The 57413-nt window shown below is 59.7% G+C and carries 53 protein-coding genes and 1 pseudogene (2 of these 54 only partly in view); 28 read left to right on the top strand and 26 right to left on the bottom strand.

Annotation, left to right across the window (positions count from 1 at the left end):
- Nucleotides 1-24: the beginning of a methyl-accepting chemotaxis protein gene (locus tag ACOYW1_RS21940; protein WP_482419738.1), read on the bottom strand. The gene continues 1428 nt to the left of window position 1, outside the view; 24 of the gene's 1452 nt are visible here — the first part of the coding sequence; its start codon is at nt 22-24; the stop codon falls past the left edge of the window.
- A protein-coding gene (locus ACOYW1_RS21935) for a cache domain-containing protein (RefSeq protein ID WP_482419737.1) crosses the window boundary here: on the bottom strand, nt 1-514 show its 5' portion. It extends 44 nt beyond the left edge of the window; the window shows 514 of its 558 coding nt (coding positions 1-514); the start codon lies at nt 512-514; the stop codon falls past the left edge of the window. The genes ACOYW1_RS21940 and ACOYW1_RS21935 overlap by 68 nt, the downstream gene beginning before the upstream one ends.
- A 666-nt stretch (nt 515-1180) precedes the next feature.
- On the bottom strand, nt 1181-2899 hold the full coding sequence (locus tag ACOYW1_RS21930; protein WP_482419736.1) for an amidohydrolase: 1719 nt from the start codon (nt 2897-2899) through the stop codon (nt 1181-1183).
- A gap of 238 nt (nt 2900-3137) precedes the next feature.
- Between ACOYW1_RS21930 and ACOYW1_RS21925 the strand changes: the two genes are divergently transcribed.
- Nucleotides 3138-4007, top strand: coding sequence for a LuxR C-terminal-related transcriptional regulator (locus tag ACOYW1_RS21925; RefSeq protein WP_482419735.1), 870 nt, complete (start codon nt 3138-3140; stop codon nt 4005-4007).
- Between the two features lie 64 nt (nt 4008-4071).
- Here ACOYW1_RS21925 and ACOYW1_RS21920 read toward each other — a convergent pair whose 3' ends face one another.
- The 3 genes from ACOYW1_RS21920 to ACOYW1_RS21910 form a co-directional block, all read right to left on the bottom strand.
- Nucleotides 4072-4335: a hypothetical protein gene (locus ACOYW1_RS21920; protein ID WP_482419734.1), complete on the bottom strand. Its 264-nt coding sequence runs from the start codon at nt 4333-4335 to the stop codon at nt 4072-4074.
- Nucleotides 4336-4351: 16 nt separating this feature from the next.
- Complete coding sequence (locus ACOYW1_RS21915; protein ID WP_482419733.1) at nt 4352-5665, bottom strand: OprD family outer membrane porin; 1314 nt, start codon at nt 5663-5665, stop codon at nt 4352-4354.
- A 571-nt stretch (nt 5666-6236) separates the two neighbouring features.
- Complete coding sequence (locus ACOYW1_RS21910) at nt 6237-7559, bottom strand: DEAD/DEAH box helicase (protein WP_482419732.1); 1323 nt, start codon at nt 7557-7559, stop codon at nt 6237-6239.
- Between the two features lie 518 nt (nt 7560-8077).
- Here ACOYW1_RS21910 and ACOYW1_RS21905 point away from each other — a divergent pair.
- Nucleotides 8078-8983: a hypothetical protein gene (locus tag ACOYW1_RS21905; RefSeq protein ID WP_482419731.1), complete on the top strand. Its 906-nt coding sequence runs from the start codon at nt 8078-8080 to the stop codon at nt 8981-8983.
- Between the two features lie 80 nt (nt 8984-9063).
- Here ACOYW1_RS21905 and rbr read toward each other — a convergent pair whose 3' ends face one another.
- The 7 genes and pseudogenes from rbr to ACOYW1_RS21870 all read right to left on the bottom strand — a co-directional run.
- Nucleotides 9064-9639 carry a rubrerythrin gene (gene rbr / locus ACOYW1_RS21900; protein ID WP_482419730.1) on the bottom strand — a complete coding sequence of 192 codons (576 nt, stop codon included), beginning with the start codon at nt 9637-9639 and terminating at the stop codon, nt 9064-9066.
- Nucleotides 9640-9999: 360 nt separating this feature from the next.
- Nucleotides 10000-10920 (bottom strand): alpha/beta fold hydrolase, encoded by a 921-nt coding sequence (locus tag ACOYW1_RS21895; RefSeq protein WP_482419729.1) that lies wholly within the window; start codon nt 10918-10920, stop codon nt 10000-10002.
- A 321-nt stretch (nt 10921-11241) separates the two neighbouring features.
- Complete coding sequence (locus ACOYW1_RS21890; RefSeq protein ID WP_482419728.1) at nt 11242-11700, bottom strand: NUDIX domain-containing protein; 459 nt, start codon at nt 11698-11700, stop codon at nt 11242-11244.
- Between the two features lie 84 nt (nt 11701-11784).
- On the bottom strand, nt 11785-13743 hold the full coding sequence (locus ACOYW1_RS21885; RefSeq protein ID WP_482419727.1) for an ABC transporter ATP-binding protein: 1959 nt from the start codon (nt 13741-13743) through the stop codon (nt 11785-11787).
- Nucleotides 13736-15484 carry an ABC transporter ATP-binding protein gene (locus ACOYW1_RS21880; RefSeq protein WP_482419726.1) on the bottom strand — a complete coding sequence of 583 codons (1749 nt, stop codon included), beginning with the start codon at nt 15482-15484 and terminating at the stop codon, nt 13736-13738. The genes ACOYW1_RS21885 and ACOYW1_RS21880 overlap by 8 nt, the downstream gene beginning before the upstream one ends.
- A 455-nt stretch (nt 15485-15939) precedes the next feature.
- Entirely contained in the window at nt 15940-16386 is a 447-nt protein-coding gene (locus ACOYW1_RS21875) for a glycine radical domain-containing protein (protein ID WP_482423794.1), read from the bottom strand.
- 36 nt (nt 16387-16422) lie between these two features.
- Nucleotides 16423-16836 (bottom strand): annotated as a pseudogene (locus tag ACOYW1_RS21870) (pyruvate formate lyase family protein); the annotation flags it as partial.
- Here ACOYW1_RS21870 and ACOYW1_RS21865 point away from each other — a divergent pair.
- The 4 genes from ACOYW1_RS21865 to ACOYW1_RS21850 all read left to right on the top strand — a co-directional run bounded on the left by ACOYW1_RS21865 (nt 16810) and on the right by ACOYW1_RS21850 (nt 19638).
- On the top strand, nt 16810-16953 hold the full coding sequence (locus ACOYW1_RS21865; RefSeq protein WP_482419725.1) for a hypothetical protein: 144 nt from the start codon (nt 16810-16812) through the stop codon (nt 16951-16953). The pseudogene ACOYW1_RS21870 and the gene ACOYW1_RS21865 overlap by 27 nt on opposite strands.
- A gap of 284 nt (nt 16954-17237) precedes the next feature.
- Complete coding sequence (locus ACOYW1_RS21860; RefSeq protein WP_092208575.1) at nt 17238-17615, top strand: RidA family protein; 378 nt, start codon at nt 17238-17240, stop codon at nt 17613-17615.
- A 106-nt stretch (nt 17616-17721) separates the two neighbouring features.
- Entirely contained in the window at nt 17722-18720 is a 999-nt protein-coding gene (gene cuyA / locus ACOYW1_RS21855) for a D-cysteate sulfo-lyase (protein WP_180139461.1), read from the top strand.
- Nucleotides 18721-18957: 237 nt separating this feature from the next.
- Entirely contained in the window at nt 18958-19638 is a 681-nt protein-coding gene (locus tag ACOYW1_RS21850; protein WP_482419724.1) for a GntR family transcriptional regulator, read from the top strand.
- Between the two features lie 518 nt (nt 19639-20156).
- Here ACOYW1_RS21850 and ACOYW1_RS21845 read toward each other — a convergent pair.
- The 7 genes from ACOYW1_RS21845 to ACOYW1_RS21815 all read right to left on the bottom strand — a co-directional run bounded on the left by ACOYW1_RS21845 (nt 20157) and on the right by ACOYW1_RS21815 (nt 29557).
- Nucleotides 20157-21518 carry a penicillin-binding transpeptidase domain-containing protein gene (locus ACOYW1_RS21845; protein WP_482423793.1) on the bottom strand — a complete coding sequence of 454 codons (1362 nt, stop codon included), beginning with the start codon at nt 21516-21518 and terminating at the stop codon, nt 20157-20159.
- Nucleotides 21455-22096, bottom strand: a complete 642-nt coding sequence (locus ACOYW1_RS21840) for a transglycosylase domain-containing protein (RefSeq protein ID WP_482419723.1) — start codon at nt 22094-22096, stop codon at nt 21455-21457. The genes ACOYW1_RS21845 and ACOYW1_RS21840 overlap by 64 nt, the downstream gene beginning before the upstream one ends.
- A 24-nt stretch (nt 22097-22120) precedes the next feature.
- Nucleotides 22121-23650 (bottom strand): response regulator, encoded by a 1530-nt coding sequence (locus ACOYW1_RS21835; protein ID WP_482419722.1) that lies wholly within the window; start codon nt 23648-23650, stop codon nt 22121-22123.
- Nucleotides 23651-23774: 124 nt separating this feature from the next.
- A complete protein-coding gene (locus ACOYW1_RS21830; protein ID WP_482419721.1) occupies nt 23775-24533 on the bottom strand; it encodes a CheR family methyltransferase in 759 nt (252 codons plus the stop codon).
- Nucleotides 24534-24657: 124 nt separating this feature from the next.
- On the bottom strand, nt 24658-25776 hold the full coding sequence (locus tag ACOYW1_RS21825) for a protein-glutamate methylesterase/protein-glutamine glutaminase (protein WP_482419720.1): 1119 nt from the start codon (nt 25774-25776) through the stop codon (nt 24658-24660).
- Between the two features lie 266 nt (nt 25777-26042).
- Nucleotides 26043-26366 carry a chemotaxis protein CheW gene (locus ACOYW1_RS21820; RefSeq protein WP_482419719.1) on the bottom strand — a complete coding sequence of 108 codons (324 nt, stop codon included), beginning with the start codon at nt 26364-26366 and terminating at the stop codon, nt 26043-26045.
- 164 nt (nt 26367-26530) lie between these two features.
- Nucleotides 26531-29557: a hybrid sensor histidine kinase/response regulator gene (locus ACOYW1_RS21815; RefSeq protein ID WP_482419718.1), complete on the bottom strand. Its 3027-nt coding sequence runs from the start codon at nt 29555-29557 to the stop codon at nt 26531-26533.
- Nucleotides 29558-30037: 480 nt separating this feature from the next.
- Between ACOYW1_RS21815 and ACOYW1_RS21810 the strand changes: the two genes are divergently transcribed.
- The 4 genes from ACOYW1_RS21810 to ACOYW1_RS21795 all read left to right on the top strand — a co-directional run bounded on the left by ACOYW1_RS21810 (nt 30038) and on the right by ACOYW1_RS21795 (nt 31881).
- A complete protein-coding gene (locus ACOYW1_RS21810; protein ID WP_482419717.1) occupies nt 30038-30739 on the top strand; it encodes a cytochrome c biogenesis CcdA family protein in 702 nt (233 codons plus the stop codon).
- 129 nt (nt 30740-30868) lie between these two features.
- A complete protein-coding gene (locus ACOYW1_RS21805; RefSeq protein WP_482419716.1) occupies nt 30869-30991 on the top strand; it encodes a hypothetical protein in 123 nt (40 codons plus the stop codon).
- Nucleotides 30967-31305 carry a thioredoxin family protein gene (locus ACOYW1_RS21800; protein ID WP_482419715.1) on the top strand — a complete coding sequence of 113 codons (339 nt, stop codon included), beginning with the start codon at nt 30967-30969 and terminating at the stop codon, nt 31303-31305. Before ACOYW1_RS21805 ends, ACOYW1_RS21800 begins: the two co-directional genes overlap by 25 nt.
- Nucleotides 31306-31881, top strand: a complete 576-nt coding sequence (locus ACOYW1_RS21795; RefSeq protein WP_482417769.1) for an NUDIX hydrolase — start codon at nt 31306-31308, stop codon at nt 31879-31881.
- 124 nt (nt 31882-32005) lie between these two features.
- Here the strand turns inward: ACOYW1_RS21795 and ACOYW1_RS21790 are convergent, their stop codons facing one another.
- Nucleotides 32006-32287: a hypothetical protein gene (locus ACOYW1_RS21790; RefSeq protein ID WP_180139492.1), complete on the bottom strand. Its 282-nt coding sequence runs from the start codon at nt 32285-32287 to the stop codon at nt 32006-32008.
- A 1004-nt stretch (nt 32288-33291) separates the two neighbouring features.
- On the opposite strand from ACOYW1_RS21790, the gene ACOYW1_RS21785 reads away from it, so the two are divergent.
- The 8 genes from ACOYW1_RS21785 to ACOYW1_RS21750 all read left to right on the top strand — a co-directional run bounded on the left by ACOYW1_RS21785 (nt 33292) and on the right by ACOYW1_RS21750 (nt 40528).
- The gene (locus tag ACOYW1_RS21785; RefSeq protein WP_482419714.1) at nt 33292-35373 is read left to right on the top strand and encodes a ribonucleoside triphosphate reductase; all 2082 of its coding nucleotides are present in this window, start codon (nt 33292-33294) and stop codon (nt 35371-35373) included.
- Between the two features lie 242 nt (nt 35374-35615).
- Nucleotides 35616-36317 carry an anaerobic ribonucleoside-triphosphate reductase activating protein gene (locus tag ACOYW1_RS21780; protein ID WP_482419713.1) on the top strand — a complete coding sequence of 234 codons (702 nt, stop codon included), beginning with the start codon at nt 35616-35618 and terminating at the stop codon, nt 36315-36317.
- A 65-nt stretch (nt 36318-36382) separates the two neighbouring features.
- Nucleotides 36383-37543 carry an alanine racemase gene (alr, locus tag ACOYW1_RS21775; RefSeq protein WP_482419712.1) on the top strand — a complete coding sequence of 387 codons (1161 nt, stop codon included), beginning with the start codon at nt 36383-36385 and terminating at the stop codon, nt 37541-37543.
- A gap of 347 nt (nt 37544-37890) precedes the next feature.
- On the top strand, nt 37891-38568 hold the full coding sequence (locus ACOYW1_RS21770; protein ID WP_482419711.1) for a septum site-determining protein MinC: 678 nt from the start codon (nt 37891-37893) through the stop codon (nt 38566-38568).
- A 108-nt stretch (nt 38569-38676) separates the two neighbouring features.
- Nucleotides 38677-39066 (top strand): nucleotide-binding protein, encoded by a 390-nt coding sequence (locus tag ACOYW1_RS21765; protein ID WP_482419710.1) that lies wholly within the window; start codon nt 38677-38679, stop codon nt 39064-39066.
- A 7-nt stretch (nt 39067-39073) separates the two neighbouring features.
- Entirely contained in the window at nt 39074-39478 is a 405-nt protein-coding gene (locus ACOYW1_RS21760) for a hypothetical protein (RefSeq protein WP_482419709.1), read from the top strand.
- Between the two features lie 7 nt (nt 39479-39485).
- Entirely contained in the window at nt 39486-39758 is a 273-nt protein-coding gene (gene minE / locus ACOYW1_RS21755) for a cell division topological specificity factor MinE (protein ID WP_482419708.1), read from the top strand.
- Between the two features lie 74 nt (nt 39759-39832).
- Nucleotides 39833-40528, top strand: coding sequence for a Crp/Fnr family transcriptional regulator (locus ACOYW1_RS21750; protein WP_180139509.1), 696 nt, complete (start codon nt 39833-39835; stop codon nt 40526-40528).
- A gap of 198 nt (nt 40529-40726) precedes the next feature.
- Here ACOYW1_RS21750 and ACOYW1_RS21745 read toward each other — a convergent pair whose 3' ends face one another.
- Nucleotides 40727-42019, bottom strand: a complete 1293-nt coding sequence (locus ACOYW1_RS21745) for a transposase (RefSeq protein ID WP_482419707.1) — start codon at nt 42017-42019, stop codon at nt 40727-40729.
- 219 nt (nt 42020-42238) lie between these two features.
- Between ACOYW1_RS21745 and ACOYW1_RS21740 the strand changes: the two genes are divergently transcribed.
- Nucleotides 42239-44464 (top strand): NADP-dependent isocitrate dehydrogenase, encoded by a 2226-nt coding sequence (locus tag ACOYW1_RS21740; RefSeq protein WP_482419706.1) that lies wholly within the window; start codon nt 42239-42241, stop codon nt 44462-44464.
- A 417-nt stretch (nt 44465-44881) separates the two neighbouring features.
- On the opposite strand, the gene ACOYW1_RS21735 is transcribed toward ACOYW1_RS21740, so the two are convergent.
- A complete protein-coding gene (locus tag ACOYW1_RS21735; protein WP_482419705.1) occupies nt 44882-45691 on the bottom strand; it encodes an HD domain-containing protein in 810 nt (269 codons plus the stop codon).
- 251 nt (nt 45692-45942) lie between these two features.
- Here ACOYW1_RS21735 and ACOYW1_RS21730 point away from each other — a divergent pair, with 251 nt between their 5' ends.
- The 5 genes from ACOYW1_RS21730 (at nt 45943) to ACOYW1_RS21710 (ending at nt 49056) form a co-directional block, all read left to right on the top strand.
- Nucleotides 45943-46320 (top strand): DUF134 domain-containing protein, encoded by a 378-nt coding sequence (locus ACOYW1_RS21730; protein ID WP_482419704.1) that lies wholly within the window; start codon nt 45943-45945, stop codon nt 46318-46320.
- A 297-nt stretch (nt 46321-46617) separates the two neighbouring features.
- Nucleotides 46618-47361: a 4Fe-4S binding protein gene (locus ACOYW1_RS21725; protein ID WP_482419703.1), complete on the top strand. Its 744-nt coding sequence runs from the start codon at nt 46618-46620 to the stop codon at nt 47359-47361.
- Nucleotides 47358-48248 carry an ATP-binding protein gene (locus ACOYW1_RS21720; protein WP_482419702.1) on the top strand — a complete coding sequence of 297 codons (891 nt, stop codon included), beginning with the start codon at nt 47358-47360 and terminating at the stop codon, nt 48246-48248. The genes ACOYW1_RS21725 and ACOYW1_RS21720 overlap by 4 nt, the downstream gene beginning before the upstream one ends.
- A 16-nt stretch (nt 48249-48264) precedes the next feature.
- Nucleotides 48265-48627, top strand: coding sequence for a NifB/NifX family molybdenum-iron cluster-binding protein (locus tag ACOYW1_RS21715; protein WP_180139531.1), 363 nt, complete (start codon nt 48265-48267; stop codon nt 48625-48627).
- A 72-nt stretch (nt 48628-48699) separates the two neighbouring features.
- Nucleotides 48700-49056: a NifB/NifX family molybdenum-iron cluster-binding protein gene (locus ACOYW1_RS21710; protein WP_482417758.1), complete on the top strand. Its 357-nt coding sequence runs from the start codon at nt 48700-48702 to the stop codon at nt 49054-49056.
- 198 nt (nt 49057-49254) lie between these two features.
- On the opposite strand, the gene ACOYW1_RS21705 is transcribed toward ACOYW1_RS21710, so the two are convergent.
- Nucleotides 49255-49839, bottom strand: a complete 585-nt coding sequence (locus tag ACOYW1_RS21705; protein WP_482423792.1) for a 5' nucleotidase, NT5C type — start codon at nt 49837-49839, stop codon at nt 49255-49257.
- Nucleotides 49791-50681: a dihydrodipicolinate reductase C-terminal domain-containing protein gene (locus ACOYW1_RS21700; RefSeq protein ID WP_482419701.1), complete on the bottom strand. Its 891-nt coding sequence runs from the start codon at nt 50679-50681 to the stop codon at nt 49791-49793. Before ACOYW1_RS21700 ends, ACOYW1_RS21705 begins: the two co-directional genes overlap by 49 nt.
- A 330-nt stretch (nt 50682-51011) precedes the next feature.
- Between ACOYW1_RS21700 and ACOYW1_RS21695 the strand changes: the two genes are divergently transcribed.
- Complete coding sequence (locus ACOYW1_RS21695) at nt 51012-52811, top strand: GspE/PulE family protein (protein WP_482419700.1); 1800 nt, start codon at nt 51012-51014, stop codon at nt 52809-52811.
- A gap of 181 nt (nt 52812-52992) precedes the next feature.
- Here ACOYW1_RS21695 and ACOYW1_RS21690 read toward each other — a convergent pair whose 3' ends face one another.
- The gene (locus tag ACOYW1_RS21690) at nt 52993-54075 is read right to left on the bottom strand and encodes a LysM peptidoglycan-binding domain-containing protein (protein WP_482419699.1); all 1083 of its coding nucleotides are present in this window, start codon (nt 54073-54075) and stop codon (nt 52993-52995) included.
- A gap of 416 nt (nt 54076-54491) precedes the next feature.
- Here ACOYW1_RS21690 and ACOYW1_RS21685 point away from each other — a divergent pair, with 416 nt between their 5' ends.
- From ACOYW1_RS21685 to ACOYW1_RS21675, 3 genes are all read left to right on the top strand, one after another.
- Nucleotides 54492-55043 carry an HD domain-containing protein gene (locus tag ACOYW1_RS21685; protein ID WP_482419698.1) on the top strand — a complete coding sequence of 184 codons (552 nt, stop codon included), beginning with the start codon at nt 54492-54494 and terminating at the stop codon, nt 55041-55043.
- A gap of 244 nt (nt 55044-55287) precedes the next feature.
- Nucleotides 55288-56631 carry an HD domain-containing phosphohydrolase gene (locus tag ACOYW1_RS21680; protein WP_482419697.1) on the top strand — a complete coding sequence of 448 codons (1344 nt, stop codon included), beginning with the start codon at nt 55288-55290 and terminating at the stop codon, nt 56629-56631.
- A gap of 11 nt (nt 56632-56642) precedes the next feature.
- On the top strand, nt 56643-57410 hold the full coding sequence (locus ACOYW1_RS21675) for a motility protein A (protein ID WP_482417751.1): 768 nt from the start codon (nt 56643-56645) through the stop codon (nt 57408-57410).
- Nucleotides 57411-57413: the final 3 nt, after the last annotated feature.

The following is a 57413-nucleotide window of genomic DNA, read 5'->3' as shown; positions in this document are numbered from 1 at the left end:
GGCCATGCTGACGCCCGTAACCACGGGCCCCTCCCCGGAAGCGGATGGGCACGGCCAGGGTGGTCATAAGGGTCTCCCGGTTGTTGACGCTTCCCATGAAAGGCTCGATGAGGGTCTCGGTGCCCTGGGTCTTGGGAAGGCGATAGTAAGCCTTGGTCTCATACCCCTTGAGGGCCGCCAGGGAAACCTCTCCGCCTTTTCGGCTGGCAAAGCGGGCATAGCGCCCCGTGGCGTCGTAACCCGGTGTGGCGGCGAATTCGTTGTCGCGACCGTCCAGGGCGTCGGGTTCCCAAACCATCCAGGTGCTGAGAAAAGAGGGGTTGTCGGCAACGAGGCTCGCCAGGATGGTGTCCACGGCCTCTCGTCCGGGGGTATCCCCGGAGAGTTTCAGGCCCTCAAAGGTCTGTGCCAGGGTTCGGGCAGCGGTCATGGCCGTCTCCAGCTCCGCTTTGACGACGCCGCCGTATCGGTAGGATGTTTCCATGGCGTTCTCTTTGGCGCTTTCTTCTGTCACGTTCCGCCTTTACAGCGACCACACCGATGGTCACGGCAAAGGAGAGAAAAGCGACCGTGCCGATGTAGAGAAGCATCTTGGTCTTGACCTTGAGGTGTTTCAGCATTGCACATTCCTTTCATCATCGGGACGGAGGTTCGACCGGGGGCGTTGCGTCGGGCTGTGGCATGAGCAGGACCGGAACGGGTACACTGCAGATGTCAGTTATTCTATTTTATTTTGATTAATGTAAGTTTGGGTAACAATATGGGGAGGCGTGAGGAAAAAGTCAATGGGATAATGGGAATTCAATGCTTACGAATGGTAGTCATAAGATGTACTGTCTTGTTATAGCGATTGATCCTTTTTGCCCCTGGCTGCTTTGCCTGGAGGGCATTATGCGGACGCTATGACTGGAATTGCTCCAGCCGTTTTGCATGCACAATGAAGTTGATAATACATAGAAAAAAAGATAGCATCGGTGTCGGGTCCCGGTGGGGTCGCCAAGGGGCGGCGGGGGTATTATTTACCTCCATATTTCATGTTGAACACCATGCCTGGGTACAATCTGAAATATACCCATGCCCCTGCCAGTGCGCCGAGGCGCCTCACCGGGCCCCTCCAGTCCGGGCGGCAACCCGAAGGCCGTGTGACGGGCCTTCGGATTCACCGCAGGTTCCCGGCTCTTTACTCGCCGAACAACCCCTTGCTCTCGTCAAAGACGATCTCCCCGTTGAATACCGTTGCCAGCACCGGGATCTCCCCGATGCGGCGGGCGTCCACGGTGAGGATGTCCTCCCCCAGGATGCAGAAATCAGCCACTTTTCCTACCTCGATGGATCCTTTTTCTTTTTCCATGTTGTCCTGCCAGGCGCCGTTCAGGGTGTAGGCACGGATCGCCTCTTCCCGCGTGATGCGTTCTTCCGGTCCGTTGACCCTTCCGGATACCGCGTTTTCTCGCAGTATCGCAGCCTGAACACCCTGGCGCCAGTTGGGCAGGGTGACCGGTGCATCGCAGCTGAAGGTGAGGACCAGGCCGCTCTCCTGGACCATGCGCGCGGGAAACTCCTTTGCTGCCCTTTTGGCGCCCACCACGGCAACCTCGAAGTCGGAGATCATGGCGCCGATGGTGGGCTGCATGGAGACCCCGCAGGGGTAATTGCCTAAAGCCCGGGTGGTCTCAGGGGCCATGAAGTCCCCGTGGATGAGCTGGTGCCTTACGGCCACATCGGGGTTGTTGTCACAGGCGTACATAAAGGCCTCGGCAGCGGCGTCTACGGCCCGGTCGCCCGTGGCGTGGATGCCTGCCATAAAGCCTTTGGAGTGGACGTAGTTCACCATCTCCTTGAGGTTGTCCCGTTTCTCCTCTTCGGTGTCTCCCGGGACCACGGAGGCTCCGTATCCTCCGGCCTCGTAAGGCTCCTTCATCCAGCTGGTGCCGGTGAGGGGGACCCCGTCTGCAAACATCTTGACCCCGGAGAATTGAAGCCTGTGCGGGTCGGTGTCCCCGGGGATGGGGAAGCCGGCCATGTTTTTTTGGATGTCTTCAAGGGTCAGGGCCCCGTAGTCTCCCAGGAGAAGGAGCACGTTGGTGCGGACGGTGAGTTTTCCTTCACTAAGAAGCTCCCGGTAGATCTCCACGAACTCGCCGCTCATGACCCCGAAGAGCATGGTCTCGCCCCCCGGGCCGATGGCCGCGTCCGTAAAGCTGGTGATGCCGTTTTTGTTGAGTTCGTAAATGCCGGTGAGCACGGCCTGGCGCTTTTCCTCCCGGGTCAAAAGGGGAATGTGGGTGGAGACCATGGCGATGGCCGCCGGTTCCTTGAAGAGACCGGTTGGCTCTCCGGTGGCAAGGTCTCGCTCCATCTCCCCCGAAGGTGGGGCCGGGGTCCGGGCGGTGATGCCCGCTATCTCAAGGGCCTTGCTGTTCACCAGCAGGGTGTGGCCGGAAAAGTCGTTGAACACCACGGGGTTGTCCGGTGAGACCGCGTCGATGTCCGATCTCCGAGGCATGCGGGACGGGTCGTTTTTGCACTCCTTCAGGGTCCCCACATCCCAGCCGAACCCGCGGATCCATTCTCCGGCAGGTGTCTCGGCCACCTTGGCCTTCAGGGCACCCACCATCTCCTCGATGGAGGTTACCGCAGGGGCCGTGAGGTCCAGGGCCAGGGGAGGCCGGGTGGCACCGAAGTAGGGGCCGTGCATGTGGGTGTCGTTGATCCCGGGCAGCATGGTGTGGCCCTGGAGGTCGAGAACCCGGGTGGCGGGCCCGATGTGGGGGGCCATCTCTTCATTTGTGCCCACGGCGACGATGCGTCCTGCTGACACCGCCACGGCTTCCCGGATGCTGTTGTCGCTGTCGACGGTGATGATGTGTCCATTTTTGATAACCAGCTCTGCGGCCATGTATCTTCTCCCTGTTGTGGGGCCGGGGCAGGCTCCCCGACCGTTATCTGATGCCCCTCAGTCTATCGTGGGACATTGGGAAGTCCATATGGAAAGAGTGCAGAGAAAAGTAGGCACAGGGCTCTATAGTCGGGCTAAGGCTTGCCCTTTGGCCCCCATGGGATAACATGGGTGGGAACGGCAACCGGTGGCGATATATCGTCACGGCATAACGCACCTGGATGGAAGGAGAGAATCTGTGAAAGCAACGCATGGGAGAGCGCCGGTGTATGCGGAAAAGACAGCCAGAGACCTCATGGAAGCCGACATGCCGGTGGCCGCCTTGCTGCTGGATCAGCGGTTTGCCCTCACAGGGTACAACCGGGGATATGCCGAGATCCTGTCCCGCTACAACCTTGGGGTTCCCGAGGTGGGCAGGGGTGTCTCCTATTTTGATTGCGTCCCGGCGTGCACGGAGCGGCTGAAACCCATTCTGGCCCGCACCCTGGACCATGGGCGCCCCATGGCCCTGAGTAACATGGTTCTGGAGGCCGACCTCGGGGACAAAAAGGTAACGACCCTCTGGAATTCGTATCACGCCCCGGTTGTGGACAGCACTGGCAGGGTCAGCGGCGTGCTTGCCTTTATCCATGATGTCACCCCCAGGACGAAAGCAGAGGCCCGGGTCCGCGAGCTGGAGGCACAGGTGGCCGAGCTGAAGTCGGCCCTGAGGACGGTGATGGCCCTGAAAACAGAGGACAAGGGGCTTTTGGAAACCCGCCTTGCCGCCAACGTTACCCATCTTGTCCGCCAGCCCCTGGAAGACCTCAAAGCCACGGGCCTCACCCCTCGCCAGCGATCGTTTCTCAGGGTGGCCGAGGCTGGCCTGGATGAGTTCACCTCCCCCTTTTCAGAGGCCCTGGCCACCTCAGGCTGGAACCTGACGCCCCGGGAGACCCGCATCGCCCATCTCATCAAATCCGGCAAAAGCACCAAGGAGATCGCCGACCTGCTCTGCATCTCCGTGGGAAGCGTCAACACCCACCGGCACCACCTGCGGAAAAAACTGGGCCTGACTCGTCACCCCATTTCCCTGAGAGCGTTTCTGCAAGAAGTCAGCGAGGGTTAACCCTTGAACGTGCCTCCGCCGCACGCCATCTAAAGGTACGTGCGGAGGAGGGGCGCGGGGTTGGTCAGTCGGTTTCTACGGCTCGGGGGTGCATGTGCTTCAGCCGCGGGGAGAGGGTTTTGATAAAGGCCTCGGCTTGCTCTTTGGAGTCGAAGCGCTTGGCCTGGTGGCGTTTCCCAAAACGGCTTTTCGTTACGATAAAGCAGCCGCCGGGCTTGCAGCAGTCGATCTTGATCACGGCGTGTGCTGCAACGGCGGGGGAGACAAACGCTGAGGATAGCAAAGCGCACGCCAGGACCATGACCTGGATTGTCTGTTTGATGTGCATGGTTGCTCCGCTCATTTTAAAAAAGGGTCATGGTGTAAGTCACATTCACCTGGGTGTTGGATATCTTCTGGTCCATGCCGTACTCCCCGTCGGATTTCATGGTGTTGCTTCCGTGCTCTATCTCAAGGGCGAGGCCGGGGAGGGCAGGGGGGGCATAGGCAAGGCGGCCGCCGTACTCATGCTGCCTCAAGTTATCCACATACTCCGAGCCGTCGTGGAGGTTGCGTCCTTCCACGTAGTAGGCTGATGCGGAAAGCCCGGAGAGGAGGCCTGCTGTGATATCGTGGCCGATTTCGATTTTCTGGGCGGTCTCTCCGTCATGGTTGAAGATGCCCTGGACCCCGGTGGTGTAATAGCCATTGTCCTTGCAACCGGCCAGGGTAGAGCCATTCAAGGCCCAGTCCGTTCCCATGGTTCCGTCGATGGATTCGAAGAAGTCGGTGTTTTTCTCAACATCGGAGATCGCGAACTTCACCCATGTGTTTTTTCGGGTCAGGATCACCTGGCCGCCCACCATACCGAGGGTATGGTCGATATCCTCGTGTTGGGGTTTTGTGTCGTTTTTGAGACGGTACCCGCCAGCGGTCTGGATGTTCCAGAGGTCAGAAAACGTATGGAACCAGGTTCCTTCCAGAAAGGTATATTCAAGAATTTCTTTTTGGCGCCCATGGGCTGCTTTGAGGCCGAAGGGCCCTTTTTCAAATCGAAGATCAGCAATCTGAACCGGCTGCGGATCAACGATCCCGTCCCGCCAGTCCCCTTTGTAGGGGCCGAATTTGTGAAAGGTGTCGTCGGAGTAGTCGCTGCCGCCCATGACATGCATCAGGGTCAGGGTGACAGGCTCCCAGGAGATTTGACCGGATACCAGTTCATACATGCGTGGGGTGGTTCTGTAGTCCCCTGGGCCCAGGAGGACGTGGTCGGATTCCATGCGCCCATAGCGAAGCAGGAGGTTGTCATTGGGGATGATACGGACGCTGACCCCCACTTTTCCAAAACCGTTTTTTCCTTCCTGAAAAAAGGTTTCGTCTTTTCCGTATGTGTTTGCAGCGTTTTTTTTGTCGTATTTAAAGGGAATGACGTGGTAGGCCACGGCATCCACGCCAATGCAGTTTTTGAACAGGCCGGATGCATAGTGAAGGCTAAAGACCCCTGCGGATTGGTTTCGTGAGGTTTCAGGGCCGTACCCCGAGTCGGTGCGGGCATTTTCACCTGTGGCCCGCAGCCTCAGCTCAAGGCTGCTGTCGGTGAGAAAGGGGTTGGCAGATGCCGGTGCGGCAAGGACAAGTAGAAGGATCAGGCAGGATAGAGAACGAAAAACGGGATGCACAACAAACTCCTTAATTAAAAAAACGATGGGGCTTTTAAGGCCACGGATCAACAAAAGCCCTATGACTATATTTTTTAAAAAAGGGGATCAAATTTTTAGTTTCAATAAGTATGTATGTCTATATCGAGTTTTGCTATATTTAGTGATGCTCTGTCGCCTTCCGCTGGGGATTTCCCATGGGCAACTGTTTTAAAAAGTTGGCAAAGAGGCTGTGAGGGTGCTGCTCTCTCCTTAAGGCACACACCGCTGTGTTCTGTGTTGCATGATATAGACTAAATGTTCGCTGAAAAAGCGATTGGATGAGGTAAATAAAAGGTTATTACAGTGGGTTAAGGGGTGGCTATTCTTCTTGGATGCAGCGTCCTTTGAAGGCGGATGTGGCTTGACCCGAGGAACGAGGGGCAAAGCACACCCGCACCCTGCTTTCAGGGTGGCACACCTTGTCGCCGGAGGCATCTTATCGGAACTGAATAGTTTCTCAGGAAGATAAAAAGGAGGGGAGGAGATGACCGTGCCGAACGCCCCTGGGGGATTCAGCACGGCCACGTGTGCATTGAATGCGGCTTTAAGATCAGCTCGCGCGACGCTGGCGACCGCCGCCGGAACGGCTGTGTCCGCCCTGGCGGTTGCCGCCGGAGCTGCTGCGGTTGCCGTTTCCGCCTGTTCTGCGGGCGGTCTGCTGGGGCCGTGCCCCGGAGCGTCCGGTGCGTGCAGGGCGCCTGCCTTTGCGCTTGAGGATGGGTTCGGGCGCGATGGACGGATCCGGCTCATAGCCCGGGATGACCTCGGTGGTGATCTTGCGCTTGAGGAGCCGCTGGATGTCGGAGAGCAGCTTGTTTTCATCCACGCACACCAGGGAGACGGCGTGGCCGTCCTGCCCGGCGCGGCCGGTGCGGCCGATGCGGTGCACGTAGTCCTCGGGCACGTTGGGGAGCTCGTAGTTCACCACGTGGGGAAGCTGTTCGATGTCCAGGCCCCGGGCAGCGATGTCTGTTGCCACAAGGACCCTGACTTTTCCGTTTTTAAAATCGTTGAGGGCCCGGGTCCTGGCATTCTGGGACTTGTTGCCGTGGATGGCGTCCGAGATCAATCCGTTGCGCTGGAGCTGCTTGCTGACCCAGTTTGCCCCGTGCTTGGTGCGGGTGAAGACCAGGACCTGGCTCCAGTTGTTGGCACCGATCATGTGGGAGAGCAGCTCCAGTTTTCGGGTGCGGTCCACGGGGTGGACCACCTGGGTCACGCGCTCGGCGGCGGTGTTCTGCCGCGCCACCTGGATGGTGGAGGGGGCGTTGAGCAGGTCGCTGGAGAGTTTTTTGATCTCCTTGGAAAAGGTGGCCGAGAACAACAGGGTCTGGCGCTCCTTGGGAAGCTCGGTCATCACCTTGCGGATGTCGTGGATAAAGCCCATGTCCAGCATGCGGTCGGCTTCGTCCAGGACCAGGGTTTCCACCCTGCTGAGGTCAATGGTGCCCCGCTGCAGGTGGTCCAGGAGACGGCCCGGGGTGGCCACGACAATGTCCACGCCCCTTCTGAGCTTGGAAATCTGGGGGTTGATGCCCACGCCGCCGAAAATCACGGCGGTGTGGCAGGATATGTACTTGCTGTAATCGCGGATGCTGTCGCCGACCTGGGCGGCCAGCTCCCGTGTGGGGACCAGGACCAGGGCCCTGACCACGCGGCGCTTGCCTTTGATGGGGTTGGCCTGCATTCGCTGGAGCATGGGCAGGGCAAAGCCTGCGGTTTTGCCGGTGCCGGTCTGGGCGCCGGCAAGGACATCATGGCCTTTGAGAACGAGAGGGATTGCCTGCTCCTGGATCGGGGTGGCCTGCTCATAGCCCTGATCCGCTATCGCGCGCAACAATTCGGCGGAAAGGCCGAGCTGTGAAAATAACATGGGGAAGAAAACTCCGGGATCACCCTGCCCCTGAGCCATGGATACATCGGCAGTCATGGGTCGGCCTGGGCCGGGCTTGTGTGTTGGACTCCCTGGTCCGCGGAACTGCGGGACGGAAGTGGATGGCGCCGACCGAAGTGCGCCAAGGAGTGCGGACTATAACACCGGAAACCGAGTCTGTCCACAGGGCAGCGTCGGTGTCGCAGGGCTATCTCATGGGGATTTTGCTATGGATGGTTGTTTTGGATATCAACCAGTTGAAATATTGAGGGAATAATTCTTGTGGGAAGCGGGCGTTCAAGGTGGCACTCCTTGCTGCCGGAGGATTGTGATGAAACCTTGCGAACCCTGTGGACATCGTTTTTGGGTGACGTCTGTTTTTCATGTCCCGGCAACCTGCCTGCCGGGCGTTCTTTGCTTATCCCCCTTGATTCTTGCTCTTTGTTGGGGGTATGTCATTTAGGGACGGTTTGTCCACCGGATTTTTTCAATACACCATTATCAAAAAAGGGACACGTATGAAGCGGATAGCATGGGTTGTTTTTTGTGCTCTTTTTGTCGGGGCCACGGCCGCCGACGCAGCGGTGATCTACATGAAGAGCGGCCGGGAGATCCTCACCGATACGTACTACAAAGAAAACGGCATGGTCTACTACACCGTGGCCGGCCAGACCGTGGGCGTCCCGGAGTCCACGGTGGAGCGGGTGGACGAGTCCGTCACCGACTCCGGGCCGGATCAGCGCCTCATCACCATTCGGATGCCCCGGTATGTGGAGGTGGCGTCTCCGGTTCAGGGCGTGGAAAACGGCTTGTACGAAGAGGTGGTGTCGGAAGGGGCCTGTCCTGTATTCCGAACGCTCTTCGGCACAGGGGGGCTTTACGGCCGGGACTGCGGCAGTGCAAAGGGAGAGTGGGTCCTTGCAAAAGGGGGTTCAGCGTCCCGCGGAACCGAGACCCTTGCCGTGCTGAGGCACGTTCCCAAGGGCCAGGGGCCGGAGTATGGCGGGTCCCACTGGACGGCGTCAAACGGCAGGGTGTGCGAGGTGACCATCAAGGCCGTTGCCCCCCCGGCCACCACCGGTGAGAAGAAGCTGGTGCTGAAGTTCAACGGATTTCCCAACGGGTTTTTCAACGGGATCTACAAACCCTGGGCCATTGTCAACGGGCGCATCGCCTACAAGATGACCAAGGCCAAGGACGAGGCCTTCATTGAACTGAGGGCCAACGGTGGGGACGTGCCCTCCTATTACTGGGCCGTGAGCTTCGGCCACGACACTTACTATCACAGCGTTCCCTTCGATACCCCCGGGGGCCTTTTTCCCCATGAGGTGACGGTCTGGACCCACAAAGGAACGGACAACACCATTACCGGGGTGGTGGGGGAGGTGAGCACCGAGCGGGAGCACACCTTCGAGTTTCGATAAACCCCGGTTTTGTCGTGTCATGATTAAAAAAGGCCCCCGGATCACCGGGGGCCTTTTTTATGCTGGTTACATTGTAACCATTAATAATTGTCGGGCTTCAGCTCAAAGTGGGCCTGGGGGTGGGCGCAGGCCGGGCAACTGACAGGGGCCTCTTCGCCGGTGTGGATGTACCCGCAGTTGCGGCAGGCCCAGACGGTGCCGGCTTCGCGTTTGAAGACTTTTCCTTCTTCGATGTTGGCGGCCAGGGCGCGGTAGCGGTTTTCGTGGTGCTCTTCGGCGACGCAGATGCTTTCGAACATCACGGCGATGGCCTCGAAGCCCTCTTCACGGGCCACTTTGGCATAGCCGGGGTACATGCTGGTGAACTCTTCCTTCTCCCCTTCGGCTGCTGCCTTGAGGTTTTCAAGGGTGGTTCCGATGACCCCTGCCGGGAAGCTCCACTTCACCTCTGCTTCCCCGCCCTCAAGGCACTTGAAGAATCGCTTGGCGTGCTCTTTTTCCTGGTTGGCGGTCTCTTCGAAGATGGCAGAGATCTGGACGTACCCCTCTTTTCTTGCCTGGGCTGCGAAGTAGGTGTATCGGTTGCGGGCCTGGGATTCCCCTGCAAAGGAGGTGAGGAGGTTTTTTTCGGTCTGGGTTCCTTTGAGTGATGCCATTGTGTGTGTCTCCTTAAAAAGAAAAGGTTGGATCGTGACGACGCGGGCGATGTGTCCCGAGACGTTGGTTCATTTTACGGTGAGGCCTTCTGGGGGCGACGTGCGCGGCATATGCCGGGGGGCTGCTTGGGCCTGATGGACCCGGGCACTGCCTGGCGGCTCTCATCGGACCGTGTGAACGGTCCAGGCACGAATGGGTTTGATCCTATCAGAAAGCGCTGAGCGTGTCATAGTCAAAAGGCGGTTTTGTCGTCAGGGTAAACGCATTTAGAAATCGGTAAAATCAGATATATGATATGGAAGCGTGGCCTCCGGCAGGGCTCCCCGGAGGGCTGCCGGAGGCAGTGACGGACGGTGGCGTTATCGGTGTTGGTCGTCAAAGCCGATGATCTCCGATGCCATGCGCTCAGGCTCTTCCCAGGGGATCATGTGGCCGGTGGCCGGGATTTTCGCAAGGTGCGCGTCGGGGATAAGGCGGGCATACTCCTCACCCGCGGACAGGGGCACGAGCTTGTCCACCTCGCCCCAGATGCAGAGGGTCGGCAGACTGATCCCGGTGGCGCGTCCGTCGAGGAAGTCCCGGAAGAGGCCGTCACGGGTGGTTTGGGTAAGGGTGGCCAGGTCCATGGGCGTGTTGGTGTTGCTCAGGATGATGTCCCGGGTGCACTCCGGGTAGTCCGGACGTCCCGGGCCGGTCATGAAGAGGCGGTGGCTTTGGGCCAGGGCCTTTTCCGTGAGGAACCGGTTGATGACTTTCTGGGGCACAGGGGCCAGGGCCAGGCGGGCGTACCAGGGCAGGCGGTCCAGGACCTGCTTTAAGCCGATGGCACCGGCCAGGGTCAGGGTCTGGATCCGGTCCGGGGCTTGCAGGGCCATGCGGGCGGCGATTTCACCTCCCATGGAGTGCCCCACCAGGGTGAACCGTTCCACGCCGATTTCCGACAGCCAGGCCAGGAGCCTTTCCGCCTGTTTTTCGGGAAGGTAGGACTTATGCTCCTTGGACGAAAGGCCGTGGCCGGGAAGGTCCGGGGCCAGGACCCGGTATTTTTCTTTGAACAGGGGGATCATGGGTTTCCAGAAAAAACCGGAGCAGGACCAGCCGTGGACCAGCACCAGGGGGGGGCCGTCTCCGGCTTCGAGCCAGTGGATGCCGTGTTCGTTGACTTCACACGTCGTTGATCGGGCCTCCAAGTCACCCATGAGGGCCGTTTCCAGCGTCTCGGGTGCCAGCCCCCTGTGGCGCGTGACGAATTCGCCTGCTGCGTGCAGAACGTCTTTCATCTTTCTTTTCTCCTCTCTTTTCTCTTTTTCTCGTGGGAACTTTTTATGCTTCGTATAAAGCGTGAAGGCATTTATACGTGCTGTTTTTTTGTTTGTATGGCTTTTGATATCAGTTTGGTATGCCGGTGGCTTCTGAAGATGTGGGCCCTGGGCTGTTCATGCATACCTTCTTACCATATACCTGAGGCAGCAAAAGTCCAACCGGAATTGAGGGAAGGGCAGGGAGGATTTATCAGGTAAGGGGCAGGCCCGGGGAGCCCGTGGAACTGCCGTGCGCACCGGTGGGAGACTGGCAGAGTTGTTTCCTCAGGCCCTTCAATGTCACGAGATCTGCCCGAGATAGATCGGGGGGTCGGGAAGCTTGAAGGCTTTGAGGAATCCTTCCAGTTCTTCGGGGTGGAGGGTGAGCTTCTGGAGGGATTGCCTGGAGACCCACTCCACGGAAACCTGATGTGGGTCCGGGGCGTGCCCCATGACGGGGTCGTAGGGCTCGGTGAGTTCGCAGAGAAAGGCAAACTCCACATGGTGCTGGGTGATCTCCGGGTCTTTGCGTGCCGGGTGGCTGTGCTCGTAGACGCCCAGGAGACCCAGGACGTTGACAGTGGCGGCCACCTCTTCGTGGACCTCCCGGATTACGGCCTCTTCCAGGGTCTCCCCTGCTTTCTGGCGCCCGCCGGGCAGGGTGTAGAGAGTCTGGCCGTTGTCGTACTCCTTCATGAGCATCAGGATGTTCTGGCCGTCGGTAATAATGGCTTTGGCGATGTTTAACGAGATGATCATGGGGGCCTCCTTGATGACGGTGGCTCTGGAATGAAACCCGGTTTGTCTTGCATCTTATCCTGACTGAATTGGTTTGCGCAACCCTTAGGAAGGAACATGGCCTGTGCTGTTTTCCAGTTGCTGCATGCGAAAGTAGAGTCCTTTTTTGCCCATCAGCTCGTCGTGGCTGCCCGATTCGGCGATGCGACCCTTCTTGACCACCAGGATGCGGTGGGCGTGTCGGGCCGTGGAGAGGCGGTGGGCGATGAGGAAGGTGGTGCGGTTTTCCATGAGCCGGGACAGGGCGGCCTGGATCTCCGATTCGCTCACCGAGTCCACATAGCTTGTGGCCTCGTCCAGGATGAGGAGTTCGGGGTTTTTTACAAAGGCCCGGGCGATGGAGAGGAGCTGGCGTTCCCCGCTGGACAGGGGGCGGCCCCCTTCGGTGAGGAGGGTGTCGAGGCCCTGGTCCAGCCGGTCCAGGACAAAGCCGCACCCGGCCTGGCGCAGGGCGGCGTCAAGGGCTTCGGGGGCGGGGGGACGGTCCGGCTCGGGGAGGATGTTCTCCCGGATGGTACCGGCAAAGAGGAAGGGGTCCTGCATGACCATGGCGATGCGGCTGCGCCACCTTTGGGGATCCAGCTCGGCCAGGGGGTGGCCGTTGACCCGGATGGTGCCGCCCTGGGGATCCCAGAACCGGACGAGGAGGCTGACGATGGATGTCTTGCCCGCGCCCGTGGGGCCCACGATGGCGATGGTCTCCCCTTTTTTGGCGGCAAAACTGACGTTGGAAAGGACGGGCTCTCCATCGGTGTACCCAAAGCTGAGGTCGTCAAAGGCGATGGTGTCGATGGGCGCACCCGGGTTTCCGCCGGGCTGTTCATCGTCTGCCACGGGGGTGTCGAGGATAAGAACGAGGCGTTCGGCCGACGAGAAGGCGTTCTGGAGGATATTGTATTTTTCGGCGATGTCCCGGATGGGGCGGAAGAACATGCGCAGGTAGCTGATGTAGGCCACAAGGACTCCCAGGCTGGCAAAGCCCCCTAAAACCCGGTAGCCCCCGTAGAAGATGATGAGACCCAGGGCCGTTGCATTGAGCACCTCGATGACGGGCATAAAAAGAGCAAAGATGCGTACCTGGGCCATGCCGGCGTCATAGTGCCGGTCCGAGAGGCGCCTGAAGGCGGTGTCGGTCTCCTTTTCCCGGGCAAAGAGGCGGATGACGCTCATGCCGCCGATGGTCTCGGCCAGGTGGGCGTTGATCTCGGCGATGCGTACGCGCAGGTCCCGGAAGGCGGAGCGGGACCGACGGGCAAAACCGATGGCCGCGGCCACGGCCACGGGGATGACGATGAGGGTGACGGCGGCCAGGCGATAATCCAGAATGATCAGCATGGCCAGGATGCCAACCAACAGGAAAATGTCTTTAAAGACAAAGGTAATGACCGAGGTGAACATCTCCCGCAGGTTTTCCACGTCCCCGGTGAGGCGCGTCACCACGCGGCCCGTGGGGTTCCGGTGGTACCAGGAGACCGGGAGCTTGCGGATGTGGGTGAACAGGGTGAGGCGCAGGTCGTGGATGATCCGCTGGCCCATGATCTCCAGGACAAAGGTCTGGCAGAACCCGAAAAGGAAGTTGAAAAAGAGGGCACCCAGAAGGAGCAGGGCGGCCTTGACGGCCCCGTCCATGTCGGCCGCCCGCAGCCTGAGGCGGGTCTCTGGGTCGGCCTTGGCTAGGCTGGCCCTGGGGATGGCAAGGGGGCCGTCATCTTTTGGCCGGAGCTCAGGATGGGCGAAAAGGAACCGGTTGACCGCGGGGTTGGAGGCGTCCACGGCAATCATCCGGGTTTCGGGCCTGGCCGGGTCGGGAACGATGTAGCGGTCCAGGGCCTCTTTGGTGATCCAGGGGATGGAGAGGTCAAGGCCCGTCAAAACGATCACCAGGAGCAGGGCCGCCGCCAGAAGCTTCCGGTGGGGGGTGATAAAGGGGAGCAGGCGGCCCGCCAGCCGGTAGTCCTTGGACTGGGTGATATCTGTCTCTTCGATGTATCCGCCCCTACGCATGGTCTGCCTCCTCGATTTCCATGGCCAGGCTCTGGAGTCGCCAGGTTTCCCGGTAGTATTCGTCCGTTTCCAGCAAGTGTTCGTGGGAGCCCCTGGCGCGGATGTGCCCCTCCTCCATGACGAGGATCTCGTCACAGGGCACGATGGCGGCAAATCGGTGAGACGCCACCACCAGGGTACGGCGGGCATCGGCAAACACAGCCTCGATGATGTGGTGGGCGGTGCGGGTGTCCACCTGGCTGACAGGATCGTCCAGGATGAGAACGGGGGACGGATCGTAGAGGGTTCGGGCCAGGGCCACCCGCTGCTTCTGGCCGCCGGAGAGCATCACCCCCTTTTCGCCCACGATGGTGTTCAGCCCGTCTTCAAACCCTTCGATGGTCTGGGCAAGGCATGCCGCCGTAACGGCCCGGTCCAGCTTGCCGGTGTCCGCGCCTTCGCCCAGCCCGCAGATGTTCTCTTCGATGGTGCCGGAGAAGAGCCAGGGCTCCTGGGGCATGAAGCGGACAAGGCGCCTCACGTCCGCAGTGGGAAGGTCGGGCAAGGGCACGCCGTCCATGCGTATGGTTCCGCCCGTGGGGTCGTAGAGGCGGACCAGAAGGGAGAGCAGGGCGGTCTTGCCGCTTCCCGGCGGCCCGACGATGCCCAAGCTCTTACCGCTCTCCACGGCCAGGGAGATGTGCCTTAACACCTGCCTTGAGCCGTTAAAAGAGAAGGAGACTTTCTCCATATCCAGACGGCCTGCGGGGTTTGGAAGGGGGGTGGGGTGACGGGGCTCGGCCACCTTGGGCCGTTCGGTGAAGATCACGGCCAGGCGGTCCAGGGAGGCTTTTCCCCGCTGGACGAGGTTGGTCATCCAGCCCAGGGCCATCATGGGCCAGGTGAGAAGGCCCAGGTAGCTGATGAAGGCCACGAAATCCCCCGGAGAGATGCCGCCGGTGATGACAAGCCGCCCGCCTGCCCCCACCACGATGGCCGTGCCCATGCCCGAGAGAAAGATCATCAGGGGCATGAGGCTCCCCGTGACCCTGACCAGCCGCAGGTTCCGCCCTACGTAATCTTTGGAGAGATCCTTCAGCCTGTCGTCTACCTGCTTTCCCCTGCCGAACACCTTGACCACCCGGATTCCGTCCACGGCCTCCCTCACATGCTCGGTGATGGCGGCAAGCCCTTCCTGCACGGATTTGTGGCGCGCGTGCATGCGCCTGCCGAACACCCGGGCGCTCAGGACGATAAAGGGCATGGGGACCAGGGCCATGAGGGTGAGCCCCGGGTGGATCCAGGCCATGAACCCGATGGCCGCGCCCCCCAGGACCACGGCGTCGGTGACGGCGACGATGCCCATGCCCGTTGCCATGCGGATGTTGTTGATGTCGCTGGTGGCATGGCTCATGAGGTCCCCTGTGCGGGTGGTGTCGAAGTAGCGGGCGTCTAAGGTGAGCAGGTGGGAAAAGAGATCGCTCCGGATGGCCCGCTCCACCCGCCGTGAGGTGCCGATGAGGCAATGGCGCCAGCCGAACCGGAACACGCCGATGAGCACCGCAAAGCAAACGATGATGCCGCCGTCCCGGGCAAGGAGATGCGGCGTGGCCGTTCCCGCGGACAGGGCGTCCACGGCGTGCTTGACGATGCGGGGAATAAAGAGCTGAAAGGCGTCCACGCCAAGCAGGAAGAGAAGCCCTGTGGCAATGCGGCGCAGGTTTTCGCGAAAGTAAGGACGGATCAGGTCAAAGGCAGTCATGGCATATCCACGGAAACAAGGGTGGCAGGTGAGGTAATCCACTGTCCAAAATGGGGATTAAATGCCGGGAAGTCAAGAGGCGTTGGGGCGTGAGTCTCGACCAGACAACGGCGAAAAGAAACATGCCTCCGGCGGCTATTACCGGGGCCGAATTTTAAAAAGTTTGACAAACAAGTCTTAACCACGTCTTTTACGGTTGCCGCCGAAGTCATGCTACAGAGCTTTTTTTAAAAGAAACGACCCCGCCGGAGGCTGATCGGTTAAATCCACAAAGGCAAGCGGCAGCAATGTATTCTGTTGCGTCGAAGCTTGTGAGCCAGCCCGCCCACAGCATCAGCGTTTGTGTCGGGCGAACTTGAGCCGAAGGCCCTTGCGCTTTGGCCCGAGAAACGAGACAAAGCGCGAGGCAAATGCGGCTTTTCGAGGTGGCTCACCTCGCCGCCGGAGGCTTTTTTTTATCCCGTCATTCCGTACTCCGCCCGTTCGATGAGTTCAATCTGCTGGGCGTGGTTGAGGCGGACAAAGTAGGCGTTGTAGCCGGAGATGCGGACGATGAGGTTGGGGTAGTGTTCCGGGTGGGCCATGGCGTCTTTCAGGGTGCGGGAGTCCACCACGTTGAACTGCATCTGCATGCCTCCCATGCCGAGGTAGGCGGTGACGTATGCGGCCATGGTATCCACGATTTTCTGGCGATTTTCCCCCGGTTTGGGGACGAGTTTGACGTTGAAGGCGATGTTGTTGTCCATGTGGGCGGGGTTGAGCCGGGCCACATCGGAGATGAAGTCCAGGTAGTTGGCCGAGGCGTGGGGTTCCGGGGTGAGACCGGGGGTAAATGCCTTGCCGGCCAGGCGCCCTGAGGGCAGCGTGCCGGAGAGGGCGCCGTAGGCCACGTGCTGGCTCATGGACCAGAACCCGCAGGTGTAGGGGCCGCCGCGGTGGTTGGTGAAGCTGTGGTAGGTGGTGCTCAAAAAGCGGGTGATCTCGTTGCAGAGGGAGAGGGCCTCCTTGCTTCCGGACCCGAACAGGGGGACGTGGTTGCGGACCAGCTCGCGGATGTGGGGCGCTTGGGTGAACTGGGTGTCCACGGCCTCTTTGAAGGCGGCAAGGCTGAGCCGTTTGTCGTCGAAGACGAGTTTTTTGACGGCCAGAAGGGAGTCGGTGACATCGGCCAGGCCGATGTTGGAGGTGCCTGAGCTGTTGTACAGGGCGCCCCCCTGGGTGATGTCTGTTGCCGTATCCAGGCATCCGTCCATGAGAATGCTCAGGAGGGGCGTGGGGCGCATCTCCGCGTGGAGGGCGGCGTAGGTGTTGTTCAAGGTGACGGCGTGCTGGATGAGAAAGCGCTGATGGGTTTTCCAGGCGTTGAAGAAGGCCTCGAAATCGGTGAAGTGCTCCGGGGTGCCGGTGGTTACCGCAGGATGGGTAAATCGGTTTTGTTTGTCGGGAGGATGATGGGTGTGGTATTCTAATGATCTGAAATTATGGTGCTATATCAGCGTGCATGGCCCTCGTCTGATGGAAGGGCCGTCCAGGGGGCATAAAATTTTATAACGCCTGGAAATATGCGCGGGGAAAGGCTTTGCACGGTTTTTTAGTAAAAAGGCAAAAAAAGTATTTGACAGGAGGCTTCCGAGGTCTTTAAAACTTCATACATGTCAAATGTCGACATTTGGAACGGGCGCAAAGGGGAGTCCCCTTTTCCCCCTTCAATGATGGACATGATAACCCAACATAATGAAGGATATCACGCATTATGACCCAGCCGATCCAGACGCCCGACGCACCCGCAGCCGTAGGCCCCTATTCCCAGGGGATTGTTTCCAACGGATTTGTTTTTGCCTCAGGCTGCCTCCCCATCGATCCCGCCACCTCCACCATGGTGGAAGGGACCATCGCCGAGAAAGCCACCCGCGCCCTTGAAAACCTCAAGGCCGTTGCCGAAGCAGGTGGAAGCTCCCTCGACAAAGCCGTGAAGGTGACGGTGTTCCTTGCGGACATCGCCGATTTTGCCGAAGCCAACAAGGTGTACGCAGAGTATTTCAAAGAGCCTTATCCGGCCCGAAGCGCTTTTCAGGTGGGCGCGCTGCCCCTGGGCGCCGCCATTGAAATCGAGGCGATTTTTGCTGTGTAAATGAAGATCCGGGCGGTGATGGGTTCCATGATCGCCCGTATTTAAACGGACCTTGCAGATAGATCCGATAAACGCTTATTCCCTCCCAAATAAGGAAATAAAGACCATGAATTTCACTAAATTTCCCCGTCGCGGTTACCTCCAGGGCCAGACTCCTGTCGAGCCCATGAAAAACCTCAGCAAAGCCCTCGGCGGCGAGGTGAACCTCTTCGTCAAGCGTGACGACCTGCTCCCCGGTGCGTCCGGCGGCAACAAAACCCGTAAACTGGACTTCTGCATCGCCGACGCCATCGAAAAGGGTGCCGACACCATCATCACCTGCGGTGCCATCCAGTCCAACCACTGCCGCCTCACCGCTTCCTGGGCTGCCAAAGAAGGCCTCGAGTGCCACCTCGTTCTCGAAGAGCGCGTCAAGGGCTCTTACAAAGAAGACGGCAGCGGCAACAACTTCCTCTTCGAACTCCTTGGTGTGAAGTCCAAGCGTGTTGTTGAAGGCGGTTCCGACATGATGGCTGAGATGGAGAAGACTGCTGCAGAGCTGAAAGCTGCCGGCAAGAAGCCCTACATCGTTCCCGGCGGTGCTTCTAACCCCATCGGTGCCCTGGGTTACGCTGCATGCGCCGAAGAGCTGATGAACCAGCTCAACGACATGGACCTGAACATCGACTACGTTGTTGTTCCCTCCGGTTCCGCCGGTACCCACGCCGGTATGGTTGTGGGCATGACCGGGATCAACGCCAACATCCCCGTCATCGGCATCAACGTCTCCCGTACCAAGGAAGCCCAGGAAGAGATCGTTTTCGGTCTGGCCCAGAAGACCGCTGAGCTCCTCGACGTCAAAGGCGGCGTTGCCCGTGAAGACGTGGTTTGCTACGGCGACTACGTCGGCCCCGGCTACTCCCTGCCCACCGACGCCATGGTTGAGGCCGTGAAGCTGTTCGCCGGTGAAGAGGCGATCCTCCTCGACCCCGTATACACCGGTAAAGTGGCTGCCGGCCTGGTAGACCACGTACGCAAGGGAACCTTCCCCAAAGGCTCCAACGTTCTCTTCCTCCACACCGGAGGATCCCCCGCCCTCTACGCTTACCTGGACACCTTCAGGTAGCATTCGGCGAGTGAGATCGTAAATTTCCGCAGCACCGGTGAAGGTTATCCGGTGCTGCGGTTTTTTTGTTTGTGCGGGTCGGCAGGGCCAGGTGCCCTGGAATGTGCAGGCGCGTGAGTTTCGGTTGATCTCACGGAGAATATGTTGCATAAAATGAGTGCAAACGAATCAATAACCCAACACCGGTGGTTCTCCTGACCAGGGAGCCCGGAGCCCGTAACGGAATATAGATGCACCATGGCGGAAATCAAAACGTACAGTGAGCAGGTAACCGAGTACATCAAGCGATCGATTCTGGAAGGGTCCCTGAACCCCGGTGACAAGGTCAACGAGGTGCACGTAGCCGCCAGCCTTTCCATCAGCCGGGCACCGGTGCGGGAGGCGCTTCAGATGCTGACCCGCGACGGGCTTATCGTCTCTGTTCCCCAGAAGGGCAAGTTTATCAACTGCCTGACCAAAAAGCAGATCAAAGAGAGCTACTTTACGGGCGGGGTTCTGGAAGGCGCTGCCGTTGCCGCCTCCATCGATGAGTTTACCGAAAAAGATTTCGACACCCTCCAGGCCATTGTGGACCGTATGGAGGTGGTGGCCTCCATGGAGACGGCCGCCGATTACATGCCTGCCCTGGACGACCGGTTTCACGAAGTCCTCTTCTCCAAAACGGACAACACCCTTCTGGTGGAACTCTCCCGGCGATACTGCCACGGCCTCTCCAAGTTTCTCCTCTTCAGGTACTGGCGTAATCTCTTCTCACCCCGTACGGTCTGGCTTCGCCACAAATCCATTGTGGACGCGCTGAGAACCCGGGACAAGGTGGTTATTGAGAGGGCGCTTCGCGAGCACTACATTGAATCGGGTGAGCGCATGTCCATGTACGGGTGTGAGCAGGACAACCCGTTGTGTAAGATTTGCAGGTAAAGCAGGTTATAGGTAAGACAGGTCATAGGCAAGGCAGGTCATAGGCAAGGCAGCTCATAGGTAAGGCAGGTCATAGGCAAGACAGGTTATAGGTAAGACAGGTCATAGGCTATTAGGTGGCGGCTGGGCGTGGGTTGTGGATCACGTCAGGGGCCTGTGACGCAGCAACAACCGCCGTATCTTTTTTCCATTCTTCTCCATTCTTTCATTCCCCATGTCCGAAATACGGACTCCTCTACCATCCCTTCCGGTTAACCGGCAGATACAAATCGGTATATCCATTCAATCTATGTCCTCATGGGGCTTTGCTTTTCAGGCTCATTGCATTCTCTATTGGGCGTCGTCAGTGCTCAATACAAGGGAAAGAAACAATACATTGCATCAGGGGCTCTTTTGTTCCCAGGCCCCGCCTGGGAATGACTCAGGGAGGCTCTGCCTCCACGATTGAAGTCGCTTCACCCTGTATGTTTTACCCATTATGCCGCTATGCTCCGCACCGGCAAGGCAGAGGCTTGTTTCTAATGGGTTTTGAACAGGGCGGGGACGTTGCCTTTGGCAGGTTCCGAGGCGATGCGGCCTGTGTTGGGGTCCATGTGGCGGAGGGTGACGCCGTCGGGGCGGTCGAAGCGGGCGGGGGGGCTGTTTTTCCAGGCGGTCTCCATGAGATCGGTCCAGATGGGCAGGGCGGCCCGGGCGCCGGTTTCGATGCGGCCCAGGGTGGTGTAGTTGTCGTTGCCCACCCAGACCCCTGCGGCGACGTAGGGGGAGAAGCCCAGAAAGAGGGCGTCCCGGTAGTTGTCGGTGGTGCCGGTTTTGCCGGCCAGGGGTTTGCCCACGCGCAGGGCGCGTTTGCCGGTGCCTTCGGTGACCACGGCGGAGAGCATGTCCGTGACCACGGCGGCGTCTTCCCGGGAGATGGCCACGGCATGGCTGGGGCGGCCTTCCCAGATGACCCGTCCGTCCCGGTTTTCGATGCGGGTGATGGCCATGGGCTCGGATTTGATGCCCTGGTTTGCAAAGACCGCATAGGCCCGGGTGAGATCCATGAGGGTGGTCTCCGAGGTGCCCAGGGCCAGGGAAAGGTTGTTGGCCAAGGGCGAGGTGATGCCCAGGCGGCGGGCAAAGGCGGCCACATTGGCCACGCCCAGGGAGTCGGCCAAACGGACGGCCGGGATATTTTTGGAGAGGGCCAGGGCCTTTCTCAGGGTGATCTCACCGCTGTATGTTTTGGAGAAGTTCTTGGGCTGCCACGGCTTTTTCCCCCGCCCCATGGAAAAGGAGACCGGAGAATCCAGGATGAGTCGATTCTGATCGATGCCCTTTTCCACGGCCAGGCCGTAGATAAAGGCCTTAAAAGAGGAGCCGGGTTGGCGCTTGGCCTGGGTGGCCCGGTTGAAGTGGCTTTTTTTGAACTCCCGGCCCCCGGCCATGGCCAGGATGCCGCCGGATTGAACGTCCATGGCAACAAAAGCACACTGGGGCGCCGGGTTTTTGATGCGGTGTTTCTTCATGCGGGCCTCAAGGCGGGCCATGTTTTTGGCCATGGAGGCTTCCCCTGCCCTCTGGAGGGAGAGGTCCAGGGTGGTGCGGATGGTGAGGCCGTCCCGGTAGAGGCGGTCGAGCCCCACGATGCCTGCCAGCTCGCCTTTGAGGTAGTCGATGAAGTAAGGGGCTTCGAGGACCCTTCCGCGTCCGCGCTTGCCGGCCAGTGCCAGGGGTTCGGCCAGGGCTGCGTTGTAGGCCGGTGTGGTGATGCGGTGGCGGTCGTGGAGGAGTTTGAGCACGAGGTTGCGACGTTTGATGGCTTTTTCAGGGCTCACCAGGGGCGAGTACCGGGAGGGGGACTTGGGAAGCCCTGCCAGCAAGGCGCACTCAGCCAGGGTGAGTTCGGAGACCCCTTTATCGAAGTAGATGTTGGCGGCGGACAGCTTTCCGCCAGCGCCCCACTGCCGAAGTAGATCTGGTTGAGGTAGAGCTCCAGGATCTCTTTTTTGGTGTAGCGGCGTTCCAGCTGAAAGGCGAGCATCGCCTCCTTGAGCTTTCTGTCGATACTTTTTTCCCGGGTGAGGAAAAGGGTCTTGGCCAGCTGTTGGGTGATGGTGCTGGCCCCCTCCACGAAGTTCCGGGCGATGATGTCCTTGACGATGGCCCGGGCGATGCCTTTTAAGTCCACTCCGTTGTGGTCGTAGAAGTTTCTGTCTTCGGTGTTGATGATGGCGTTTTGCAGGTGGGTGGGGACAATGGCAAGGGGTACCGGGTCCCGTTTTTCCGCGTAGAATTCGGCCAGGAGGACCCCTTCCCTGGAGTAGACACGGCTCACCGACGAGGGCTTGAAGGACTTTAAGGCCTCGATCTGGGGCAGGTCCCTGGTGGTCCCGAAAAAAAGGCCGGCCATGAGGCCGGCCGCGGTGCCGATGACAACAACGGCGATGACAGTCAGTGCAAAGCGTCGATTCATGGGGTCATACTACGTTGGGGCACATTAAAAATCAACGGCTTCCTTGACGGCGATGAGGCGGCTGACCATCTCGGCAAGGCCTTCGTCTGTAAAGGGCTTCATGAGGATGGCGTCCACGGGGCTGGCCCCGTCCCCGGCAGGGGGTGCCGCGTCGCTCTGGGTGGTGACCATGAGAATGGGCAGGCGCGAGCTGTCGGCATGCCTGCGCAGCTGGGAGGCCAGGGTGAACCCGTCCATCTCGGGCATGTTGAGGTCCGTGACCACCAGGCGGGGAGCCAGGGCCGGGATCTCCCGGGCGGCGGTCTCCGGGTTCTCGAAGGTGGCGACTTCATAGCCCAGGCCGTTGAGTTTTTTCATGTAGAGCATGAGCATCATCTTGGAGTCGTCCACGCAGGCGATGAGGGGGCGGCTTACGCCGGTGTCCGCCGTGGCTTTTTTGACCCGGTCGGCAAGGGCCTTGAATCGTTTTTTGGACAAAAAGGCCACGCAGTGGGCCCGCACGTCCGGGTGGGCGTGGCGGATGAGGTGGGTCTCGGTGAGCCCCTCGAACCCGTCGATGGTCAGGAGAAAGCGCAGGGTGTTGTCCGACTGGGAGTCGATGAGGGCCCCCACCACCTTGGCGGCGATGTCGTCCCCGAAGGAGACGATGTTGGTGATGCCCTTGATCAGGGGGGTGGAGATGTTGCGGTCCACGGCGCGTGCCGCGGACATGCGCACGGCCTCGGAGTCGTCGGCCAGCCCGCGGGCCAGGTGGAGGGCCCATCTGGGGGAGGGGAGGCGTCCAGCTGCCTCGTAGACGGCGTAGCGGATGTTGGGGTCCCGGGGCAGGGAGGCCAGCAGGCCCAGCAGGGGCGGCAGGGCCTCGGGGGCCCCGCAGCGGCCCAGGGCGTTGACCGCATGGATCACCAGGTCGGTGTTGTCGCTTTTGAGCTGGGCGGACAGGGCGCAGACCCCTTCGCTGCCTGCGGCGGCAAAGATGTCGATGGCCAGGTTGCGCAGGGTGTGTTCTGTGGAGCCCAGCAGGGCGGCCACGGCAAAAAAACCGGGCTTGCCCGTGAGGGGAAGGGTCTCGGCGATGCGCTGCCCCTGTTCCCGGTTCTCTTCGCAGAGGCGCTTGATGAGCATGGGGCCGTCCTCTCCGGACAGGCCGAGGCTCGCTCGCAGGGCGGCGGTGAGGACCAGGGGTGAACGGCTGGTGGCCACCAGGTCCAAAAGGCGGGGCAGGGCCTGGGGCAGGTCCAGCTCCACCATGGCGTCGGCCCAGAAGGAGAGGCGGTTCTCGTCCATGGGGCCGAAGGTGTTGCCGGCCAGGAACTGGCCGATGATCCACTCCACCTCCATGCGGTTGCCCTTTTTCCTCAAGTCGTTGGTGAGGAACTTGAGGATGGGCAGCCCCGGCGACTCGCAGCTCAGGAAGAGCTTTTTGAGGGTGGTGTGCTTCATGGCTTCGGAGATGGTGGTGAAAAAGGGCATCAGCGCGCAGCCCTTGACTGCGTCGTTAAAGTCGATGCAGTGATTCAGCTCTTCGATGTACTGGCGTTCTTGTTTATCCATGGACGGCCCTCGATGGGGTCATGCGGGGCGCCGCCGAAGGGGAGGCGTCCGGCAATTGATAAAACGTGGAGTTCAGGTAACGCATGGGGACAAAGGGCGACTCCTCCTGGGCAAGGGATCGGGTTCAATACAGTAGGAGGCAGCCGTCGGGCTCGAGCTGGCGCGAGAGGTTGTCGAAGAGCCGCAGCCGGTCTTCACGGGTGAAGTAGATGGCCACGTTGCGGCAGAGGATGATGTCGAATTTGCCGAGTCCGGTCAGGGGGCCGAGCAGGTTCTGCTTGCGAAAGGAGACCATGCTGCGGATGTCGTCGTTGATACGGTAGCCGTCCCCCTTGGGGGTAAAGTATTTGCCGAGGCGGGCCGGTGAGAGGCCGCGGGTGACCTCAAACTGGCTGTAGAGGCCGTAGCTGGCCCTGGCGATGGCCGCATCGGAGATGTCCGTGGCCAGAAGCTGCAGGTCGATACCCGGTTTGGGCAGGCCCAGCTCCCTGAGGACCATGGCCGTGCTGTAGATCTCCTGGCCCGTGGAGCTGGCGCTGCTCCAGATGCGGATGGTGACCCGGCCCCCTTTTTTGCTCTTGCGGTCGATGAGGTCCGGGATCAGGCGGTGCTGAAGCAGGTTGAAGGGGGCGTTGTCCCTGAAAAAATAGGTCTCGTTGGTGGAGATGGCGTCGATGATCTTTTTTTCGAGGGTCCGGGACGCTTCGGTGCGGGAACGGGTGAGCAGCTCCTGGTAGGAGCGGCAGCTGTATTCCGCGGCAAGCTGGCCCAGCCGGGTTTCGATGAGGTACTCCTTGCCTGCGGCCAGGGTAATCCCCGAGATCCCATAAATGTATTTTGAGAGCGCTTGAAATTCGCTTTCGGTGACCTTCAGTCTGTTCATCGGACCTGCTTGTTGTTGCGATGTGGTTGCCGTTTCAGAGCCCTTACGGGGCGGTGGAAACACCTACCCTGTGCGCCGTGGTGTCGCCTCCGGCGCCGGAGCTCGGTCAAATGGGTGAAAGGCATTATTTGAGCGTGCCCATCAAGGCGCGGGCCATGTCCGGGAGGGGGACCACCTTGTCCGTGATCCCGGCCTCTGTGGGTGCCTTGGGCATCCCGTACACCGTGCAGCTGGCCTCATCCTGGGCCAGGATGACGGCGCCGTTTTCGTGCATTCTCTGCAATCCCTTGAACCCGTCCTGGCCCATGCCGGTCATGATGATGCCGGTGGCCCGTCCCACGTAGTGGTCTGCCACGGAGCGGAACAGGTAGTCGGCCGAGGGGCGGCAGCTGTTTTCCGGGGGATCATTGGTGATGCGGACCATGCGATGGGTCCCGTCCCGGTGGGCCTCCACGCGCATCTGTTTGCCTCCCGGGGCGATGAGGGCAAGCCCCGGTTTCAGGAGGTCACCGTCTTCGGCCTCCTTGACCTCAATGGCGCATTTGGTGTTGAGGCTGCCCGCAAGGGACTTGGTAAAGACCGGGGGCATGTGCTGCACAATGAGGATGGGCACACCGATATCGGCCGGAAGCTTGGGCAGCATGGCAGCAAGGGCGTTGGGACCGCCGGTGGAGATGCCGATGGCCACCACCTCGGAGGGGCGGCTCACCGTGCGGGTGATGCGCCTTGGGGGCGGGGTGGCCGGGGTTGCGGCCGGTTTGGGCCGTGCCTCCCGCGGGACGGCGGTGCGGGCCAGGGTGGCCCGGGCGTTGTCCAGGCGCGATCGGAATTTCTTCTCCTGGATGAGCGCGGTGACCGCCGGTGTGAGCTGGGTGCGGATTTTTTCGACGTTTTCCGCGGCGGTTCCGGACTGGGGCTTGGTGATGAAGTCAAAAGCCCCCAGCTCCAGGGCGCGGATGGTCATGTCCCCGCCGGTGGTGGTGAGGGTGGAGAGCATGATGATGCGGGGCAGCTTTATGCCCGTTTTTTTCAGCTCTTGCAGGAGCTCCAGGCCGTTCATCTCCGGCATCTCGATGTCCAGGGTGATGAGGTCGGGCTTGAAGGTCTTGATCTTGGTCAGGGCAAATCGCCCGTTGGCCGCGGTGCCGCATACTTCGGCACCCGGGATGGACGCAATGACGTCTCCGACAACTTTACGATAGAGAATGGTATCGTCAACCACCAGTACTCTGATGGGATCCATGGCGATTCCTCCAGGAAACAAAAGAAGGGGTTAAGGGCTCGGGCACCAACGGATTCACGGGGTACCGGCAGGCTGGCACATGCCGGGATGCACACCCAAATGGGGTCCGGGCTGCGACGACCGCAGTGCGGAGGCACGGGGACCTCCCGCAGGAGGTCCCTTGTCCGCTTTTCTGCCGAAGGGTCCACACGACTCCGGCGATGGTGACCTATCACCGAATGGGAATCGGGGTTAGCTTTATTACATCCGGCGCTCGGGGGCTGTGCTTACCCTTCGGTGAGGACCCGTTCGATGTCCAGGACACCGATGAGGCCTGCTTCGGTCTTGACCACCCCTTCGAAGTAGCTTCCTTCGATACCGCCCAGGTTGGCGGGGGGAGGTTCCACGTGGCTGGGGTCGGCGCTCATGACGTCGCTGATGCGGTCCACCAGCAGGCCGATGTGCTCACCCATGGAGTCCACGATGATGTTGCGGTTGTCCTTGTCCCGGGTGATGGGGGAGAGCCCCGTCTTGAGGCCGAGGTCGATGACCGTGACGATGCGCCCGCGCAGGTTGAGGACCCCCACCACGTAATCGGGGGACTGGGGCACACCGGTGACCTCGGTCTGCTTGTTTATAGTTGTATCTTGAGGATGTCGATGCCGCATTGGGCCTCCCCTACGGAGAAGGTGGCCAGTTCCAGCATGGACGAGTTTCCGTTTTTTTTAGCCTGTTCATTCATGGTGTCTCTCCTAACGCTGATGGGGTTGCACGGCTACAGGGAGTATTCCCGAACCACATCGATGAGCTTTTCCCGGTCCAGCTTGATCTGGTAGCTGTCGATGCCGGCCTCCTTGCCTTTCTGGATGTCCCGCTCGCTGGCAAGGGAGGTGAGGGCCACCACGGGCAGGTGCCCGAAGGTTTCCGAGGCTTTGATCTTTTTGGTGAGTTCAAAGCCGTCCATGTTGGGCATTTCCAGGTCGGTCAGGATGACGGTGAAGTCGTCCACCCCTTTGTTGAGGTAGTCCCAGGCCTCGGCCCCGTCTTCGGCGGTGGTGACGATGAACCCTTCGTCGTTCAGGAAGTCGGAGACCTGATTGCGGAAGAAGGCGGAGTCTTCGGCAAAGAGGACGCGGATTTCGCCGCCTGTGGCCGTGGTGTCCGGGCCGGTGGGGCGGTTCTCCTCAAACCAGGTGGGGTTGACCGTGCGCACCAGCTCGAAGATGTCCACCATGAGGGTGGTGTGGTCCCCCACGATGAGGGAGCCCATGATCCCCTCCTGCTTGAGGGTGGAGGCGTCCACGTTGAGGTCCACTTCCACGGCGTCCACCGGGGGCGTGACGAGAAGGCCCGTCTCCCGGCCTCCCACGCGGAAGACCACCACTTCGTACTGATCGCTCTCCGGCACAGGGGCCACGTTGGCCACTTCGGAGACCTCGTTCAGGGGCAGGGTGCCGCCGCGGTACTGGATCACCCGGCGTCCGCCCACCTCTTCGATCTCTTCGGATTTTATGCGCTCAATGCGTTCCACCAGGTTGAGGGGGGCTGCGAAGTGTTCGGCCTCGCCCCCTTTGAAGGTGAGCAGGGCCGTACGGTCGCTGCCCGCGTTGTTGCGTTCGTTGGCCGAAGCCTCTTCGGCGGCGCTGATGGTCTTGGATGAGGTCTCGTTGAGGGAACCCATCTTGGCCAGGGAGGCCACGTCCAGGATGAGGGCCACACGGCCGTCGCCCATGATGGTGGCTCCGGCGTAGCCGTCGCATTTGCTCAGGTGGCGGCCCAGGGGCTTGACCACGATCTCTTCTGAGTCCCGCAGCTCGTCCACCACCAGGCCGTACTTGAAGTTGCCGGCGGAGACCACGGCGATGTTGATGGCGCTGTCGCTTCGGTAGCGCCGGTCCTCGCCGCTTCGCATGTCGCGGATCTCTTCGGGGAGGTCGTCCTCGTTCTGGCGGCGGTCGGCCAGGTTGCGGCGTTTGTCCGGGTAGACCTTGCCGTCTTCCGGGTGGACGAAGGTGGGGGCGATGTCCAGCAGGTCGGTGAGGCGCAGCAAGGGCAGCAGGGCCCCGCGGAGTCTCACCACGTCGGCGTTGCCAACCTTTTCGATGCGGTCCTTCACCTGGGCCGCGGGGATACGCAGGAGCTCGTCCAGGTTCACCTGGGGGATGGCGTAGCGTTCGTTCTCCACGGAGACGATCTGGCTGGGGATGATGGCCAGGGTCAGGGGCAGTTTGATGAGGATGGTGGTCCCTTTCCCGGGCTTGGAGTGGATGTCGATGATCCCGCCGAGCTTGTCCAGGTTGGTCTTGACCACGTCCATGCCCACGCCGCGGCCGGAGACGTCCGTTACCTGGCGTGCGGTGGAAAAACCCGGGAGGAAGATGAGGCCCACCTTCTCTTTGGTGCCCATGACGGCCACGTCGGATTCGCTGAGCAGGCCCTTGCGAATGGCTGCCGCGGCAATGGCGTCTCCGTCGATGCCGCCGCCGTCGTCACTGATCTCTATGTTGACCTGGCCTGCTTCGTGGAAGGCCTTGAGGAAGATGCGTCCCGTGGGATTTTTACCCAGGCGGGCACGGTCTTCCGGGGATTCGATGCCGTGGTCAACGGAGTTTCTCACCAGGTGGGTGAGGGGGTCGTTGATGGACTCGATGATGGTCTTGTCGAGCTCCACGTCCTTGCCCTCGATGAAGAGGTCCACCTTTTTGTTCAAGGTGCCGGCAAGGTCCCTGACCACGCGGGTGAATTTGTTGAAGACGTTGGAGATGGGCTGCATGCGGGTGCGCATGATGGCCTCCTGAAGCTCGGAGGTGATCATGTCGATGCGCTGCCCGGATGTCTCCACGGCCCGTGTGTTGCTTCCGGTGATGCCCTGCATGAGCTGGTTGCGGCTGAGGACCAGCTCCCCTGCCAGGGTCATGAGGGTGTCGAGGAGTTCCAGGTTGACCCGGATGGAGGTCTGGCCCTTGCTTCGGGGCTCCATCTCCATGGGCTTGGCTTCGTGCTCGTCCACCCTGGCGGGGGTGGCAACGGCCTGGGGAAACGGCTGGGGCGCGGGTGTGGCCACGGGTTGCGACGGCTCGTCCGGTTCGGGGGCGCTGGGGGCTGCCGGTGTCGCTGCGGACTCGGCGTCCTCGATGATCTGGTCCATGGCGGCTTCGCCCCCGCCCAGGAGCGGGGTGATGTCCTCCACGGCGGATTCGTCAAGCTCGGCCAGCAGGGGCGCGATGTCCGGTTCGATGATGGAGGCGAAGAGGACGAGGAAGGGGCGGTCTCCCTTGGCGTCGGCGGGAACCGTGGGGTCGGTGGAGCCCAGGATCATGCCGCTGTTGCCCAGGGTGTTCAGGACCTCGTTGACCACCTTGCCCTGATCGGCGATATCCCGGTTCAGGTCGTAGGTGAGTCGGTAGACGTATTTGCCCTGCCGGAGAAATTTGTCCAGCTCCTCTCTGTCCACCTCAAAGGCGGCCAGAGGGTCTTCGTCGTCTTCGGTCACGAAGGGGGCAGGGGCCTGTGCCTGGGGCTCAGCGGGAGCCTCGGGAAGGCTGTCGATGGCGACGAGGGCATCGACAAAGGTGGTGATGTCCGCTTCGTTGCTCGTCTCGATGTTGTTGACCAGGTCCGTGAGTTTGTCGAAGGCGGTGAGCAGGGTGCTGATGACCGCAGGGGCCGGGTCCAGCTCACCGTTGCGCATCATGTTCAGGGCGTTCTCCAGGTTGTGGGAGAGCTCCTTGACCGTGGTGAGGCCCATGAACCCAGCGCCTCCTTTAATGGAGTGGGCTGCACGGAATACGTTGTTGATCAACTCTTCGCCGTTTTCAAGTCCCGCCTCCTCAATGGCCAGGAGGTCGCTTTCAACTGTGGGAAGGTCCTGCCGGACTCTTCCACGTACATTCTTAGGGTGTCGTCGTCTTCAAAAATCATTGCATATACCTCCAGCTCAGCCGGTCAGGTGCATTTGGATGCCTTGTCCGTTGGACGTGTTATTCATTCGCTTAATCGTACTTATCGGCAGGAAGGGAAGATTACTTACCCTTTTTTTTGCAGCAGCGATGATTTCAAATGACTTCGGTAAGATGGGTGAACAGGGGCGGGAATATGCGGGAAATATACGGGGCGGTCGGGGTAAATTGCTGTTTGGTAAGGAAATACGGACCGGATCTTTTGTTTGCCTTTCCTCGGTAACTTCCATATAATTTGCCCGTTCATTGACCGGGTACACAGATTTTTCTGAGAGAACTGGCCTTGTATCCACCCCCCTTTGTCCCATTGGAGTTTGAACTATATGACTGGTTTTCTGACGGTTTCGTGGGGCGCAGCCTTTGCTGCGGGCCTGCTTTCGTTTTTTTCCCCGTGCGTGCTGCCGCTGGTTCCCGCTTACTTTACCTTTATAACTGGCTTTTCTCTGGAGGAACTCCATGCCGGAGGGGCGGGGGTGAGAAAGCAGGTGATTTTAGCCACCCTGGCCTATGTGTCGGGGTTTTCCCTTGTGTTTGTGCTCTTGGGGGCGGCGGTCTCCTCCCTGGGCGGCCTGCTCTACGACAGCAAGGAGTGGCTCCGCATGGGCGGAGGGATCCTCGTGATCCTTTTCGGGCTTCACTTCCTGGGGCTGCTCCGCGTTCCCAGCCTGCAGGTGGACAAGCGTCTGAGGGTACAGCACAAGCCCCTGCACCTTTTCGGGGTGTTTGTGGTGGGCATGGCCTTCGGCGCAGGGTGGAGTCCCTGCATCGGCCCCATGCTGGGATCCATCCTTGTCCTTGCCGGGAATCAGGAGACGGTGGCCCGGGGCATGGGACTTCTTACGGTCTATTCGGCGGGCCTGGCCTTGCCCTTTATCCTGATTTCCGTTTTTATCCACGCCATGTTGAATTTCATGAAAAAGGCGCGCAAGGTGCTGCCCTATGTGAACAAAGTGGCCGGCGTCCTGCTTGTGGCCGTAGGGATTCTGCTCCTGGGCGGGTATATCAATACCCTTGCAATCCCCTGACCGTTATGCTGTTGTAAAAGGAGCGCTTTTGTCCTGTCCGGGGACCCGGCTAGGGGCAAAGGCGATAAACCGAATCCATCGATGCCCGGGTGGCCGGTCACGGTGGGAGAACCCATCCGGAGGATACCCATGCGCAACGCATTGATATCGTTTGTGGCGGCCCTGGCCTGCCTGCTGATGACCGACACGAGCGCCCTTGCCCTGGACACCACCCCCGGCGGCATCCAGTGGAAGTCATTGCGGAAGGGGTGAGCATGTCCGCTTCCAGCGGCAGGAAAATATATGTCAATTTCCATGCGGCCTGGTGCAAGTACTGCACCCTCATGGCCGAAACCACCTTTCAGTCCGAAAAAGTGATCGCCTACTTGAACGAAAACTTCGTTCCGGTGCAGGTGGATGCGGACCGGGAGAAGGAGCTGGCCCGCAAGTACCGGGTGAGGGGGTTGCCCTACAGCCTGTTCCTCGATGAGAACGGGGCCCAGATCAGCTTCATGAATGGATATCTGGATGCCGATACCTTTCTGGAACGGCTCCGGTTCATGGCCAACGAGGGGTATAAACGCTAAATGGACACCACGGCCCCCTTTGATGTGAATTACGCGCGGGAGATGATTCGTACCACGACACACCCCGATTCCATCGGAGACCACCTGAAAAAGGCCTCCGTGTTTATGCTCATGCGGACCCCTGAGACCGACCCCACAATCCTGGCCATCTTGAAGGCCGACAACAAGGGGTACCCCTGGGCCAACCAGGTGGCCTTTCCCGGCGGACACCAGGACCCGGTGGACGCCTCGCCCCTCTCCACGGCGTACCGTGAGCTGAGGGAAGAGACGGGGATCCTGCCCGATCAGGTGGATTATGTGGGCTCTCTGGGCCACTTCCAGACCATCAAGAACACTGAGATCGAGGCTTTTTTCGGGATCTGGCACGGGGAAGAGGAGGAGGTGGTCTTCGACCCCTCGGAGATTGCCCGTATTGTCATGATTCCGTTGGGAGAGGTGGTGAAGGCCCACCATGAAAAGGCCTATTCCGGTCGCGTGCCGGGGTGGGATGAGTTGCAGTACCCGGTGGAAAACATGGCCGTGTGGGGCGCCACCGCCCGCATTTTTCACTACTTCACGGAGCTGCTGCTCGTGTAGGCCTGCAGGAACGGAGGGGCCTTTCGCTTAAGTCCGCCCTGATACGACAAGACAAACTGCCCTGCCGGTGCCCGTGCACCCGCAGGGCAGTTTTTTTGTGCCGTTAAGACGGCGCCACGGGCCCCTATTTTGTGAAGAGCTTGATGCGGATGGCGTGCAGGAGGATGGAGACGAAGATCCAGACCGCCAGGACAATGAGCAGGGCCGGGACCCAGATATGGGCTTCCCACATGGGTTCCGACAGGCAGACATCCAGGCCTACCCCACCGAAAATGGCCGACACAATGGCGATGATGAGCAGCAGCCGCGTGGCCGTCCGGGACCGGTACAGCCCGCCGATGGCCCGCCTGATGTCTGGGGGCGTCTTTTCTACCAGCCGTTTGTCGGCTCGTTTGTCGTCGAACATGGCAATCTCCTTGAAAGGGCGGCTTAGGGCCCTGGATGGGGCGTTTTTTATCCGGGGCCGCCATGGCGTCGGGCACCGGCAATGCGGGAAAGCATAGCACGGCTTTGGCCCGGTGAGGGACGGCTTTTTTTGCCGTGGGCCTCGATGGCTTGCGGAGCGGCGTATCCCGTGCTGATTTCAGGTCTGGGCGGACATAAAAAAATAGGGGTGCAACGGGTGTTTACATGCGTGGTCATGTGTATACTGGCTTGATTTTTTTCAAGATATGGCTGGTGGTGGTCCGGAGGGGGAATATACAACATGTGGGAGAATAGGGTTGACACTGACTATATATTGTGTAAACTTGAGCTGTCGCTGGGGCCAATACCTGACCGGCGACATCCCCGGGTCACCACCTGACACCCGATTTTACCATGCCGCCCTCTCCTGGGGCGCGGCAGGCTGAAAACCGAGTTCTCGGAAGCCCGAACAATCAGAACATTTCATGACGACATGGGGCAACAGAGGCAACCATGGCAAGGCACCCATCCGGAGCTGATTCCGGGTAGCCCTCCGTGGGCATTGCCCGGTCCCCAACTCACTGAACGAGGAACATCCGATAAGATAATCCATGACGGCGTCGGTGTCTCACGGCAGGAAGGATTCTGCTCAGGCGCGTCCGGCGTCATGTCACGTCGTTGCCGGTCTCACATTAGGGCGTAGTTGATCCCTGCCTTGAGGGCTGTCGGTCGGCATCATTCCACACAACAATTCGATGTAAGCAGTCTTTACAACATACAAGAGGAGATGGTGGTTACATAGTCTGCGGCTGTCCATGGGGATGCGTGCGTGCATTGCAGTTCCCAGGGCCGTTCCGAACCGTCGGAGCGCGGCTATGCAACCGGAACCCTGACCTGACCGGTACGAGTGAGAGATGCGGCCTTTAGGCATAAGGTGCAAGAGGGCTCTCCGCCGTGCGGTCTGTGTAAACCTGTGAACGTTAAAGATGAAGAAGGGGTAGGCATTTGTTCGAACGAATCAAAAAACGAAACGGTAGCGTGGTGGAATTTGACTCTTCCAAGATTACGGCGGCCATCGCAAAAGCGGGGAAAGCCACAGGGGAGTTCGGGGAGCGGGAAGGCAAGATGCTGACCATGAAATTTCTCTCCATGGCCCGGACCCTGCGTCTGGGGGCGGTTCCCGACGTGGAGGAGGTCCAGGACATTGTGGAGCGCGTGCTCCTGGATTCCCCGTTTTACAAGACCGCCAAGGCGTACATCCTCTACCGTGAGCAGCGTGCCCAGATTCGGAACATCACCATCAAGGCCAACACCGAGCTGATGGACAACTACATCAAGAAGCTCGACTGGAAGATCAAAGAGAACAGCAACATGAGCTACTCTCTCCAGGGCCTGAACAACTACATCTCTTCGGACATCACCGCCGAGTACTGGCTCAACAAGATTTACCCCGAAGGCATCCGCGAGGCCCACAACCAGGGGCACCTGCACATCCATGACCTGAGCCTTCTCTCCGTATACTGCGTGGGCTGGGACCTTCAGGATCTTCTGCGCGTAGGGTTCAAAGGCGTGGCCGGCAAGGTGGAGAGCACCCCGCCCAAGCACCTGCGCACCGCCCTGGGCCAGATCGTGAACTTCTTTTACACCCTCCAGGGCGAGGCGGCCGGGGCACAGGCCATCAGCAACTTCGACACCCTTCTGGCCCCCTTTATCCGTAAGGACAAGCTCTCCTACGGCAAGGTGAAGCAGGCGCTCCAGGAGTTTGTGTTCAACATCAACATCCCCACGCGTGTCGGTTTCCAGACCCCCTTTACCAACATCACCATGGACCTTGTGGTGCCCAAGAATCTCAAGGACACCCCCATCATCATCGGCGGGGAGGACCTTGACGAGACCTACGGCGAGTTCCAGGAGGAGATGGATACCCTGAACCGCGCCTTTGCCGAGGTGATGATGGAAGGGGACGCCAAGGGCCGCGTCTTTACGTTCCCCATCCCCACCTACAACATCACCGAGGACTTCGACTGGGACAACCCCAACCTCGACATGATCTGGAAGATGACGGGTCGCTACGGCATTCCCTACTTCTCCAACTTCGTCAACTCCGACATGAGCCCCGACGACGCCCGGTCCATGTGCTGCCGACTGCGCCTGGACAACCGCGAGCTCCTCAAGCGCGGCGGCGGGCTCTTCGGCGCCAACCCCCTCACCGGCTCCATCGGGGTGGTCACCCTCAACCTGCCCCGCATCGGCAAAGAGGTGGAGACCGAAGAGGCCTTCATGGCACGCCTTGACGAGCTCATCGACCTGGCCAAGGAGAGCCTGGTGATCAAGCGCAAGATCCTGGAAGAGTTCACCGAAAAGAACCTCTACCCCTATTCCAAGTTCTACCTGCGCCACATCAAGGAGCGCTTCGGGATCTACTGGAAGAACCATTTCTCCACCATCGGCATCATCGGCATGCAGGAAGCCCTGGTGAACTTCATGGGCCAGGGTATCGCCGAGACCGAGGGCAAGGAGATGGCCCTGAGGATTCTGGACCATATCCGCGGTCGCCTGGAACAGCTCCAGGACGAGACCGGGGACATCTTCAACCTGGAGGCCACCCCCGGGGAAGGCACCGGGTACCGCCTGGCCATGAAGGACAAGAAGATCTACCCGGATGCAGCCTGCGCCAACGAAGAGGCCTTCAGGAACGGGGACGACCCCTTCTACACCAACTCCACCCACCTGCCGGTGAACTACAGCGACGACCTCTTTGAGGTGCTGGACCTCCAGGACGAGCTCCAGACCAAGTACACCGGCGGCACTGTGCTTCACATGTTCCTCGGGGAAGAGGTCTCCGATGTGGAGGCGGTCAAGTCCCTGGAAGAGACCTCGGCAACTACCGTCCTCTTCACCCTGACCCCGACCTTCAGCGTCTGTCCCTCCCACGGCTACATCGCAGGGGAGGTGAAGACCTGCGAGAAGTGCGGCAGCGCCACGGAGATTTACTCCCGCGTGGTGGGGTACCTTCGGCCCGTATCCCAGTGGAACAACGGCAAGCAGAGCGAATTCTGCATGCGTGAAACCTTTAAGGTGGCCTAAAGGGCCACTCCCTGGCCATGGCAGGGGCTGTGTCCCGTGCCGTGGCTTATGCGTTTTTTTATGTATTCCCCGTGTCCGAAAGGGGAGTCGACATAAGGAACGGCCTTGTTGCCGAACCCTTGATCTGTGTGTCGGGGCCGATTTCTCCTTGCAGGAAAGATCGGCCCCGACTATTTTGGAGCGGCAGATGCGCGGACCCTATAGACGGCCGCCATCTGGTGATGGAAGGAGAGTCCTGAACGATGATTATCGGTGGTTTGAATAAATGCTCGCTGATCGATTACCCCGGAAAGATCGGGGCGGTGGTCTTTACCTACGGATGCAACCTGACCTGCCCTTACTGCCACAACGCCGGCCTGGTGAATGATGGCGGGCCTGAAACGCCCTACGAGGTGGATGAGGTCCTGGGTTTTTTGCAGACGCGTGTGGGGAGACTGGACGCCGTGGTGGTGAGCGGGGGAGAACCCTGCCTCCACAGCGACCTGCCTGAGTTCATCCGAAAGGTCAAGGAGATGGGGTTCCTGGTCAAGCTGGACACCAACGGAAGCCGCCCGGCCATGCTCAAGTCCCTGATGGAAGAGGGGCTGCTGGACTATGTGGCCATGGATATCAAGGCCGATCCCGCCGCTTACATGCCACTGCTCTCACGCCGCCCCATGGAGGCGGAGCTCAAGGAGAGCGTGTCGGCCATTCTGCATTCGGGCTTGCCCCACGAATTTCGCACCACCTGCACCTCGCCGTTCATCGACGAGGCGGTCCTGGACACCATCACCGGCATGATAGAAGGCGCAGAGCTTTACGCCCTGCAGGAGTTTAACCCCAAGCACACCCTGAATCCGGACTTTTTCGACGTTTACGAAGGGATCTCACCCGAACTCCTGAAGCGGTTCAAATGCGTTGCCGAGGAGAAGGTCAGGCGCTGTGTGCTCAGGATGGCGTCGTGACGACGGCGGGACCGATGCATGCCTGCTACGGTTCCCTTGCCGGATCTGCGCCTGTGGAGGTGCCCTTGACAGCAACCGCTAACGTCCCTGAACCCATCTTTGCGGAGATCGATCTTTCCCGCATCGCCGCCAATGCACAGATATTGAAAGCCCATGCGGGAAAAGCCCGTCTCATGGCCGTGGTCAAGGCCAATGCCTATGGCCACGGTGCCGAAGAGGTGGCCCGAACCGCCCTTGCAAACGGCGCGTCCTGGCTGGGGGTGGCCCGGGTCTCCGAGGCCGTGATCCTGCGTGAGGCGGGTATCGAAGCCCCCATCCTTATCCTGGGAGTCACCCCGGAGTCGGGGGTGCCCCTTTTGATACGCTACGGCCTGCGTCAGGCTGTGGTGGACGACGGGTATGCCCGCATGCTGAGCCGGGTGGCAGGGGAGCTGGGCGGTGAGGTTCTGGGCCATATCAAGGTGGACACCGGCATGGGCCGTGTGGGGTTTGACGCGGTTCAGGATCCGGGCCGGGAGTCTCCAGAGGCGTGCGCAGAAGCCATCGCCAGGGCTGTGGCCCTTCCGGGGATCCGCGCCGAGGGCATTTTTACCCATTTTGCAACCGCCGATGAAGCCAACCTGGTGGAAGCCCGGAATCAGCTGGCCCGTTTCACCTCGGTTCTGGGATGCCTTGAGGCCCTGGGGGTCACCTTTGAGCTTCGTCATGCCGCCAACACGGCGGGCATCTTCACCCTGCCCGAGGCTCGGTTCGACATGGTGCGGGGGGGGATCTCCCTGTACGGGCTGAACCCCTCTGCCAAGGTGCGGGTGGATGCTCTGGGCGTCCGGCCCGCCATGCAGGTGAAGGGGAGCGTCGTCCAGGTCAAGCGCGTGAAAAAAGGTGCGTTCATCAGCTACGGCGGGACCTGGCAGGCGGAGAAGGAGACCGTGGTGGCCACGGTACCCTGCGGGTACGGAGACGGGTACCCCAGGCTCATGTCAAATCGCGGGCACATGCTGGTGCGGGGCCATCGCGTCCCTGTCCTGGGGCGGGTCTGCATGGACATGACCATGGTGGATGTCACCGACGTCCACGGCGTGGCCGTGGGGGACGAGGTGGTGATCATGGGCAGCCAGGGCGGCGCATTGGTCTCCGCCGATGAGATCGCCGAGGTCGTCGGCACCATCAACTATGAAGTGACCTGCATGGTTGCCTCCCGGGTTCCCCGGGTCTACCGTCCATAAATCCCGGGGCGGGGAGCCGGCGCTCCCCGGCCTCGGTGGTGTAGAAATAGGCAAAATTCCGGAATGTTACTTTCCTTTTTGCGATTTTCTTAAATCAGCTTCTTTTGCTTCATCCCTTCTATTCTACTTGCCGCACGTGATCTGCCTTGACCGATATCCCCTGGTTTTTTATGATTGCATGTTACTTTGGATAGCTATTATTGCTAATGGCATCGCAACACGCCCGGGAGAATCCCCGGGATAAGCCCGATAATATGGTTTTTCAAGATCGGCCCTGAGCTCGTATGGAGTGATTGTGTGCTGCGGGCTTTTTGCTTCGTTGTCAACATGTTAAGGAAGGATATGCGGTGGCGGTTTTGTTTGGCGCGGCGAAAACAGCGGTGAAAATAAAGGGATACGGGGACGGGTTTCTACTCTCCGTGGACCCCAGGGCCTCGGAAGACCATCTCCTGAAAGCCACGATTCGAATTTTCCGCCAGCTTAGAAACCTCGCGGCCGGAGCCCTGGTACAGGTGGACGCCGGCAGCTGGTCCGGCTCGTCCCTCTGGGCGGATCGCCTTGCCCCGGTGCTTCAGGACCGGTTCGCCGTGTCCGGTGTGTTGCCTTACGGTGAGCCGCCGGAGAGCGAAGGAGCCGAGGTTATCCCCACCCCTTCAGCTTCGGAGACCCAGGTCCTTACCGGGCGCGTGCGATCCGGGCAGCGGGTCACCGCGGAGCGTCACCTTCTGGTGCTCGGGGACGTGAACCCCGGGGGCGAGGTGGTGGCCGGAGGCGACATCTATGTAATGGGGGCCCTTCGGGGAACCGCCATTGCCGGATCCCCCGGAGATTCAGACTCCATCGTGATGGCCCTTGATTTCCGTCCCATGCAGCTGCAGATCGGGACCCACGTGGCGGACCACCGCACACCGGGCGTCCCTGGGCGTGTGGCGTATGCCTCGGTGGCCGGGGGGGGCGTGGTGGTGGCCGATTACCTGGAAGAAAATCCCTTCGCCAAAGCCCCGGTTCTGACCTGGAGAGCGTAAGCGGAACGCGGGTCGTTTAAGGGGGACCCCATAGTATAAGGCGATGCCTTTTTGAGGCTGCGCATCATCGTAAACGAACAACAACGCACGCACAGGAGAGTTGGATACGTGAAAGGCAGAGTAATCGTCATCACATCGGGCAAAGGCGGTGTGGGCAAGACCACGGCAACGGCTTCCATCGGAGCGGCCCTGGCCCTTGCGGGCAAGAAGACGGCCGTGGTGGACATGGATATCGGACTGCGGAATCTGGACGTGGTGATGGGGCTTGAAAACCGTATCGTCTTCAACGTCGTGGATGCCGTCAAACAACGGTGCAAACCCTCCCAGGTGGCCATCAAGGACAGGCGCATCGACAATTTGTTTCTCATCCCCGCCTCCCAGAGCGACAACAAAAACACCATGGGGCCGGATGAGGTGACCTCCTTCATCAGAGGAGATTCGAAACGACTACGACTACATCCTCATCGATTGCCCGGCGGGCATCGAGCAGGGCTTTGAGAACGCCGTGGCCGCAGCCGACGACGCCGTGGTGGTCTGCATGCCCGAGGTCTCTTCCATCCGGGACGCCGACCGCATTATCGGTTTGCTCCTGGCCAAGGAGATCGCCCCCAAGCTGGTGGTGAACCGCATCGTGCCCCAGATGGTGGAACGCGGTGATATGCTCAGCCACGAAGACGTGGTGGACGTGCTTTCCGTGGAGCTCATCGGCCTCGTAGAGATGGACGAACAGGTCATTGTCTCCACCAACACCGGGGTACCCCTGGTGATGCAGAAGGACTCCAAGGCCGGGCGTGCCTTTGAGCGCATTGCCGCTCGCCTTGCCGGACAGACCGACCTGCCCATCGAGGTGCCTCGAACCGACAGTGGATTCTTTAAACGCCTCGGCCGGAAAATGGGTCTGGCAAGGTAAGGAGGAGATGATGCTGAACAACCTGTTGCAGAAGATGATGGGCACCAAAGAGGAGCCCCGAAGCAGCGAGGTGGCCAGAAAGCGCCTGAAGCTCGCCCTGGTGTGCGACAGCCTGGAGGTCTCCGACGAGGTCCTGAGCAACCTGCGCGAGGACCTTCTCAAGGTGATCTCCAGTTACTTCGAGATCGACAAGGCAGGGTTCTCCCTGGATATCGACAAAACCGACGACTATTCGGCCCTGGTGATGAACACCCCCATTTTGTCGTCCCTCCGCAGATAGGGGCGGCTTTTTTCACGGACCCCGGAGGGCGGGCTGACGCCGGGGACCTACGACCATTGACACAAGAGGATGCCATGGATCTCACACACGACCTGCTGCGGACCATTCCCCTGTTTCGTTCCCTGGACACCGCCAGCCTTGATCGCATCGCAAGGGCCGTCAAACCCGTGACCCTCAAGCAGGGCGAGGCCCTTTTCCGCAAAGGGGACGAAGGCAACGAGATGTACATCATCGAAGAGGGGGCCGTTAAGATTGTCCTGCCCTCCAGCGTGGGGGAGGAGATCATCCTGACGGTGCTGAGGGAACCCTCCTTTTTCGGGACCATGTCCATGTTCGACGGCCAGAGCCGAAGCGCCGATGCCGTGGCCATGACCGCCAGTCGCCTTCTGGTCCTGGAGCGCGACGCCTTTATCCACATCCTCCAGGAGGACGAGCACGCCCTGCGCACCATCCTGTGCGATCTTTCTTCCATGATCCGGAAAACCGACGACCTCCTGGAAGGCCTTTGCTTCTTCAGCATCTCCACCCGCCTGGCCAAGTGCCTCCTGGAGCTTGCCGAAAAGGTCTCCGACGGTCGGGACAAGCCCGTTGAGATCGATCTGACCTTCACCCAGAAAGAGCTGGGGGAGATGGTGGGCGCCACCCGCGAAAGCGTCAACCGGGAACTCAAGAAGCTCCGCGAAGAGGGCATCATCCAGCTGAACCGGGGTGTGATCACCATTTCTGACTGGGACGCCTTGGAAGAGCTTGCCGTGCCCATGGACTTTTAGGCCTGAGGCCTATGTGTGAACAGATAGTTCGTTATCTCCGTAAAGAAAGGGACAGGCTCTTTATGAGTTATGCGGTAATTTTAAGGGGACAGGTTATTAATGCTGAAGCACGCCTGGAACCGACGAAGAAGGGCGTCCTGTTTCTATTCATACTCGCAATGGGTCATGCTTTTTTTATGGATGATAGCGATCTGATGGTCAGCTGGGCGTGCTGAGTCGGGACGAGAGGATGCGGAAGGGGGAAGCCAAAGCGCATTTCACCCCGGGTTTTGGGGCCGCTCCCTTTATGGAACGGGTTTTGCCAAGGCCATGGGCATCGATTATTCGACCGGAATTCGGGGTCAGGCTTCGGTCAGCCGCTTCAGTGAGTACATTCCTTCTATCCCGGACACGCTTCGGAATTTTATCCCGAGATGCCGGGAAGTGGCCTCTGAATGTTTCGTAATACCTTTCAACAAAGGCTCGGGACCCGATGATTCCGGAATCCGTAAAGTAGCGGGTCCGGTAGCGGAATCTTTTTGTGCGATTGATTTCGAATCCCTGGGTGGCCTCTTCATCCAGAATGGGTTTGGGTATGCTGGCCTTTCCTCTCTTCTCAATGGCTCCCAAATGATACAGGTACTCCCTGTAAGTTTTGAGCTGCGTCTCGGCAGCCTCCATAGTGGCGCTACACAGGCATCCCAAAATCCGATGAGAGAGAAATTCGTATCTGTTGTCAGTTTGGACATGATACCCGATGGAGCACCAGCGGTAATCTTCCGGCCGCTTCACGATTCCGGCCCTAACCGCATTCAAATCAATATATGCGAGACAATGGATCAACGTGTTTCCCTGCTCGACGATAACGCTTTTGAATCGTTCGCCCCACAGGGTGCCTTTTCGTTTTTTCCGCTTGTTATAAAAACAGGAGAATCGCTGCTTGATGTCCTTGACGTAGGCGGACAGGCTGCAAAATCTCTCCCGGTACTCTTTGATGCGAGCCTCGGGGAATGCCGTATTATCCCCATAAAGAAGGTGGAATCGTTTTCGTACCTCGTCGTCGGAGACCATGTCATCGGGGCGCACCTCGATGAGCAGGTGAAAATGGTTTCCCATGACGGCAAATCCCAGGACCTCGACACAGTAAATTGTGGAATACTTTTGAATGATTCGCACAAGCTCGTCTTTTTCAACCTTACCAAACGGTAGTCCGTCCAGTGCGGTCCGGCTGATTACATGGTAGGCGGCTTTTTGTCCTGAATCTGTAACGACCATACGGGGAACGCGCGGCATGGAACCCTCCTTTTCGGTCTTGCAGAATCTGATTGTGGGATTGGCTTTGTATGACAGATATTGTTCATGATTGCGATGAGATATCGGTTTGAAAGAGTGTGACACAGGATGCATGGTTTGTCCAACATAAAGAGCCTGTCCCGGTTTTGATTTGGCAGGCAGGTCTTGCTTTGATGCGGCGCTTAAGGTAGTAGAAAAAGACTGTTTTTGTTGATGCATGATGTGACGGCAGCTTTTATGCCATAGGCTCCCGGAGTCCATACCGGCCATCGCTAAAGAAAAAACGACGATAATTCATGGAGAGACAGCAGCGATTCGATCCCTGGAAGAAGGGGAAATCGTCTCTTTTTATGTCGGAGCCGTTTGGCGCAAAGGCCCGGGCCCTGTGAGAGTCCACTGCCACAGCTGGTGGTTTACCTGAATTGACATGAGGACACTATGACAGACAAACGTATCATTTACACCGCTATAGATGAGGCTCCCGCGCTGGCAACCCATTCCCTGTTGCCCATACTTGAGTCCTTTACCAAAGGTTCGGGTATCCGCTTCGAGAAAAAGGACATCTCCCTTGCAGGGCGAATCCTTGCGAATTTTCCGGAAAACCTAAGCGAAGACCAAAAGGTCGCCGATCACCTGGAAGAGCTCGGGGCCCTTGTCAAGGAGCCTGCCACCAACATCATCAAGCTGCCCAACATCAGCGCCTCCATCCCACAGCTCAAAGCGGCCGTCAAGGAGCTTCAGGGCAAGGGCTTTGACGTTCCGGATTACCCGGAAGAGCCCCGGACCGATGCGGAAAAAGAGCTTCACGCACGTTATGCCAAGGTTCTCGGCAGCGCCGTGAACCCTGTGCTCCGGGAAGGAAATTCCGACAGAAGGGCCGCAGCCTCGGTGAAGGCCTTCGGGAAGAAGAAACCCCACAGGCTCATGAAAGCCTGGCCGGATCACTCCAAGGCCCGCATCGCCCATATGGAAGACGGGGATTTTTACGCCAGCGAAAAATCCGTTGTGGTGGACAAGGCGTGTTCCGTGCGCATTGAGTATGTGGACCCCGAAGGCACGGTGTCTGTGTTGAAGGGAGAGATCCCCCTTCTTGACGGTGAAGTCATGGATTCCGCAGTGATGAATGTCCGCGCCCTGCGTGAGTTCTACGCCGAGCAGATCGCCCTTGCCGCCAAGGACGATGTGCTGCTCTCCCTGCACCTCAAGGCCACCATGATGAAGGTGTCCGACCCCGTCATGTTCGGCCACTGCGTCTCCGTCTTTTACAACGAGGTGTTCGACAAGCACGGTGAGACCCTTTCTTCCCTGGGCATCAACGTCAACAACGGCCTGGGCGACCTCTACGCAAAAATCCAGGACCTCCCCGAAGAGAAACGCTCTGAAATCGAAGCCGATATCATGGCTGTGTACGACTCATCCTGCCAGCTTGCCATGGTGGACTCAAGCAAGGGCATCACCAACCTGCATGTTCCCAACAACATCATTGTGGACGCCTCCATTCCCGTGGTCGTCCGCGACGGCGGCAGGATGTGGGGCGCCGACGACAAGCTCCACGACACCCTCGCCATGGTGCCGGACCGCTGCTACGCAACCATGTACCAGGAAGTCATCGAGGATTGCCTGAAGAATGGTGCCTTTGATCCCGCCACCATGGGCAGTGTGTCCAATGTGGGTCTCATGGCCCAGAAAGCCGAGGAGTACGGCTCTCACGACAAGACCTTCGAGGCCCCGGGAAGCGGGGTGATTCGCGTCATCGACGACGCCGGAAAGACCCTCATGGAGCAATCCGTGGAACAAGGGGATATCTTTCGATCGTGTCAGACCAAGGATGCACCCATCAGGGACTGGGTGAAGCTGGCCGTAACCCGTGCCCGCGTCACCCAGACTCCCGCCGTGTTCTGGCTTGACGAAGACAGGGCCCATGACGCACAGCTCATGGGCAAGGTCAACGCCTACCTGAAAGATCACGACACCGACGGGCTGGATATCAGGATCATGGATCCGGTTTCGGCCATGGCATACTCCCTTGAGAGGATCAGGAAAGGTGAAGACACCATCTCCGTCACCGGAAACGTCCTGCGTGACTACCTCACGGACCTGTTTCCCATCCTGGAGCTCGGCACCAGTGCCAAGATGCTCTCCATCGTGCCGTTGATGAAGGGTGGCGGCCTGTTTGAAACAGGGGCCGGGGGCTCTGCACCCAAGCACGTGGAGCAGGTGCTGAAGGAAGGCCACCTCCGTTGGGATTCCCTGGGCGAGTTCTGCGCTCTGGTGCCCTCCTTCGAGCACATCGCCGCAACCCACAAGGATGCAAAGGCCACCGTTTTTGCAGAGACCCTGGACAAGGCCATCGGCCGCTTCCTGGAAAACGAAAAGTCCCCTTCCCGCAAAGTAGGCGAGATGGATACCCGGGGAAGCCACTTCTACCTTGCCCTTTACTGGGCACAGGCCATGGCCGAGCAGACCGCCGATGCGGACCTTGCCACCCGCTTTTCCGCCATGGCAGACAAGCTGGCAGCCGCCGAAGCCGTGATCACCGACGAGCTGATCAGCGCCCAGGGAAGCCCCGTTGACCTGGGCGGCTACTACCGGCCCGACGTCACAAAGACCGCACAGTTCATGCGGCCGAGCCCCACGTTCAATACCATTATCGACCAGCTGTAAGAACGTTTCCCCTTGCCTTCGGCCCTGCCGGGGCAAGCCGCGAAAGAAAGCCCATGCAATTCCCACGCCCCTTTCCTTTTTTCCCTTTGGCAAGAAGGGAAGGGGTGTTTAAACATGCCCCGCCGTTGCCTCTCCTCTGTTGCTGTTGTCAATATGCAGCTATCCATATTTTTAAATAAGAACAGCCGTTTTATAATGGAAACGATACTAAAAAGCGTGCCTCCGGCGGGTCGCTTTTTTGAAAAAAAGCTCCGCAAAAAACTTTCCGGTAAGAAAGGTTAGAGCCGTCATAATCGCCGGAATTCATAGAGAAGCTGTCAAGACCTGTTTGTCAAACCCAGATCATATAGTTTGGCAAAAGTTTGGCCCCCGGCAGGGCCGCCGGAGGCTTCTTTGGATGACCAGTGAACAAGCTGGTCAAGGGGATGTGGGGTTGGGCGTGGTGCAATGGTTGAGGTTGGGGGCGAATTCGGTCTGGATGATGGTGTGGAGCTTTTTGCCCACCTCCAGGCCGATGTCGATGAAGCCCGGCCCGTAGAGCTTTCCGGTCTGGGATCGGAAGGTCTTCTTGATGCGGGCGATCCCTTCCAGGGCCCTGGGGTAGTGGCTCATGAAGAGGGGCAGGGGGATTCGCGCGTAGGAGACCATGTCCCAGACCGTGTGGGCGAAGTTGTCGGGTCCCCAGCGGAATTTGTCGGCATCGTAGAGGGCGTCAGCCAAAAGCTGGGCATCGGGGCTTGCCGGGCAGGTGCCGTCATGGGTTTTGAAGGCTTCGTGGCAGGCGATGGCAAAGGCAATCTCGTGGATTTCGTGGGTGGGAAATCCCAGTTCGATCAAGACGCGTTCCGCGTAAGCCGCGCCCTTTTCCGCGTGGTCCTTATGTTTTCGCATGGTGTCGTGGAGCAGGCCAGCGCAGTGGGCCTTGAACATGAGGCGCGTCAGGGAAGGGGCGTCTGCGTCACACTTTTTTTCCCGGGAGCAGCGCTCCACCAGCACGATGGCGCCAGCTTCAATGGCCACCTTTTGGGCGTGGAAGAGCCCGTGGCCAAAGTCCTCATCCAGTTCGGCTTCCAGGTGGGAGATGAGCCCCTTGAGCGTTTCGTTTCGATCAAAAAGCCGGTGCGACCTTTCAAGGGCATCGGCTTCCTCTTTATAAAAGGCGGGTTCCGGGAGGTCCTTGACCAGCTCCCGCGCCCGTTGTCGAATTTGTCTGTATGTCTCATCCATACCTCAAAGTGTAGCACACACCCCGTCTTCTTGAAAACAGGCAAGGGGTACCGGACGCTTCTCAAGAAGGGCTTTCTGTGGCATGGGGAAAGGAAAGGCGCGTGTGGAGGCTTCCCCTTTTTGTCTCTTGTTTACGCGATGTTCCGACCTGTGGCGGCCTTATTTTCATGGGGTGAAAAAAACATTGACAGGTCCTGCGGCCTGGTCTAAATAACAACTTATGAGCATATGCTCATAACCAAGGAGGAGTCATGGTACGTCCAAAAAAAGAACGGGTGGTGGGAGTTCCCTCCAGCCTCAGCTACTTTAAACCGGGGGGCATTCCCCTTCGGCAGCTTGAGGAGACCCTGCTCACCGTGGACGAACTGGAGTCCCTCAGGCTCTGTGATCTGGAACAGCTCTCCCACGAAGAAGCGGGACGTCGCATGAACGTGTCCCGGGCCACCCGCGAGAAGCACGGCGCAAGGTGGCCGACGCCCTGGTTCACGCCAAGGCCCTGCGCGTGGAGGGCGGCAACTATCGGATCACAGAGGAGTTGCGCCTGTTTGTCTGCAGCGGTTGCGGCAAAAGGTGGCAGGAACCTTATGGAACCGGGCGCCCGGACGGGTGCCCCTCGTGCGAGAGCGTGAAGTTCCACAGGGTCTGGAAAGAAGAAGCCGGGTTTCCCGAGTCCGAATGATGCCGTGCGCAAGCTTTTTTTGATACCGACCGATCCGGCCCCCACATCCGGTATCGGTGCTCATCAAAAGGAATTTCACAGACATCCCGTTTCGGGGATCCGACGGTTAAGATAAACCCGTAACACGGGGTAGTGAACGCCATGATGATCACGGTAGCAAGCGGCAAAGGGGGCACGGGGAAAACCACCGTGGCCACCGGCTTGCCGCCGTGGGCGATAGGAAGGGGCCACCCTTCTTGACTGCGACGTGGAAGAACCCAATGTCCATCTGTTTTTGAATCCCGAGTCGGTCATAACGACACCTGTCACCACCATGGTCCCGGTGGTGGACGAGGATGTGTGCGTCCAGTGTGGCGCGTGCAGTGAGTTGTGCCAGTTCTCTGCCATCACCCTGGTGGCAGGCGAACTCTATACCTTTCCCCGCATGTGCCACAGCTGTGGCGGGTGCGTGATGGTGTGCCCCTCCGGGGCCCTTTCCGAAGGCACCCGCGAGCTCGGTGAGCTGGAGCGGGGCCGATACAAGGGCATTGAACTGATTACAGGGCGCCTGAAGGTCGGCGAAGCCATGAGCCCCCCCCTCATCGACAGGGTGAAGGAGGCCGCCGAGGGCAAGGAGCTGGTCATCGTGGATGCCCCTCCGGGGACCTCCTGCCCGGTGATCGCCGCCATGGGCGGGACCCATTACGTGGTGCTGGTCACCGAGCCCACGCCCTTCGGGCTCAACGACCTGAAACTCGCCGTGGAGGCGGTTCGGGTCCTGGGTATTCCCTTCGGCATCGTCATTAACCGTGCCGACGCCGGGGACGACCGGGTGGTCCGGTACGCGAAGGAGGAGGGTATTGAGATCCTGATGTCCATCCCCTACAGCCGGAAGGTCGCGGAGTACTACGCCAGGGGACGCCTCCTGGTGGAGGCGATGCCGGAGATGGCCGAGGCCTTTGAAGGTATGGTGAACAAGATCCGCAAAGCCACGGAAGGGGGGACACGATGAAAGAGATCACCATCTTAAGCGGCAAAGGCGGCACCGGAAAAACAACGGTCACCGCGTCCTTTGCGGCCCTTGCCACCAACAGGGTGCTGGTGGACGCAGACGTGGACGCCGCCAACCTGTACATGATCACCCCCCACACCGTGGAGGAAGAGCACCCCTTTCAAGGGGGCAACCTGCCGAAGATCGATATCCAGGCCTGCACCCACTGCGGTGAGTGCGAAGCCCGGTGCCGATACGGGGCCATTGAAAAGGGGCCCCGCCTCAACCGCATCGCCTGTGAAGGCTGCGGGGTGTGTGCCCACTTCTGCCCGGAAGGGGCCATCACCATGGAGCCCCGGGTGTGCGGCACCTGGTTCAACTCCAGCACGGAGAACGGTCCCCTGGTACACGCCCGCCTGGGCATTGCCGAAGAGAACTCCGGTCTCCTTGTCTCCCTGCTGCGCCGCGAGGCTCGTAAAAAGGTGGAGGAGACCTCGGCCAACCTGATCCTGGTGGACGGCCCTCCGGGCATCGGCTGCCCGGTGATTGCCGCCACCACCGGATGCGATGCCGTGGTGGTGGTCACCGAACCCACGGTCTCGGGTCTCCACGACCTGGAGCGCGTGGCCGAGCTCACCGCCTTTCTCAAGGTCCCGGCCATGATCACCATCAACCGGTGGGACCTCCACCCCATGATGGCGGAGCGGATCCGGGAGGTGGCAAAGGAAAAGGGCATGCATCATTTAGGCGACATTCCCGTGGACGAGGCGGTAACGGCGTCCATGGTGCAGGGCAAGCCCCTGGTGACCTGTTCCGACGGTCCTGCGGCCACGGCGATTCGCGGTGTGTGGCAGCAGGTCGTTAATTTTCTGGATGACAAACGCGGGCCACTGAAGATGGCTCTGTAACCCAAGGAGAACCCCAATGAAGATCGCAGTGACAGCTACAGCGCCGGATTTCGACGCCCCCATGGACCCCCGGTTCGGCCGCGCCGCCTGTTTTCTCGTGGTGGACACCGAGACCATGGCCTGGAGCGTGGTGGAAAATACCCAGAACCTGAACGCAGCCCAGGGTGCCGGCATCCAGGCCGGAAAGACCATCGTTGAGACGGGCTGCACGGCCATTATCACGGGCAATTGCGGCCCCAAGGCCTTCCGCGTGCTTACGGGCGCGGGCATCAACATCTACACCGGAGCCAAGGGCTCCGCCCGCCAGGCCGTTGAGCAGCTCAAGGCCGGAGAGCTTCAGGCCTCCGCCGAAGCCAACGTGGAAGGACACTGGATTTAGTCCCTTTGACAACTTTGCATTCAAGGTGGCTTTGCCTGCCGCCGCTTTTGTATACCCATGAAGGAGAAAAAAATGAAAATCGCCATTCCACTGGCCATGGGCCAGCTTACAGCACATTTCGGACATTGCCAGGAATTTGCCTTCGTCAACGTAGCCGACGGGGAGATCAAGGAAACTGAAAAGCTTGTTCCCCCGCCCCACGAGCCCGGTGTGCTTCCCAAGTGGCTGGCGGATCACGGCGTGACCCACGTCATCGCCGGTGGCATGGGCGGCAGGGCCCAGCAGCTCCTCAACGCCAGCAACATCGAAGTGGTCACCGGTGCCCCCGTGGAAGACCCCGAAGTGCTCGTCAAAGCCTGGCTCGCCAAGACCCTGGAGACCGGCGAGAACGCCTGCGGCCATGATGAAAATCATATCTGCGACCACTGATGCACAGATAGACTGATGCGCCTTGGGGCGGCGGGGGGAGACCCCTTGCCGCACCGAATGCGTTTTACGGCGGGTCTGATTCACCTGTCCGTCCACTCGAAGAAGAGGGCCGGCCGTAAAACACAAAAACCCCGTTTTTGCAAAGGGACCTCCTTGGATGCAAAACGGGGTTTTTTTATTGGGGCTGTCCGGCTGCCGTCAGGGAGCAAAAACCAGGGCGGCTTCGGCTGCGATCTCCGCCCAGGAGGTGCAGCGGGTGCAGGCGGGGTGCACCCTGCCATGCCGATTCCAGGGGCGATCAAAAAGAAAGGTGGGGACCTCCATGGGGCCGCTGAGAAAGGCGGCCATGGACAGGGAGTCCTCCACGGCAAGGGTGTAGGCCCTTTGTTTGACCTCGTCCAGGGTGATGAAGGGACCCTGGCGCCGGTGGTGGCGGCCGTATTTGTCGCAGATGTCAAAGCTGTCAAAGGGCACCTTTTCCCTCTCCAGCCAGGCAATGGAGATCTCCCGGGTTTCAGGGGGACGCCCCGTGACCACGGCGATGGGGTACCCTTGAGCCTGCCAGGCCGCCAGGGTCTCTTTTGCCCCGGGGACCGGGGAAAATCCCATGAGCACCTCTCGGGTGTGAACCACCTTGAAGAGGTGCGCCAGCTGAGTACGGGTGAGACCGAAGGAGTTGGAGAGATCGAAATCGGCGATCTCCTCGTAGCTGGCTTCAATGCCGAATTCCCGTCTTACCAGGCCCGGGTAGGTACGCGTGGTCTCGGCGATGACATCATCCATGTCCAAAATGGGGCGTTCATGGATGGCTGCTCCAGAGCGTCGATCATGGAAAAGCAGCCCGTGGTGCCGGAAAGGCGTTTTTTCTCCAGAAAGGCCACGGCATCCAGGGTGCCTTCGGCGTAGATGTCCCGGCCGTTGATGTTGTGGGTGATGCCGAATTCGGAGCTGCCGTCCGGGGCACAGAGGGTGTAGGTGTGCCAGCCGTGGCCGTCGATATGCTCTTCGGGGATGCCCATGGCTCTCTGGGCCTCGGGCTCGCGGACCATGTCGATGTCTGCCTCGGTGAAGTCCACCCCCAGAAGGTTGAACTGGCGAATGATGGCCTTGGCCGTGCCGCTGGTGTCTGCCTTCCAGCTCTGGTGGCTCTCCTTGACGGTCATCTGAAAACCCTTGAAGAGGCCGGGAAAGTTCTTGGCCCCGTACTCGATCATGGCCTGGAGACCCACGATCTGCTTGGCCATGTTGGGGGCGATGACCGCCGGGATGGTCGAGTGATTCACATCCTCGCGGATCTGCTCCCGGTTGCCGCCGGTGGTGCCCATGACAAAGGGGAGGCCTTCGGCGCAGTAGAAGGCGACGTTGGCGTCCACGGCGCTGGGGTGGGTGTAGTCCACGGTGATAAAGGAGTCGCAGCGTTTGCGGATCTCCGCAAGGGCTTCTTGGCGCTCGTTCGGGGAAACCAGGGTGATCTCCGTCTCCTTGACCCGGATGCTTTTGTCCGTGTCCGGTCCGGTGAAGGAGTAGGGCAGGACAGTAAATCGCTCGTCATCTATCGCATGGGCCAGGATGGTGGTGGCCACCTTGCCCGGAACGCCGTTGATCATGATGTGGGTGGTCGTCATGGTGTCGCCTCGTCAGTAGGATTCGGGGTGGTTGGTTGTGGGCCTCGGCAGGCCCGCTCGGTAACCTATCATATTTGTCGGCGCGATTCAAAAACGGGGTCAGGGCAACCCTATAAGGCAACTGAATGGTTACATGCGTTGGCCCTGCCCCGGACTGCGCCTTGTTGTCCTTGGGCCGCCCATGTGGTAAAAACAGAGCAAGATACCGTATCTGTCTCGCCTTTCCGTGCGCATAAAAGATAAAAGAATAGAATAGATGAGATGAATAGACGCACGGTGTGTCCGCCCCTCTTTTTTTTCCTGTCCGATACCGAAGGAGAACCCGCTGCCATGAATGCCATATCCCGAGAAAAATTTTCTCCGAAGTCCGTGTTGACCCATCTTGTCCAGGGGGGCTACCTCTCCCAGGATCAGGCCAGGCATGTGGTTTCCATGCGGGAGAGTGTGGAGAGAAAGCTCTCCCGGAGGAAGGGAGACGTCAAGGCCGGTATCATCGAGGTCTTGCGGCATCTGTCCATGGACCGGGCGGACAGGCCCGGAGAGCCCCTGGACGAGGACGCCATCTACCAGGCCCTGGCCGAGGCCTGGGCCATGGACTACATGAAGATCAACCCCTTGAAGCTCAACATGGAGACGGTGACCAAAACCATCCCCAAGAATTTTGCCATGAAGCATCTGGTGCTGCCCGTGGCCATCAAGGACGGGGAACTCACCGTGGCCATGTCCAATCCCTTTGACACCGAGGTGCTGGATGACCTCAAGCGGGTGAGCCAGATGCGCATCCGCCCGGTGATGGCCTGCCGCTCCGACATCGAGCGTTACATCAACGAGTTTTTCGGGTTCCGTTCTTCCATTGCCGCGGCCAAGTCCCAGTACGCCGGTACCGGCATCGACCTGGGGAACCTGGAGCAGTTCGTCAAGCTGGGCTCTTACGGAGAGCTTCAGTCCTCGGACCATCACATCATCAACGCGGTGAACCACCTGTTCAGCTACGCCTTTGATCAGCGGGCCAGCGATATCCACATTGAGCCCAAGCGGGACGTGACCGTCATCCGCATGCGCATCGACGGGGCGCTGCACTCTGTTTACGAGCTGCCCAAGACCATTCACAGCGCCCTGGTGACGCGCATCAAGGCCATGAGTCGCCTTGATATGGCGGAGAAACGGCGTCCCCAGGACGGCCGTATCAAGACCGACCAGGACGGCACCGAGGTGGAGATCCGTGTCTCCACCGTGCCCGTGGCCTTTGGCGAGAAGGTGGTGATGCGAGTCCTGCACCCGGACATCATGTTCCAGGATCTGGAAAAGCTCGGATTCACCGGGGAAGACCTGGGGCGGTACGAGGCCCTCGTGAACCGGCCCCACGGCATTGTGCTGGTGTGCGGGCCCACGGGCAGCGGAAAGTCCACCACCCTCTACTCCACCTTAAGGCGAAGGGCGAGCCCGGAGCTTAACATCACCACCGTGGAGGACCCCATTGAGATGGTCCACGAGGAGTTTAACCAGATCGCGGTACAGCCCCAGGTGGGGATCAAGTTCGGGACCATCCTGAGGAATATTTTGCGTCAGGACCCGGACATCATCATGCTCGGGGAGATGAGGGACCTGGAAACCGCGGAAAACGCCGCCCAGGCATCCATGACCGGTCACCTGGTCCTCTCCACCCTGCACACCAACGACGCCCCATCGGCCATTACCCGTCTTCTGGATATCGGCATTCCGTCTTACATCATCCAGGCCACCCTCTCCGGGGTGGTGTCCCAGCGCCTGGTGAGGCGGGTCTGTCCCCATTGCGTGGAGACCTACGACATGGACAGCGAAAAATTAAAAGGGCTTGGGCTGGACTCGGGGCGTGAGGGGATGCTCACCCTCTCCCGGGGCACGGGGTGCCTCAAGTGCCGGGGGACGGGGTATCTGGGGCGGCTGGCCATCTTTGAGATCCTTACCTACTCCGATACGATCCGTCGTCTTACCACCCAGGACGCGGATGTGGCTGCCATTCGCAGGCAGGCAACCAAAGAGGGGATGGTGAGCCTAAGGGAGAGCGGGATCCGGCAACTCCTGGCGGGGAACACCACCTGGGAAGAGCTGCTGCGGGTGACCTGGGAGAACCGATCCCGTTACCGATAAAAAGGTCTCCGGCGGCCCTGCCGGGGGGCAAACGTTTAAAAAAGTATGACAAACAGGTCTTAAACAATTCTTTCCAGACTCCGCCGAAGGCGAGCTGGTTTGTTACGCGTTCTTCTCCATAAAAAAAGGCGCCCTGACCATGGTCGGGGCGCCTTTTCATTTTCTTGCGGGTGGGGTTATTTCAAGAAGGCGAAATGGTCTCCGGGGCTGATCTGGTGGAGTAGGTGACCAGGATGGTGGAGGTCTCCTCCTGGGCGTCCAGAACAATAAAGTTGCCGATATTGACGGGAACACGCAGCCCCTTGTCGCTCAGGGCGTCGGTGGGCTTTTTGGTCTCGTAGTAGAACACCGTGTAGACTTGGCCCTTGACGATGCCGTCGGCGGTGCCCCGGTTGATAAAGCCGACCATGTCCTCGCCAAAGGTGGTTTCTCCCTCTTCGGCGGTGATGATCTCCCCTTCCATGGATTCAAGGCCGTCCAGGATGGGAATGTTCCGGGAGCGCTTTTTGTAGGGCATGATCATGTCGTTGAGCTTGATGGATCGGTAGGAGTCGGTGATGCGGCCGATGAAAAAACCGCCGCGTTCGCCCGTGATCTCCACAACCCCGCTCAGGTAATGCTGGGTGCCGATCTCCTTGCGGACACGGTTGAGCTTTTTCCGGTCCACGTCCATGAGCCGAGCCGTGATCTGCCTGGGGGTGATGGTACGGTAGGTGACGTAGCGTGCGCCGATGACCAGGGGCGTTTCCTCGCTGGCCTTGATGTAGATGGTGTCGCCCTCCCCCAGCATAAGCTGGTCGGTGCCCTTGAGCTTAAAGACAGACCCGTGGGGGGTGATAGGCTCCCGTCGCATGAAGCCGACCCGCTCGATTTTTGAGTAGTAATATGTGCGGGGCTCCGCTTTTTTTGCGGTTTCTCCGGATTCCACGGCCCCTGCATCCTCAATGGCTGCGTCCATGGCCTCATCGGCGGTGCCCAGTTTGTCCAGGTCGCTGCGATGGACGAGTTTGATTTTCTGGCCGGGGTAGATCAGGTGGGGATTGGACAGCTGGCCGTTTTTGCTCCAGAGGTCGGGCCAGGTGTACGGGTTGTCGCTGAATTTTTGAGAGAGTCCCCAGAGGGTGTCCCCTTTTTTGACCGTGTAATACACCCCTGTTTCCGAGGAAACCTGCGTGGTGGTGTCGGCCAGGCCCGATACCCTGGAGGAGAGAATGAAAATCAGTGAGAGTAGGGCGGCGTATCGGAGTTTTGCCTTGATATCCATAATCGCTCCGGTATGATGATTGAGGTAAGTTGGTATAGACCGTATCCGGTCTGAAATAAGGCCCCTGCGTCACTCTTTACTGTCCGGTTTTTTCATCCTTGTGTCAACACAAAATAGTGGAAAGTGCTCACGTATTTTTGGCCCTGGCGGAGCCTGAAATATAAGGTGAACCCAAGGGATGGGCGCCATCTGATGCCTCTTTTTTTCATGGGGGGTTGAGATGGCGGAACAACCCCTGTATAGGGTGGCAACGGCTGCCGCCCGGATTGTCTTGTGCGGGGCCGCAGGGGGTACATACTGCTGATATATCCTGTATTATCCTGATTTGTCAATGTATTCAAAAATGGTCCTCCGACGGTGGGAGTAAATGCCGACAGGTTGCCGGGGAACGGGCCGTACAGGGAGAGGATCGTTATATGGAACGGATTGCCGATTTTTTGTTTGAAGCGGGGATGTTGAAGCGGATCCCGCGCTCCGGTTACCACTTTCTCGGGGGGGGCAAGGAGAGCATTGCCGAGCACTCCTTTATGATCACCACCATCGCCTTTGCCCTGTCCCGCATGGATGAGGCCGTGGATGCCGGAAAGCTGCTGGCCATGTGTCTGCTCCATGACCTTCCCGAAGCCCGCACCGGGGACCTGAACTATGTCCAGAAGAAATACTGCTCGGCCGATGAGGCCCGTGCCGTGGCCGATCAGGCCAGGGGCCTTCCCTTTGGCGGTGAGTACGCAGAGCTGGTGGCCGAGTTCAATGCCGCTGAGACCCGTGAGGCCAAGCTGGCCAAGGATGCGGATCAGCTTGCCTTTGTCCTGGATCTGCGGCAACTCATGGACACCGGGCATACCGGTGCGGACAAGTGGCTGGCCGTGGTTCTGGATCGCCTGAAGACGGACGCCGGGCGGAAGCTGGCCGATGCCATCATGTCCAGGGCCTGGGACGATTGGTGGCTGACGGGTTACACCGAATAAAGCCCGTACGCGCCTTGTGGCCCCGGTCGGTAGGCATCCCGAAGGAGGGCCGCGGATCGTGCTGTCTCAGCTTTTCCCGGGTGGGACGGGGAGAGAAAAGACGAAAATGGCTTTAACTTCGGGGCCGGTTTGGCCGATCAAGAGGAATGCATTCGGTATCAGAACGGATGGCCACGCGAGGCGTGACGGACAACATGAAGGGGGAGGCGTGCCCGGTACGTGTTCGGGCCAAAGGGCGGAAGGCATGGAAAAAATGGATACGGCGAAAATTTTGTACGTGGATGATGATCAGGACCTGATCCAGATCTACACCCGGTTTCTGGAAGGGGAGAACTACAGCCTCAAGACCGCAGGCGATGCCGAGGAGGGGCTGGAGGTGGCTTTGGATTTCATGCCGGACCTCATCATCAGCGATGTGGCCATGCCCGGCATGGACGGCCTGGAGTTCTGTCGCAGGGTGCGGGCATCCGAGACCCTTGGGGACGTGATCTTCATGCTGGTCTCCGGCATTGACGTGGAGCCAAGGGATGTGGTGGCGGGCCTGGGGGCCGGTGCCGACGAGTATCTGGTCAAACCCTTTTCCCGCGATGAACTCGTGGCCCGCATCGGGACCCTCCTGCGGATAAAAGGGCTAAAGGAGAAGGCTGAAAAAGCCGATACTTTTTTCAAAGACGAACTCCGGAACCGCGACACCCTGGAGGCCAGGCTGGCAGAGCTCAAGGAGGAGCTCGCCGGTGAACGGGAGGCCCTGTCCGGGGCCCTTAAGCAGGTGGCTTCACTTGTGGGAGAGCGGCAAAAAGCCGTGGAGCGGGCCGACACCATGGAAGCCAGGGCTGCAAAGACTCTGGAAACCTGTGTGGGGCTGCTGGCATCGGTTTTGGATGCGCGGCCTTCATTCAAAAAGGGGCACGGTGCGGATGTGACCCGCCTGGCACTGGCCATGGCCGACGAGCTTGGACTCGACGGCGACAAACGCCGCGAGCTGGAACGGGCCGCACGGCTCCACGAACTGGGGCTGCTCTTCGTGTCGGAGGAACTTGCCGGAAAGAACCCCCTGGACCACACCGAGTCGGAAGCTGATTTTCTCTCCCGGCACCCCGAGCGTGCCGGCAAGATCCTGGCCGGTGTGGAAGGGCTGGAAGAGACGGCCCGCATTGTCCGCCACCTGTTTGAATATCTTGACGGGAGCGGGACCCCCGGTGGCCTGAGAAAAGAGGCCATTCCCCTTGCATCGCGGATCATTTCTGTTGCAGATGCCTGGGAGACCCTGGCGGCGTGGCCCGAGGGCGGCAGCGAAAGAGATCGTCTGAACAGGCTGGAAGAAGAAGCAGGGACGCGATTCGACCCCAAGGTTGTGCACAGTCTGCGCAAGTGTCTGGGACGAAAGCCTGAAACGGAAATCGGTGGTCGTGTGGAGATGAGTGTGTTTGATGTGAAGCCCGGAATGGTCCTCGCATCCGCCATCTATACAGCCAAGGGAGCCATGCTCCTGCCCGAAGGTACGGTCCTCACGGATGAGTACATCAGGCAGATCGCACGCTACAACCGGATCGAGTCCCTGGAAGAGACTGTATTTATAAAGGGATAGGTTGGGTTGATATGGATCTGGCTTCATTGATAGGTGTGATTTCCGGGGTTGGCTTTACCGCCGCGTGTATTCTTCTTGGCAGCAGCCTGATGCTGTTCTGGAACCTGCCGTCGGTCATGATTGTCGTTGGGGGGACCATTGCCTCCTCCCTCATTGCCTACCCCCTCAAAGAGTTCCTTGGCGTGTTCAAGACCGTGGCCAAGGTGTTCATGTTCAAGATCGAGAAACCCGAAGACCTGGTGAAGAGCCTGGTGGAGATCTCCAACAAGGCCAGGAAGGGCGGCCTCCTCTCCATCGAGGCGGACATCAACAACACCGAAGACCCCTACCTCAAAAGCGCCCTTCAAATGACCGTGGACGGGGTGAAGACCTCGGATATCGCCGCGGTGATGCAAAAAAGGATGGAGCTTACCCACCGGGAGCACAAGGTGGGTTACTCGGTCCTTGCCTCCATGGGAGCCTATGCACCGGCTTTCGGCATGGTGGGCACCCTCATCGGCCTGGTGCAGATGCTGGCCAACCTCGACGACCCCTCATCCATCGGACCCAAAATGGCGGTGGCCATGATCACCACCTTTTACGGCGCCCTGATGGCCAACCTGTTTTTCATTCCCATGTCGGACAAGCTGAAGCTTCGCAGTGAAGAGGAGATCATGAACATGACCCTGCTCTACGAGGGCGTGGTCTCCATCCGCGAAGGAGAACACCCCAGGCTCATGGAAGACAAGCTCAACGTCTACCTGACGGCAGGGGGCGGAAAAGCCGCCAAAGAGGAGTAGACC

The organism is Desulfoluna sp. CYM3A (assembly GCF_056829965.1).
The sequence above is the reverse complement of the archived record's forward strand: the minus strand, read 5'-3'. Positions and strand labels throughout refer to the sequence as shown.

Coding starts and splice junctions, on each gene's coding strand:
- ACOYW1_RS21930 (WP_482419736.1), bottom strand. CDS start 2,899: ATGGCCGCAGAGCTGGTTATCAAAAATGGACACATCATCACCGTCGAC.
- ACOYW1_RS21920 (WP_482419734.1), bottom strand. CDS start 4,335: ATGCACATCAAACAGACAATCCAGGTCATGGTCCTGGCGTGCGCTTTG.
- ACOYW1_RS21910 (WP_482419732.1), bottom strand. CDS start 7,559: ATGTTATTTTCACAGCTCGGCCTTTCCGCCGAATTGTTGCGCGCGATA.
- ACOYW1_RS21905 (WP_482419731.1), top strand. CDS start 8,078: ATGAAGCGGATAGCATGGGTTGTTTTTTGTGCTCTTTTTGTCGGGGCC.
- rbr (WP_482419730.1), bottom strand. CDS start 9,639: ATGGCATCACTCAAAGGAACCCAGACCGAAAAAAACCTCCTCACCTCC.
- ACOYW1_RS21895 (WP_482419729.1), bottom strand. CDS start 10,920: ATGAAAGACGTTCTGCACGCAGCAGGCGAATTCGTCACGCGCCACAGG.
- ACOYW1_RS21890 (WP_482419728.1), bottom strand. CDS start 11,700: ATGATCATCTCGTTAAACATCGCCAAAGCCATTATTACCGACGGCCAG.
- ACOYW1_RS21885 (WP_482419727.1), bottom strand. CDS start 13,743: ATGCGTAGGGGCGGATACATCGAAGAGACAGATATCACCCAGTCCAAG.
- ACOYW1_RS21880 (WP_482419726.1), bottom strand. CDS start 15,484: ATGACTGCCTTTGACCTGATCCGTCCTTACTTTCGCGAAAACCTGCGC.
- ACOYW1_RS21875 (WP_482423794.1), bottom strand. CDS start 16,386: ATGAGCCAGCACGTGGCCTACGGCGCCCTCTCCGGCACGCTGCCCTCA.
- ACOYW1_RS21860 (WP_092208575.1), top strand. CDS start 17,238: ATGACCCAGCCGATCCAGACGCCCGACGCACCCGCAGCCGTAGGCCCC.
- cuyA (WP_180139461.1), top strand. CDS start 17,722: ATGAATTTCACTAAATTTCCCCGTCGCGGTTACCTCCAGGGCCAGACT.
- ACOYW1_RS21850 (WP_482419724.1), top strand. CDS start 18,958: ATGGCGGAAATCAAAACGTACAGTGAGCAGGTAACCGAGTACATCAAG.
- ACOYW1_RS21840 (WP_482419723.1), bottom strand. CDS start 22,096: ATGAATCGACGCTTTGCACTGACTGTCATCGCCGTTGTTGTCATCGGC.
- ACOYW1_RS21835 (WP_482419722.1), bottom strand. CDS start 23,650: ATGGATAAACAAGAACGCCAGTACATCGAAGAGCTGAATCACTGCATC.
- ACOYW1_RS21830 (WP_482419721.1), bottom strand. CDS start 24,533: ATGAACAGACTGAAGGTCACCGAAAGCGAATTTCAAGCGCTCTCAAAA.
- ACOYW1_RS21825 (WP_482419720.1), bottom strand. CDS start 25,776: ATGGATCCCATCAGAGTACTGGTGGTTGACGATACCATTCTCTATCGT.
- ACOYW1_RS21810 (WP_482419717.1), top strand. CDS start 30,038: ATGACTGGTTTTCTGACGGTTTCGTGGGGCGCAGCCTTTGCTGCGGGC.
- ACOYW1_RS21805 (WP_482419716.1), top strand. CDS start 30,869: ATGCGCAACGCATTGATATCGTTTGTGGCGGCCCTGGCCTGCCTGCTG.
- ACOYW1_RS21795 (WP_482417769.1), top strand. CDS start 31,306: ATGGACACCACGGCCCCCTTTGATGTGAATTACGCGCGGGAGATGATT.
- ACOYW1_RS21790 (WP_180139492.1), bottom strand. CDS start 32,287: ATGTTCGACGACAAACGAGCCGACAAACGGCTGGTAGAAAAGACGCCC.
- ACOYW1_RS21780 (WP_482419713.1), top strand. CDS start 35,616: ATGATTATCGGTGGTTTGAATAAATGCTCGCTGATCGATTACCCCGGA.
- minE (WP_482419708.1), top strand. CDS start 39,486: ATGATGCTGAACAACCTGTTGCAGAAGATGATGGGCACCAAAGAGGAG.
- ACOYW1_RS21750 (WP_180139509.1), top strand. CDS start 39,833: ATGGATCTCACACACGACCTGCTGCGGACCATTCCCCTGTTTCGTTCC.
- ACOYW1_RS21745 (WP_482419707.1), bottom strand. CDS start 42,019: ATGCATCAACAAAAACAGTCTTTTTCTACTACCTTAAGCGCCGCATCA.
- ACOYW1_RS21740 (WP_482419706.1), top strand. CDS start 42,239: ATGACAGACAAACGTATCATTTACACCGCTATAGATGAGGCTCCCGCG.
- ACOYW1_RS21735 (WP_482419705.1), bottom strand. CDS start 45,691: ATGGATGAGACATACAGACAAATTCGACAACGGGCGCGGGAGCTGGTC.
- ACOYW1_RS21730 (WP_482419704.1), top strand. CDS start 45,943: ATGGTACGTCCAAAAAAAGAACGGGTGGTGGGAGTTCCCTCCAGCCTC.
- ACOYW1_RS21720 (WP_482419702.1), top strand. CDS start 47,358: ATGAAAGAGATCACCATCTTAAGCGGCAAAGGCGGCACCGGAAAAACA.
- ACOYW1_RS21715 (WP_180139531.1), top strand. CDS start 48,265: ATGAAGATCGCAGTGACAGCTACAGCGCCGGATTTCGACGCCCCCATG.
- ACOYW1_RS21710 (WP_482417758.1), top strand. CDS start 48,700: ATGAAAATCGCCATTCCACTGGCCATGGGCCAGCTTACAGCACATTTC.
- ACOYW1_RS21705 (WP_482423792.1), bottom strand. CDS start 49,839: ATGGATGATGTCATCGCCGAGACCACGCGTACCTACCCGGGCCTGGTA.
- ACOYW1_RS21700 (WP_482419701.1), bottom strand. CDS start 50,681: ATGACGACCACCCACATCATGATCAACGGCGTTCCGGGCAAGGTGGCC.
- ACOYW1_RS21695 (WP_482419700.1), top strand. CDS start 51,012: ATGAATGCCATATCCCGAGAAAAATTTTCTCCGAAGTCCGTGTTGACC.
- ACOYW1_RS21690 (WP_482419699.1), bottom strand. CDS start 54,075: ATGGATATCAAGGCAAAACTCCGATACGCCGCCCTACTCTCACTGATT.
- ACOYW1_RS21685 (WP_482419698.1), top strand. CDS start 54,492: ATGGAACGGATTGCCGATTTTTTGTTTGAAGCGGGGATGTTGAAGCGG.
- ACOYW1_RS21680 (WP_482419697.1), top strand. CDS start 55,288: ATGGAAAAAATGGATACGGCGAAAATTTTGTACGTGGATGATGATCAG.
- ACOYW1_RS21675 (WP_482417751.1), top strand. CDS start 56,643: ATGGATCTGGCTTCATTGATAGGTGTGATTTCCGGGGTTGGCTTTACC.